This window comes from Micromonospora phaseoli (assembly GCF_900109115.1).
GTDB lineage: Bacteria > Actinomycetota > Actinomycetes > Mycobacteriales > Micromonosporaceae > Micromonospora > Micromonospora phaseoli.
The window spans coordinates 737,504-793,486 of sequence record NZ_FNYV01000001.1 but is presented as its reverse complement, the minus strand read 5'-3'; the positions used below and the strand labels follow the sequence as shown (position 1 = coordinate 793,486).

The window sequence follows — 55,983 nt, the reverse complement described above, 5'->3', positions numbered from 1 at the left end:
TCTTCTGCGCCCCACCCGCCGGCACCGGCCAACCGATCTGCTGACCCAGCATCGCCAGCAGCCAGGCGTACACACCGGAGCCGGCGTCCTCGGTGGACAGGTCGGTGTGCAGGGCGCAACCGGCCAGCAGCGCCGGCCCGCCGGCGCCGGTGAACAGCTCCTCGCCGAGCCGGCGTACCGGCAGCACCAGCCGCCGGGCCAGCCGCAGCGTGCCACCGACGCGCAGCCGCCCCAGCAGGCTCACGCCGCCGCGTACCGGCGGAAACGGAGTGGTGATCAGCTCCAGCATCGGATCGGCGACCTGCCGCCACTCCTGGTACGCGGCCAGCCACCGGTCACCGTCGCCGGGCGCGAAGGTCTCCAGCGAGGCCGCGGTGATCTCCGGATTCCGGTTGAGCACCGCGGCCCGGTCGTCGGGGAACAGGTGCGCCAGCACGTCCGGGGCGTGCCGCCAGGTGAGCCCGTAGCGCGCCAGGTCCAGCCCGCGCAGCACCGGCGAGGCGTAGCCGAGCGGGTAGAAGGAGCTGTAGAGGTCGCTGAGATAGCCGGGCGCGGTCACCTCGGCCGAGCGCACCGCCCCACCCGGGACTGCCGTGGCCTCCAGCACCAGCACGTCCCAGCCCGCGTCAGCCAGCAGATTCGCGGCGACCAGGCCGTTGTGTCCCGCCCCGACGACCACGGCGTCGGCCCGCTCGGCACCAGTTGAACCCGGCGACATCATCCGAGGACGCTACCCCTGGACAACCGGACGAAACACCCCGCCAGCACGGGACCGCAGCGAAGCGGGGTCGGCAGTCCGCAGTCGGCGGCGAAAGGCTGTTTGCCCGGCGTGGGCCGGGGCATCCAGCGCGCCATGTACACGGTTGTGCAGCTCATCGGTGGAGTGTGGGGTGCCGGCGGGGAGGCCGGCGAGCTGGTGGTGCACGACCCGGCCGACGGTAGCCGGGTTTCCAGCGCGCCGATCGCGACGGCCGACGAGGTCGTCAAGGCGGTGGCCGCGGCCCGCGGAGTAGCGGCGGAGTGGGCCGCGACCGCTCCGGCGGAGCGGGCCGCCGCGCTGCACCGGGCCGCGGACGCGGTGGCCGAGGCCGCTGACGACCTGGCTCGCGCCAGCACCGCCGAGATGGGCAAGCCCCTCGCCGACGCCCGTGGCGGCGTCGAGGCCGGCATCGCCACCCTGCGGCAGTACGCCGAACTCGCGCCGGCCCGGGGTGGCCGGACTCTGCACGGCGCACCGGCCGCCATCGACTTCATGACGCCCCAGCCGCGCGGCGTCATCGCCGCCATCACCCCGTGGAACGACCCGGTCGCCGTGTCGTGCGGGCTGCTCGGCGCGGCCCTGGTCACCGGAAACGTGGTGCTGCACAAACCCAGTGAGCGCACTCCGGCGACCGGCTGGCTGCTGGCCCGGGCGATCGACACCGCCCTGCCGGCGGGCGTGCTGTCGCTGCTCACCGGCGGTCCCGGGACCGGCGCGGCGCTCGCCGCCGCCGAGGTGGACATGGTGGCGCACGTCGGATCCACGGCCACCGGCCGGGCGATCGCCGTCGCTGCCGCCGGCACCGGCGCGAAGGTGCTGCTGGAGAACGGCGGCAGCGACCCGCTGATCGTCGACGCCGACGTCGACCCGGTCTGGGCCGCCGGCCAGGCCGCCCTTGGCGCGTTCGCCAACGCCGGACAGATCTGCGTCGCGGTGGAGCGGATCTACGCCCACCGGGACATCGCCGAGGACTTCGTGGACGCGCTGGTCGAACGGGCTGCCGCGCTGCGGGTCGGCCCGGGACGCGACCCGGACACCCAGCTCGGCCCGCTGGTCGACCGGCGGCACCGCGACCAGGTTCACGGACAGGTCACCGCCGCGGTGGCCGACGGGGCGCGGATCCGGACCGGCGGTGTGCTGCCCGACGGGCCGGGCGCCTTCTACCCGGCCACCGTGCTCGACCGCTGCCGCCACGACATCGCGCTGATCCGCGAGGAGACGTTCGGCCCGGTCGCCCCGGTGGTGGTGGTCGACTCGTTCTCCGAGGCGCTGCGGTGCGCGGCCGACTCGCCGTACGGGTTGGCCGCGACCGTGCTGACCGGGTCGATGAGCCACGCCCAGCGGGCCTGGCGGGAGCTGCCGGTGGGCACCGTCAAGGTGAACGCGGTCTTCGGCGGCGCCCCGGCCGGTGCCGCCCATCCGCGCCGCGCCAGCGGTCAGGGCTTCGGCTACGGACCGGAGCTGCTCGACGAGTTCACCGCCACCAAGGCGGTGCACATCGAGGCGCCGGGCGGCGGTCACTGGTGAGCGCGTGACCGGGCGGCACCGGCCCCGGGTACAACCGGGACCGGGCCGCCCGGGCCGGCGATCTCAGTCGCCGCGGGCCTTGCGGGTCTGCCGGTCGTTGGCCTTCTGGATGGCCTTGACCAGTTCCGGCTTTGTCATGCTCGACCGTCCCGGCACGTCCAGCTTCCGGGCCACCCCCATCAGGTGTTCCTTGGGGGCGTTGGCGTCCACCCCGCCGGCGGTCGGTGCCCGTCGGGCCGGACCACCGCCCGCGGCCTGCTGGTCGCTGGGACCTCGACGGCCCTTCGGCTCCCAGTGGTCGCCCACCTTCTCGAACTCGTGCTTGACGGCGGCGAACGCGACGCGGTGCGCCCGCTCGCCCTCGCCGTAGGTCTCGACCGCGGAATCGTGTGTCTTCTCCCAGGTGCGCTGGGCCTTGTCCGGGGAGCGCCGCAGCGTGCTGGGCAGTACCTCGCGCCCGGGCATCTCGAACCTCCTCCGTGTGCGAGCGATTCCACCTTGCGTGCCCCCGCAGATCGCCGCCAAACCCCGGCCGGTTTGCCGCTTCGCGGGGCGGGGTACCGGCCGGGCCATCGACACGCCGTGCCATGACACGCCGTGCCCGCCTGGCCGCGAATGAGGGAGCGTGATGACGACGACGAACCCGGACGCTCCGCCCACCGACCCACCGCTGCCACCGTTGCCGGGGATCCGCCAGCTGCACTGGCCGACCTGGCGCGGCGTGCTGGTCCGCAGCGGACGCAACTACCTGCGGGACAACTGCACGGACTGGGCCGCCGCGCTCACCTACTACGGGGTGCTGGCGCTCTTCCCCTCCACCGTCGTGGTGGTCGCCCTGGTGGGCCTGGTGTCCGACGGTGAACGCACCGTCGACACGGTGCTCGACCTGGCTCGGGACATCGGTGCCGGCTCGGTGGTGGCCGACGAGGGCTTCGCCGGCGTGGTCCGGGCGGTGGTGGACCAGAACAGCTCGGCCGGGGTGCTGCTCAGCTTCGGTCTGCTCGGTGCCCTCTGGTCGGCCTCGAACTTCATCGCGTCGTTCACCCGGGCCTCGAACACGATCTACGGGGTGGCCGAGGGACGGCCCGTGTGGAAGCTGCGCCCGACGCAGATCGGCCTCGCGGCGCTGTCGCTGGTGCTGCTCGCCACCGTCGCCGCCGGCCTGATCGTCAGCGGGCCGGTCGCCGACGCGGTCGGTGACCTGGTGGGAGCCGGCGACGCGGCGCGTACCGGGTGGGCCGTGGCCAAGTGGCCGGCGCTGGCGCTGATGGCGCTGCTGCTGATCTCCCTGTTGTTCTGGGCGGCGCCGAACGTCCGCCAGCCGCGGTTCCGCTGGCTCACCCCCGGCGGAGCGGTGGCTCTGGTCGCCTGGGCACTCGGTTCGTTCGGCTTCGGGCTGTACGTGGCGAACTTCGGCTCGTACGACGCGACGTACGGCAGCCTCGGCGCGGTGATCGCCTTCCTGGTCTGGCTCTACCTGTCCAATTCCGCGCTCATGCTCGGCGTCCAGATCAACGCCGAACTCCAGCGCGGCCGGGTGCTCCAGTCGGGGGCGGAGGACACCGACGAGCCCGTCCTGCCACCACGGTCACCGGCCGGTTCGTGACCCCTTGCCTGGTTTACCACCCGCGGTGCCGGGTAGCGCACAAGACATGGAACGCGGCAGCAGCAAGCACGCACCGAGAGTCGACGATCAGATGAGCCAGGAGGTCAACGGCCTCGTGCAGGGGCCGGGTACCGGTGGCTCGCGAGTCGACGAGTTCCGGGTCCCGGAGCCCGCGGGAGAGGACCAGCCGGAGGTGACCACCGCTCCGGCCGGCGACACGCGTAGCGGCACTCCCCAGGGCATGACCTCCGAGGACGTCGAGGCGCGCAGCCGGCTCGGACGGTTCATCACCATGAGCGCCCTGCCGGGTGACCGGGCCGCACTGCTCGCGAACGCCCGGGCCAACGAGGCCCCGGACGACGTGTTGGCCGAGTTGGAGCGCCTGCCGGAGGACACCCGGTACCAGACGGTGTCCGAGGTGTGGGCGGCCCTCGGCCACACCAACGAGACAACGCGCTGGTGAGGCAGGCCCTCTCGGCCTGCCGCGCTCGCCGGCGCAGGGAAGGATAATGATGAGTGGCGTTACCGAACATGTCGACGTGGCCGTCCCGGTACGTACGGCATACGACCAGTGGACCCAGTTCGAGGAGTTCCCCCAGTTCATGGAGGGCGTGGAGGAGGTTCGCCAGCTCTCCGAGACGATGACCCACTGGACCGTCGAGATCGCCGGGGTGAAGCGGGAGTTCGACGCCGAGATCACCGAGCAGCTGCCCGACGAGCGGGTGGCCTGGCGCTCGACCGGCGGCACCCAGCACGCCGGTGTGGTCACCTTCCACCGCCTCGACGAGGCGAGCAGCCGGGTCAGTCTCCAGCTCGAATTCGACCCGCACGGTGTGATCGAGAAGGCCGGCGACAAGCTCGGCGTGGTCGACCGCCGGGCAAAGGGTGACCTCCAGCGGTTCAAGACGTTCATCGAGCGGCGCGGCCAGGAGACCGGTGCCTGGCGGGGCGCGGTCGATCGGCCGCAGCCCTGATCGCCCACCCCTGACTGTCGACGGCCGCCGGCACGACCGGCGGCCGTCGCCGCGTCCACCGGCTGGTCGCGTGTCGTTTGCGGCGGTCAGGTCGGGGTACCGCGATGACATGACCGACGACAGGGTGTGGCGCGACGAGGAGCGGCTCCCGCTGGAGGAGTTGGACCGGGCGGTGGCCCGGAACACGCTCGACGGGCAGGCCGACGACGTGACCGCCAACGACGCCGGCGAGGAGGCCGCCTTCGGGCACGGCCCCGAGGCGGCCGACCGTGGCGGCAAGGTCCCCGGCACCGGCCGCGAACCCACCGACCCCGACCGCGCCTACCGCCCCTCCACCACCGGCCGTACCGGCCCGGACACTCTCTGAGGAGCAAGGAAACGGACAGCTCAGGCAGAATCGGCCGTTCGGGTGACGGCAATGGCGGCGTGGCGCGCAAGACTTTTGGAATGCATCAAGGGTCCAGCTTCCTCACCACGCGTCAGCGCCGCCTGGCATGGATCGGCTTTCTCCTCGCCGCCGTCCAGGCACCAGTCTCCGCCAAGCTGGTCGAAGACAGCTCCTGGCTGTTCAGCCTCTGCGTCGCGGTGATGGTGGCGACCGTGATCATCGCCGATGACGCCGTCCGTCGCCGTCCGGCGGACGCCAGCACCTCGGACTGACCTCCGCTGGTCACGGGCGGGCCTCGTGGCCAGGCCGGCCCCGGGTCCGGCGGCGTTCCTTCATCTCCGCCTCGAAGAGGTGCCGCCGGCCGCCCACCAACTTCTCACGCGCCGATCGGTCCAGCTCGCGGAACAGTGCGTGGTAGCCGTCGTCGAAGTCCTCGACGATCTGGAACGTCCACCGGCCGGCGATCACGTTGCGGCCCACCAGTTCGTCGGCGATCCGATCGGCGATCGCGGGGTGCCCGGCGTCGCGGAACATCCGGACGGCGTCGTCGAGCATCAGGTCGGCGTGGCCGATGAGCTGGTGCAGCGAGTAGAGGTGGCCGCGGGCGCGTTCCACGCACTCGAGGGCCTCGCTGAGCTTGCCGAGAGCCGCCACCGTGTCGTCGGTCACTCCGGCCGGCCGCCGGTGCCCCTCGTCGGGTCCGGTCTCCATTCGTGCCTCCCTGATGTCGTTCATGCCGGGGTGTGCGGTCACCGCGCCGGCCGGACGCCCGGTTCGGTCCTCGCGGCCACGGTCGGAGACCGGTGGAGGATGCCGCGACCAACCGAGCGGCCGAGGCCACGGCCGGTACGGGTTGGCTAGATTCGTTCCCCATGCGCGTGCCGTCGAATCGGGTTACCGCCCCCACCGCCGTCGACTCGGCGCGGTCGCGCCTGGTCGCGCTCGCCAATGCCGTGGGGTTGGACGGGATGGCCGCCGCCAACTCCCTGCCGGGTCTGCTCGCCGCGGTCGACCAGCACGCCGCCGCGGTACGGGACAGCCTGCACGGTGACCGGCGACCGTTGTCCGCGGCGGCTCTCGCCGGCTACTCCGAGGGGGTCCGTTCCGCGGCCGGTGAACACGGCTGGCAGGCCCCCTCCGGGCCGATCGACTGGGCGGAGGCCGACTGGGTGCTGCTGCGCCTGCTGAGCGTCTGCGCCCTGACCACCGTGCTCGATACGCCGGCCGCGCAGCTGCCCCCGCTGTGACGCGGGACGGGTGCCGCCAATCGGCGGACACCCGTCCTTTTCGCAGCGATTCATTTCCCCGGCGACGCGATCGCCCACTACGGGCGGAACTGCTGGGTCTCGTCGCCGGCATTCCCGGACTGGTAGGTGCCCCGTCCCCCGGACATCGAGGACTCCTGTCCCCGCATCGCCTGGGTACGCTCGGCGCCCGTGCGGTCGGCCATCTGTCGCTGCGTGTCGCCGCGACCGGCCTCGGCCCCTTGCCGCTGATCGCGGATGAACCGCGACTCCTCAGCGGCCCGGTTGAGCCAGCCCTCCCATCGGCTCTGCATCGGCCGCACCAGACCGCCACCGACGCCGACGATCAGGATGCCGGCCACCGTGGCGAGGACCGCGATCAGCACGGGCTGCGTGACGGTGGTCGCGATACCAACCTGGTTGAGCGCCGCGATCACACCCAGCGCGATCACGAAGACCGCTGCCACGTTGGCGAGCACCCGGCCGTACGACAACCCGCCGAGCGCACCCGTGACAAGGTCCCGGACCGCGTTGGCGATGGCGGCCGCCACCACCACGATCACGATCGCGACGAACGCCCGCGGCAGCCACGCCACCACGCCCGCGATGAGATCGCTGATCGCGTTGGGGCCCCAGACGCCGAAGGCGAACTGCAGCGTGAACAGCAGCACGGCGTAGTAGGCCAGTTTCGCCAGGATGTCGCTGGCGTCGTACTTCGTCCGTTCCAGCGCACGCTTGATACCACCCCGTTCGACCGCACGGTCGAACCCCACCCGTTCCAGGGCCGCGTCCACGATCTTGAGTACGGCTCGGGCGATGAGCCATCCGACCACCAGGATCGCGATGAACGCGATGGCCCGCGGCACGAACAGCAGCACCGACCTCCACATGTCGGCCGCGGCGTCACCGATGTTGACCTGCCTGGCCGCCAGGGTTTCCGGCATGATGTCCCTCCTGTCGCATGGATTGCCCCGTGCGCTTACCCCTTCGCCCGGACGGCACGCCGCGCCGGCACCCTCCTTTTTCCCGACAGATCCCTGCATACCGGCTTTGACCTGCCCTGATGTCACCGGCCGGCGCGCCCGGCCGATGATCGGAAACACCTGTCGAGCGGGCGGACTAGGCTGCGGTCATGCCAGGAACGGTCGGGCGAGTCCCCACGCCAGCAGGCCCCGTCCCGGGCGCGGCGGCGCCGGGCGACGCGACGGTCGCCGGCCGCCAGTGGGGTGAGACCACACTCGGCCCGTACGAGTCCTGGGACCCGGCCGTCCGGGCGGCCGCCGATGTCGTGCTCGCCTCGCCCGCGCCGATGGCGCTGCACCTCGGCGATCAGCTGCTGCTGCTCTACAACGAGGCGTACGCCGACCTGATCGGCGACCGACACCCCCGGGCCATGGGACGGCCCGCCGCCGAGGTCTTCGCGGAGGTCTGGCAGCACCCGGGCGTCGGCGAGGTCGTCGAGCACACCTACCGCACCGGTGAGCCGTTCCTGGAGAAGGAGATCCCGCTCCCGCTGCACCGGGCCGGCGGCGGGCTCGAACAGGCCGTCTACACCCGCGCCTGCTCCCCCGTCCGGGACAGCCTCGGCCGGGTGGCCGGCGTGCTGTCCGTGGTCGCCGAGACCAGCCCGGCGACCCGGCAGTTGCAGGGGCTCAGCGACTTCGCCGCCGCGCTGTCCGGCACCCTGACCCTGGACGACGTGGCGCGGGTCGCGCTGCGCTACGCGATCACCTCGTTCGACGCCGACCGGGTCTCCTTCGCCGTCGACGAGGGGGGTAGCGGTGGTGGCTGGCGGATGGTTCGACGGGTCCGGGGCGAGTTGGTGGACGAGGCGGACGAACGGCTGCCTCCGCTGTGGCGGCGCGGCTCGACGGACTGGTCGGCACCGGCGGTGGTCTGCGCCCGCACCGGGCGGGCCAGCTTCAGCGACGACGGCCAGCCGCTGCGCGAGATCGCGGTCGACCGGCACGACCAGAAGGTTCGCGCGCTGGCGGCGGTGCCGCTGCGGGCATCCGTGGTCCGCGGCGCGCTGACCGTCGGCTACCGGTCCCCGCACGTCTGGTCCGCGCCGGAGCGGGCGCTGCTGGCCGCCTCGGCGGAGCTGGTCGGGCAGGCCACCGAGCGGGCCCGCCGCTTCGAGACCCAGCACGGCACCGCCCAGCTGCTGCAACGCAGCATGCTGCCGGAGAATCTGCCGGGCCTGCCCCGCCTGCGGATCGCGGCACGCTACGACCCCGGGGTGGACGGCAACGCGGCGGGCGGTGACTTCTACGACGCGTTCGTGCTGCCCACCGGTGATCTGGGCGTGGTCCTCGGCGACGTCGCCGGTCACGACGTGCAGGCCGCCGCCCGGATGGGTCAGGTGCGGGCCGCGCTGCGGGCGCTGGCGCTCAACGACGCCCGTCCCGATCAGGTGCTCACCGGCCTCGACCGTCTGGTGAGCAGCCTCGGCGCCGAAGCCGGCACGCACGAGCTGTTCGTGACCGTGGCGTTCGGCGTCATCGACGTGGACCGGGAGCAACTCACCCTGGCCAGCGCCGGCCACCCGGCACCGCTGATCCGCCGCTGCTCGCCCGACGGTGCTCCGGGCGCCAGCTTCGTGGACGTGCCGTCGGGCGCTCCATTGGGGGTCGGTTACCGCCCGGGGACGCGGACGGTGCAGTTCTCACCGGGTGACACGTTGCTGCTGTTCAGCGACGGTGTGGTGGAGCGCCGCTGGCAGGGGCTGTCGCACGGCCTGGCGCGGCTGGCGGAGTCGGTGGCCATGGCGCCCAGCGGCGACCCGAGGTCCCTGTGTGCCGTGGCCTCGGCGGCGGTGCCCGGCGCGACCGAGGACGACGTGGCCGTGCTGGCCGTCGAGTACGCGCTGCGGCCGAGCCGGTCGGCGCGGATGGAGGTGCCCGCCGAGCCGACCGCGCCGAGCCGGGTCCGGCACTGGATGACCGCGCAGCTGACCGAATGGCAGGTAGCCGAGTCGGTGATCGGCTCGGCGGTGCTCTGCACCAGCGAGCTGACCACCAACGCGCTGCTGCACGCCGGCACGGCGGCCCGGGTGGAGGTGGACCTCAGCCCGGAACGGCTGCTCGTGTCGGTGGCCGACTCGGGCTCCCGGGGTACGGTCACCCGGGCCCGTACGGAAACGCTGAGCAGCCGGGGCCGCGGACTGGGCCTGATCGAGGAGCTGAGCGACGCATGGGGCACCGACCCCACCGTGCGGGGATCGACGGTCTGGTTCGAGATCCTGCTCCCGCCGGCCTGAGCCCCCGCCCCGCGGCACCACCGGCATTACACCGAGCATCTTTCAGGATTACCGGCACGCCACCCGGGGCAAGGTGTGCGCCACCTGTCCGTGGAGCGCGGGCCGGTGGCGAGAGGTGGCTCGGTGGAGACGGTCGACGTGGCTTTCGCGGTGCTCGGCCTGGCGGCACTGCTCGCCGGCATCCTGCCACGGCTGCTGGAGCGGCGACCACTGTCGATGCCACTGGCCTTCCTCGGTCTCGGGATGGTGATCTACGCACTCCCCACCGACCTGCCCGTTCCTGATCCGCTGACGCACCGGGATCTTGCCACCCACCTCACCGAGATCTGCGTGATCGTCGCGCTGATGGGTGCCGGTCTGAAGATCGATCGACCGTTGGGTTGGGCCCGGTGGTCGTCGACGTGGCGCCTGCTGGCCGTGGCCATGCCGGTGTGCATCGGCGTCGTGGCGCTGCTCGGGTGGTGGTGGGCGGGGCTGGTGCCGGCCACCGCGCTGCTGCTCGCCGCGGCGCTCGCTCCGACGGACCCGGTACTCGCCTCCGACGTCCAGGTCGGCGAGCCCACCGCCGAGTCGGACTCCGAGGACGAGGTCCGCTTCGCCCTCACCTCGGAGGCGGGTCTGAACGACGGTCTGGCGTTCCCGTTCGTCTACGCGGCGATCGCGATCGCGGGCAGCAGCCTCGCCCCCGGTGACTGGCTGGCCCACTGGGTCACCGTCGATCTGCTCTACAAGGTCGTGGTAGGGGTGGTCGGCGGACTCCTGATCGGCTGGCTGCTCGGCAAGCTCTTCTTCCGGGCCCCCAGCGAGCTGCGGCTGGCCCGGCACTCCGAGGGCTTCCTGGCGCTGGCCGCCACCTTCCTGGCGTACGGGTTGGTGGAGGTGGTCGGCGGGTACGGCTTCCTCGCGGTTTTCGTGGCCGCGCGGGCGATCCGGGCGGCCGAGCGCAGTCACGAGTACCACGCGGTGCTGCACGACTTCGCCGAGCAGGTCGAGCGGCTGCTCACCGTGCTGATGCTGCTGCTGTTGGGCGGTGCGGTGATCGGCGGCCTGCTGGCCCCACTGACCTGGCCAGCCGCGCTGGTCGGTCTGGCTCTGGTGTTCGTGATCCGGCCCCTGGTCGGCTGGTTGTCTCTGCGGGGCGCGCCGGGACGGCCGGCGGAGCACTGGGTGATCGCCTCCTTCGGCATCCGGGGCATCGGCTCGTTCTACTATCTGGCCTACGCCACCACGAAGGCGGATTTCCCCCAGGCGCAGCTCGTCTGGGCCACGACCGCCCTGGTGGTGATCGTCTCCGTGGTGGTGCACGGCATCGCGGCGACTCCGGTCATGCGGCTGCTGGACAGCAGCGGTCAGCGCACCACGGCCGCGGTCCCGTCCGACCGGTCCACCCCGGTCGTGGCCTGAGCCGACCAGCTGAACGACCTGAGCCGGCCCGCTGGGCGGCCCGAGCCGACCAGATGGACGGTGTAGCGGCCCGCCGCGGTCAGTCAGGCGAGCCGGGCGGCGAGGGCTCGGCCGAGGTCACGGCCGGAGCGCCAGGCGGTCTGCACCCGGGGCTTGCCGAACACGTCCCCGGCCAGGCCGATCCCGTCGTCATCGAGGTGGAAGCCGGCGTCGGAGCCGTCGACCGGCTTGGCGTACGTCCACCGGTGCACGTGCACGTGCTCGGCCCGATCGGGCAGGGTGAGCAGGTCCCGTACGGCCGCTTCGACGGCCGGCGCCGCGCCGGTGGGTTGGGCGAGATGCCGGGCGGCGAACTCCGGCGTGGTGTGGGCGACCAGGACGGGAGCGCCGTCGCCGCGTCGGTCCCCGTCGTCGCAGACGAGGCCGAGCAGCGGGTGGTCGTTGACGAACGCCCCCCGGAAATCGGTCCATCTGCGGGTCGGGAATCGCAGCACCGCCGCCAGCGTCGGCGACCAGTGCTGTCGCCGGACCGCCTCGGTGGCGGCCTCGAGGGCCGGGTCGAGCAGCAGCGCGGCCTGTGGCCCGGGCATCGCCAACACGGCCGCCGCGCACTTCTGGCCGTCCACCGTCGGCCCCGGCTCGACCCCGAGGACCAGCCGGTTCACCACCAGGGGCAGGTCCTGGGCCAGGTGTTCCACCAGCGAGCGCAGCCCGCGTGGGGCCGCCCACCGGATCGGACCCGGGATCTCACGGCGACCATCGGCGCCGTACGCGACGAAGGTGTCCGTCCACTCCCGCGCCAGCCCGGCGGCCTGCCATTCGCGTACCACCTCGGCGAAGTCGGGATCGGTGACCGTGAGGTAGGCGGCGCCCAGGTCAGCGGGGCGGCCGTCGAAACGTCGGCTGGCCATCCGGCCGCCGGCCACCCGGCCGCGCTCCCGCAGCTGCACCGGTATGCCGGCTCGCAACAGCTCGCGGGCGCAGGCCACCCCGGCGATGCCGGCACCGACGACCACGACGCCTGACGGGTCAGCACTCATTGCTTGATCGTATGCGGGGCGCTCGGCGGATCGACGCCGACCGACCCGCCCCGGAACCAGCGGATTGTTCCGGAAGGTCTTCACAAGCCGGCAACAGACCCGTACCTTGACGGACATGTGGGAGCGCTTCCACGCATTTTCTTCGATGGCTACGAGGAGCAGACCATGAGAACCCGGAGCACATTCGCTCTGGTCGGCGCCGTGGCGACGGCCCTGACCGTGGCCGCCACCGTCGGCGTGGGCGCGCTACGTCCCTCGCCCGCGGCGGCCGCCGACTCCGCCTTCTATGTCGACCCGCAGACCAGCGCCGCCCGCTGGGTGGCGGCCAATCCGAACGACTCGAAGACCGCCGTGATCCGGGACCGGATCGCCAGCGTCCCGCAGGCCCGCTGGTTCACCACCACCAACACCTCGTCGGTGCGCGCCGAGGTGAACTCCTTCGTCGGCGCCGCGGCCGCCGCCGGCAAGATTCCGATCCTCGTGGTCTACAACATCCCCAACCGTGACTGCAGCAACCACAGCGGGGGCGGCGCGCCCGACCACGCCACCTACCGGCAGTGGGTGGACCAGGTCGCCGCGGGCCTCGGGGGGCGCCCGGCCACCATCATCCTGGAGCCCGATGTGCTCCCCATCATGACCAGCTGCATGAACGCCAGCGTGCAGGCCGAGGTGCGGGCCTCGATGGCGTACGCCGGTAAGGCGCTCAAGGCCGGCTCGTCAGCGGCGAAGGTCTACTTCGACATCGGCCACGGCGGATGGCTCGCCCCCGGCGAGGCCGCCGCTCGGCTGACCGCGTCGGACATCGCCAACAGCGCCGACGGCATCTCGGTGAACGTGTCGAACTACCGGCGCACCGCCGACGAGGTCTCCTACGCCAAGTCGATCATCGCGGCCACCGGCATCTCCCGGCTGAAGGCGGTCGTGGACACCAGCCGCAACGGAAACGGACCCGCCGGCTCCGAGTGGTGCGACCCGCCGGGGCGGGCGATCGGCACGCCGAGCACCACCGCGACCGGCGACGCCGCGATCGACGCGTTCCTCTGGGTGAAGCTGCCCGGCGAGGCGGACGGGTGCATCGCGGCGGCGGGCCAGTTCGTCCCGCAGCGGGCGTACGACCTGGCCGTGGCGGCCGGTCCGGTGCCGACCACCGCACCGCCGACGACCACCCCACCCACCACGACGCCCCCGACCACGACGCCCCCGACCACCACCCCACCGACCACCACGCCCCCCACCACGCCGCCCAGCGGGGGCTGCACGGTGACGTACACCCCGAACGCGTGGACCGGCGGCTTCACCGCCGAGATCCGGGCGACCAACCGCGGCGCGGCGCTCACCAGCTGGACGCTCGCCTTCACGGCCGGCTCCGGAGTGCGCCTGACCAACGGCTGGAACGGTGAGTGGAGCCAGTCCGGCGACCGGATCCAGGTCCGCAACGTCGCCTGGAACGGCAACCTGCCCGCCAATGGCACCCTCAGCGTCGGCTTCCAGGGCACCTTCACCGGCAGCAGCCTGCCGCCGTTCGGTGGCTTCACCCTGAACGGCACCACCTGCGCCTAGACGCGGTGTCGGGTCCCGGCGCGGCTGGCGGATGACGCCGGCCGACGCCGGGGAGCCGGTAACGGACGGAACCGCCCCCTGAGTTCAGGGGGCGGTTTCGCGTACCAGGATCCGGTTACCGCCACCGCCACCCGGGAACGCGACGGGTGACGAAGGAGGAGACCATGAGCACACAGTCGAATCCCTCGGCGTGGCAGCCGGGCATGACGGGCGGCGGCACTCTCCCGTCCGGTCCCGGTGGTCGCCCCGCGGCTCCCAGCGGCGACGGCCACGGCCCGCCGGCCGGCCCGCCGACCGTGACGATCGGAGCGTTTCCGGACTATCCCTCCGCCCAGCGGGTGGTGGACCACCTCGCCGACAACCGGTTCCCGGTGGAGCGTGCCGCCATCGTCGGCACCGACCTGGCGCTGGTCGAGACCGTACTGGGCAGGATGACCACCGCCCGCGCGGCGCTGGTCGGCGCCGGCACGGGTGCCTGGTTCGGTCTCTTCATCGGCCTGCTGTTCGGCATCTTCACCGTCGGGAACTGGGTGGCGGTGATCCTGGCCGGCCTGGTCATCGGTGCCGTCTGGGGCGCCGTCTTCGGTGCCGTCGCACACTCGATGACCGGCGGTCAGCGCGACTTCACCTCCGCCAGCTCACTGCGCGCCAACCAGTACGCGGTCACCGTGGAGGCCGACGTGGCCGAGCAGGCCCGTCAGCTGCTGGGCCAACTCCAGTTGGGCGGCCGCACCCCGCAGCCGGCGGGCTGAGGCCGCCGAGCCGACGGGCGGCCCCGCCAGGCGCGGGGCCGCCCGTTTCTGTCGTGCTCAGTCGGTGGCGAGGCGGGCGTGCAGGTGCTCGTCGTAGCGGCGGCCGTCACCGTAGCGGTGCGACTGCCGCAACGTGCCCTCGGCCAGATAGCCGGCCCGCTCGGCGACTCGACAGGAGGCCGGGTTGGCCACCGCGTGGCACAGCTCGATCCGGTCCAGTCCGAGGTCCGCGAAGGCCCACTCGGTGAGCCGGCGGACCGCCGCCGAGGCGAGCCCCCGACCACGGGCGGCAACGACGGTCCAGTAGCCGATCGACGCGTCGCCGCCGGAGATCCGGTGCAGCGACACCGAGCCGAGCATGGTGTCGGCATCGGTCGGGTCCGCCACGGCCAGCGATACGTGACCACCGCTGGACCAGTCGGCCCGCCAGCGCACCCACCGGCGCGCGGCCGCGAGATCGAGCGGATCGCCCTGCGGGTTCCACTGCGCGATCGCCGGGTCGCGCCAGGCGGCGAGCACGGCCGGCGCGTCCGCGTCCCGCCAGGGACGCAGCAGCAGGCCGGGGCCGGTCAGTTCCACGACGGCAGAGTCTGGCACAGCCCGTCCGGCCGTGCACCAGGTATTCCACGATCGGCGGCGGATTCGAGGTGAGGAGTATTTCAAACCTTGATGATTGGCCGCCTCTGACCTCGCGTGCGCCCTTCCCACGGCGAGCAGGCGGCATTGTTCAAATTTTGAACAAGGTGCTACCATTGCCCTCATGACCAAGGGCCTGGACAGCGACCGCCACACCGCCTGGCGGGCGTACATCGAGGCCAGCCAACGGTTGTTCACCCGGCTGGAGGACGACCTGCGCGTCGCCAGCGGGCTGAGCTTCGCCGACTACCACGTGCTGGTGCTGCTCTCCGAGGCTCCGGGGCAACGACTCCGGATGGGCGAGCTGGCCGGTCGGCTGGTCTTCTCCCCCAGCCGACTGACGTACCAGATCTCGTCCATGCAGCGGCGTGGCCTGGTCACCCGGGCGCCCTGTCCGGACGACGGGCGGGGCAACGAGGCGGTGCTCACGGCCGCCGGGCTGCTGACCCTGCGGGAGGCCGCGCCGCATCACCTGCACTCCGTACGCACCCACCTGATGGACGACCTCGACGACGCCGAGGTCGCCTGCCTGACCAGGATCTTCACCCGGCTCGGCCAGCGGCTGACGGGTGCAAACGACACCGCCGCCACCGCCACCGCCCCCGGCGACAGTTGAAGGAGCCCCGATGCCCGCCATCACCGTCGACAACGTCCTCGTCCTGCCCCGGCTGCCCCGGCTCGACGAGTCCACCACGTTCCGGCCGGTCCGCCGGCTGACCACCGCGCCCAGCGGCTTCGAGGGCGAGGGCTTCCCGGTACGGCGGGCCTTCGCCGGAGTCCCGACGAGCGAGCTGGACCCGTTCATCCACCTCGACCAGATGGGTGAGGTGGACTACGCCCCCGGTGAGCCGAAGGGCACCTCCTGGCACCCGCACCGCGGCTTCGAGACCGTCACGTACATCATCGACGGGATCTTCGACCACCAGGACAGCCACGGCGGCGGCGGCACGATCACCGACGGCGACACCCAGTGGATGACCGCGGGCAGTGGCCTGCTGCACATCGAGGCACCGCCGGAGCACCTGGTGGTCAGCGGCGGGCTGTTCCATGGCACGCAGCTGTGGGTCAACCTGCCCAAGGCGGCCAAGATGAGCCCACCCAGGTACCAGGACATCCGGGGCAGGCAGGCGGCGCTGCTCACCACGGCCGACGGTGGCGCGCTGATCCGGGTGATCGCCGGTGAGATCGCCGGCCACCGTGGGCCCGGCTCGACGCACACTCCGATCACCATCACCCACGTCACGGTCGAGCCCGGGGCGCAGGTCGACCTGCCCTGGCGGCCCGACTTCAATGCCCTGGTCTACGTGCTCGGCGGCCGCGGCACCGTCGGGGCGAACGGGCGCGGCGTACGCACCGGGCAGTTGGCCGTGCACGGGCCGGGCGACGCCCTCCGATTCAGGGCCAACGCCCGACAGGACAGCAACACCCCGACGCTGGACCTCTACATCATGGGCGGGCAGCCGATCCGTGAGCCGGTGGCACAGTACGGCCCGTTCGTGATGAACACCCGGGACGAGCTGATCCAGGCGTTCGAGGACTTCCAGGCCGGTCGGCTCGGCGTGATCCCGACGAAGCGGCTGCCGCACACCGACGGTCAGGGCGAACGCCCCTGATCGTGACGACGGCGCACGAGCGCTCCGGTCATCCCGGGGCGCTCCGCGCTCAGGAGACAGCGAATATGCCGGCCACGCCGAGCAGGACCATCACCAGTACCGTCAACAGCGCTCCCCGCTCGCCCTCCACCGCCTGCTCGCGGTGCTCGGTCGCGGAGTTCGTCGTCTCGCCGGGCATGGTGCGGCTCCCTCGCTGCTCGATGGGGTCGGTCCGCGCGTCGTCATTGCTCGCCGTCGTGCGGACCCGACCGGGGGTTCGTATCGTGAGGACATGGTCGACCTCTCCCAGGGCAGGAACGCGACGGTGCGGAACTGGTTTCTCAGCGCACCGGAACGCGCCAACCCGGTCTCTGGGTTACCCGTCTGGACCAGCGGAAACCTCGCCGAGCCGCTGATTCACGGAGCCGCGTACTTCGACCGGCTGGTCGACGAGGTCGAGGCGCTCGACGCCGGTGACCATCTCTTCTTCGCCGACTGGCGGGGAGATCCGGACGAGCGCCTACGTCCGGACGGACCGACGGTGTCCCAACTGTTCGCCCGCGCCGCCCAGCGCGGCGTGGTGGTCAAGGGACTGATCTGGCGCTCGCATCTGGACGTGCTCTCCTACAGCCACCAGGAGAATCGCAACCTCAGCGAGGCCGTGTCGGCCGCCGGCGGGGAGGTACTGCTCGACCAGCGGGTCCGGCGAGGCGGATCACACCACCAGAAACTGGTGGTGCTGCGCCGGCCGGGCGCTCCCGAGCGGGACATCGCCTTCGTCGGCGGCATCGACCTGTGCCACAGCCGGCGGGACGACGACACCCACCGCGGCGACCCGCAGGCGGTACGGATGTCCGCGCCCTACGGCGACCATCCGCCCTGGCACGACGTACAACTCGCGGTACGGGGGCCGGTGGTGGGCGCGCTGGACACCGTGTTCCGCGAACGGTGGACGGACCCGATGCCGCTGGACTCGGAGAACCCGTTGGCCTACCTGCGCGACCGGCTGCGCGGCGCGGACCTGACCCCGAGTCCACTGCCCGAGCGACCGGCTGATCCGCCGGCCTGCGGCCCGCACCACGTGCAGGTGCTGCGCACCTATCCGGCGGTACGGCCGAAGTACTCGTTCGCCCCTGACGGTGAGCGCACCGTGGCGCGCGGCTACACCAAATCGATCCGGCGCGCCCGCCGGTTGATCTACCTGGAGGACCAGTACCTCTGGTCGACCGAGGTCGCCGACCTCTTCGCGCGGGCGTTGCGGGACAACCCGCAGCTGCACCTGGTGGCGGTGGTACCGCGCCATCCCGACGTGGACGGGCGGCTGGCACTGCCACCGAACATGGTCGGCCGCGAGCAGGCGCTCGCGCTGTGCGAGAAGGCCGCACCGAGGCGGGTACACGTCTTCGACGCGGAGAACCATGTTGGCACCCCGGTCTACGTGCACGCCAAGGTGTGCGTGGTCGACGACGTGTGGGCCAGCGTGGGTAGCGACAACTTCAACCGGCGGTCCTGGACGCACGACAGCGAGCTGTCCTGCGCGGTGCTCGACGACAGCCGGGACGAACGCCACCCGCTCGATCCGGCCGGGGGCGGCGACGGGGCCCGTCGGTTCGCCCGGGAGCTACGGCTGCGGCTGCTGCGGGAACACCTCGACCGCGACCCCGCCGGGAGCGAGGACGCCGACCTGATCGACCCCGACGACGCGGTCGCCGCGGTCACCACTGCCGCCGAGGCGTTGCAGCGCTGGCACGACGCCGGGCAGGTCGGTCCCCGGCCACCCGGCCGGCTGCGACCGCACCGATCGCGGCGACTCGGCTGGTGGACCCGGCTCTGGGCGCTACCGGTGTACCGGCTGGTCTACGACCCCGACGGCAGGCCGTTGCGAGCCCGCCGGGGCGGCACCTGGTGAGCTGGGCTCCAGTTCGCCCAGCACGGTCAGGCCACCGGGGTACGCGAAGGATGAGCGCGGGGAGTAGTAGCCCCAGGCGATGGTGAGCGGGTTCTGTGGACGCAGCACGTAGATCGGGTGGTCGGGGTCGAGGAACTCCACCGACTCGATCTCGAACGAGGTGACCGGTTCGGCGATCACCGCGTAGACGCTGCTGACCAGCTGACCGTGCAGTGCCGTGAGGTAGCGGTGGTGCCCATTGTGCGTGGCGTGGCCGGTGTCCCCGGCGCGTACCCGGGCGCGGATCATCGGCATGCCGCCGATGTCCGTCTCGGCGACCACGGCGTCGTCCTGGGCGGTGATCGTGGTCTGGCCGGCCAACGCCGGAGCGCCGCGGGCCAGGGCGTAGTCGCGTACCCGTGAGCTGGAGGCCACGTAGTGGGTCCACCAGCCGCCCGGGGTCACCCCGTCCGGTGCGTCGACGCCGGCCAGGGTGACTCCGAGGTAGGTCAGCGAGTAGGCGCCGAAGCCGGAGGTCTGACTGTCGTCCTCCACCACGTACTGGTTCATGAAGACCTGCCGGTCCGGGTGTGGCCGCAGTCCGGCGGGGACCAGCGCCGCCACCGCGTCCGGGTCCGCCGGCAGCCAGCTGAAGTACAGCGTCCGGCTGTTCACGACGAGTTGGGGAACGGCAGGGTCGAGCACGGCACCTCCGATTAGGGATGTAACCGCGACGCTAAGGCCAGTCCCATCGACGGGACAACGACGGATTGGCGACAGTTCGCTTGCCGCCCACCCTTCACGCTCGTCCGGTCGGCGGCACCGCACCCCCGTCCGGTCGGTCGACACGGGCCGGGTGGACATGCACAAGTGGTCGAGCCGACCAGCAATCGGCCGAAGATCCGCTCGACAAACCCTCCTTGGCGCCGACGCCGTGCCCCTTTTAACAACTTTCATGCCTGGAAATCACTTAAGTACATCGTACGTTCGGCTAGATTTTTGGGAGACGATCAGGTTAAGGTGACTCCCGAACGTACTAGCAGCGCCTAAACCAAAGCGTCACGTCTTTATCCGCGGACGAGGTGCAGGGAGGACCACCATGACCGCGTCAACGATCACCGAGTCGGCCGCCGCGCCGGCGACCACGACCCCGAAGCTCGACCCGCGGGCGCTCACCGACAGCGCCACCGACCTACTGAACGCGATGGCCGCACTGCCGGCCGGACACCCGTCCCGGGCCGCCCTGCGCGACCGGGCGATCGAGGCGTGGCTGCCGCTGGCCAACCACCTCGCCCACCGCTACAGCGGTCGCGGTGAGCCCACCGACGACCTCGCCCAGACCGCGGCCGTCGGCCTGATCAAGGCCATCGACAAGTTCGACCCCACCCGCGGTGTCGACTTCGCCGGCTACGCGATCCCCACCATCATCGGCGAGCTGAAGCGGCACTTCCGGGACCGGACCTGGGACATCCGGGTTCCCCGGCGGCTGCAGGAGCTGCGGCTGGCCATCTCCGACGCCAACAGCACGCTGCTGCAGACCCTCGGCCGCTCGCCGACGGTGGCCGACATCGCCGCCCACCTCAAGCTCACCGAGGAAGAGGTGCTGGAGGGCCTGGAAGGTGCCCGCGCCTACAACGCGGTGTCGCTGTCCACGCCGACCGGCGACGGCGACCGCGCCACCGAGCTGGGCGACATGCTCGGCGGCGAGGACAACGAGTTCGAGCTGGCCGAGCTGCGGGTGGCACTGGGCCCGGCGCTGGCCACGCTGGACGAGCGTGAGCAGAAGATCCTGACGCTGCGGTTCTACGGCAACCTGACCCAGTCGCAGATCGCCGACCAGATCGGCGTTTCCCAGATGCACGTGTCCCGACTGCTGGCCCGGGCACTGACGAAGCTGCGGGGGCAGCTCCACGGGACGTACTGAGGGACTTCTACACAGGGCGTACGGAGGGGTGGCGACGGTGGCCGGGTCCATTGGGACCCGGCCACCGTCGTGTTCCGCGGCTCAGCCGGCGGCCGGTTCCCGCCACATCGGCCAGAACGGCGTGCCGTCGGGCAGCCGGAACGGCTCGGAGACCCGGTAGCCGTGCTGCGCGTAGAGGTCGCGGCTCATCTCGTTGCTCGCCTCCAGGTACGCCGCCACGCCGTTGGCGTCCAGCCAGGCGTGATGGTGGCGCAGCAGTGCCGTGCCGACGCCCTGCCCCTGGCGGTCCGGCCGTACGGCCAGCAGCGCCAGGTGGTGGTGGTCGGCGTGTGGGTGGTTGGCGGCGAACAACTCGTCGAGGTGGACGAAGCGCGGTGTCCATTCCCCGCACGCGGCGGCCAGGCGGGCGTCGTAGTCCTCCGGCGGCGGCAGCGGGTCACCGACCGACGGCAGCCAGACCGCCACCCCGGCCCGGTCCTCGGTACCGAACACCAGACCGTGCCGGATCGCGTGGTCGACGACGATCTCGAAGTTCCCGGCCAGCACCGACTCCCGCTTGGCCTCGTCCGGCACCAGCCAGCGGGGCTGGTCCAGCACCATGAATGCCTCGGCGATCCGCTCGGCCGCCCATCGGGCGTCCGGCAGGTCGAGCCGCCCGATGGCCAGCCGCGTCACCGTCGCACCCCCATGGTCGTCGTCTCCGGCTCGGTGGCCGCCGGCGGGGAAACGACGACCGCCGCCGCGCTCTCCGCACCCAGACCGATCCGGGCGTACGTGTCGGGACGCCGGCGCCGCAGGGTGAGGCCCCAGAGCGCGCCGAGCAGCGCCGCCACCGGGTAGGCCGCCGGGATCGCCCAGCGCAGCGGCGAGTCGGGCGCCACCCCGAGCAGGTTGGCGAAGTTCTGCACCGCCAGCACGATGATCGCGACCAGCGCGACCGCGGCGATGCCGGGGGCGATCAGCCGCCGCCACAGCGTCTCCGGCTCGTCGCTGCGGGCGAAGTACACGATGATCGCGACCGCGGTGGTCGCGATCAGCAGCAGCACACCGAAGCCGCCGCTGGTCCCCAGCCAGAAGAACAGCTGCAGGACCGGGTCCCAGCCGTTGACCGCGTACAGCACGATCACGAACAGACCGAGCGCGCTCTGCGCCAGCGAGGCGGCCTGCGGCGCCCCGGTGGTCGGCGAGGTCCGCCCGAACACCGCCGGCAGCACCCGCTCCCGGCCCAGCGCGAAGGCGTACCGGGCGGTGGTGTTGTGGAACGAGATCATCGCGGCCAGCACCGAGGTCAGGAAGAGCGCCTGCCCGATGGTGAGGACGGTGTCGCCCAGGTGCGCGCCGGCCAGGTTGAAGATCAGTTCGATGCTCTGGGTGCCGGCCTCCTCGACGATGCGGTCCGGCCCGACGGCCACGGTCATGCTCCAGGAGGAGAGGGCGTAGATCACCGCGATGATCGCCACGGAGAGGTAGGTCGCCATCGGCACGGTGCGCTTCGGGTCCTTGCTCTCCTCGCTGAAGACCACCGAGGCCTCGAACCCGACGAAGCCGAGAATCGCCAGCACCAGCACCGCGCCGAGCCCCGGCACGAAGAAGTTGTCCGGCGAGAACGCGGCGAAGCTGACGTTGCCGCCGGCCGGGTTGCTCAGCTGACCGAGGTCGAACACCACGATGACGGCGATCTCGGCGCAGAGCAGCGCGGCCAGCACCATGCCGTTGATGTCCACCCGGAGCAGGCCGAGCAGCCCCACCATCGCCCAGGCCACCAGCGCCACGATCCACCACTGCGGCGCGATCCCGAAGAGCCGGTCCAGCACGGGCGCGGCCGCCGCGCCGATGGTGCCGTAGAGCCCGACCTGGAGGGCGTTGTAGGCAATCAGGGCGACCCAGGCCGTTCCCACGCCGGCCGGTCGGCCCAGGCCACGGGAGACGTACGCGTAGAAGGCCCCCGCGTTGGCCATCCGGCGGGCCATCGCCACGTAGCCGGCGGAGAACAAAGCCAGCACCGCCGCCACCGCGAGGAACGCCAACGGGATGCCGAGCACGCCGATCACCCCGTAGCCGGTGGTGACCACGCCGGCCACCACGGTCAACGGCGCGGCCGCGGAGAGGACGAAGAAGACGACCGAGGGTACGCCGAGCCGGCCACGGGCCAGCGCCTCGGAGACATTGCTCGGTCGTTCGGTTGTCGTTGTCGAGGACATTGACTGCTCCGGTTTTTGGGAGGGGAAGGGGTGTACCGGGGTCAGGGGATGCCACGCAGCACGGCCGCGCCGACGGCGGCTTCGGTGTGCGCGACGAGTTCCTTCAACGGCGCCGGCAGGGCCGGGATGATCAGGTTGAGCCGGTGATGGGCGCGGGGGCCGGCGCTCCAGAGCACCTCGCGGGTCAACCCGGCGGCGGCGACCAGTCCGAGCAGCACCGCGTCGGGCACGCTGGGCGGGTCCGCCCGTTCCAGCAGTGCGCGCAGGCGGGTGGCCGGCCAGGCCGCCACGTTGAGGTCGTTCGGCTGGTAGGTGACGACGGTCCGCAACAGTCGGCGGCTCTCCTGCCGACGTAGCACTCCGGCGCGGGCCAGCCGCTCCGCCACCGAGGTCACCGAGGTCTGGGCGAGGAAACTGAGCCAGGTCCGCACCGCCTGGTGCTGGGCCTCGCCGATCAACTGGTCCAGCACGGTGTGCGCCAGGGCGTCACCGGGCGGGCGACGGTCGATGACGGCGACCTGACCGGAGCTGACCGTGATGTGTCCATAGAGGATCAGCTCACCGAGGAGCCCGGCAGCCAGACCCAGGCCGGCAGCGGCGGGGTGCAGTTTCGCCTTGCCCCGGGTGTCGTTGTGGGCGATCAGGAAGAACTCGTCGGCGATGAGCAAACGTCCCCCCAGGCCGGCCGTCCATTGTGATCGTCAACCAACCGGGAAAGGATGCACCTGACGCAGTTGCAATGCAACTCCCGTTTTCGTCAGTTGCACTCCGTGGTGATGCGACCTGCGCCTTTTCCCGTGACAGACTCGGAGGGTGACCGCGAGCCCCACAGTCCGCCGCCGCCGCATCGCCCGGGAACTGCGTCAGTTGCGCGAACGCGCCGGCATGACCCTGGACGTCGCCGCCCGGCAGTTGGACATGTCCAAGAGCAATCTGTCCCGCATCGAGAACGCCCAGATCGGCATCAAGCCCCGCGACGTGCGGGCCGCGCTGGCGCTCTACCAGGTCACCGGAGCGGACGCCGAGGCGCTCATCGAGATCGCCCGCGGCGCGCAGCAGCGCGGCTGGTGGCAGCACTACAGCGACGTACTGCCGGAGTGGTTCGAGTTCTACGTCGGCCTGGAGGCCGAGGCCGCGACCCTGCGCACCTACGAGGCCGAGGCGGTGCCCGGCCTGCTGCAGACCGAGGCGTACGCCCGGGAGGTCTACCGGCTCACCGCCGGCGAGGAGGACCTCGATCGCAAGGTGGCCGCCCGACTGCGGCGGCAGGAGGTGTTGCACAGCGAAGCCCCGGTCGAACTGTCGGTCGTGCTGAACGAGGCGGCATTGCTACGCCCTGTCAGCAACCGGGCCGTCATGGCAGGCCAGGCGACCCACCTGGAGGACATCGCCCAGCTACCCAACGTCACTATTCAGGTACTTCCATTCGAGGCCGGCGGGCACCCCGCGATGAATTCGCCGTACGTGCTCCTCACGTTCGCCGACACGGCCGACGCGGCCGTGGTCTACCTGGAGAATCTCTCGATGGGCATGGCACTGGAGGAGGTCGCGCAGGTGCGCTCGTATAGCCTTGTGCACGAGAGGCTGCGCCGCCTTGCGCTCGATCCCGCGGCATCCCTGATCCGCTTGAAAGAGGCTTCTCGCTACTTTACGTGACCGCTGCGGCGCGGTCACTGTCGGTATCGACGAAGGGATCGCGATGACCGCGCTCGACCTGTCCGGGGCGAAGTGGCGCACCAGTACGCGCAGTGTGGGCAACGGCAACTGCGTCGAGGTCGCCAACGTCGACGGTCGGGTAGCGGTGCGGGACACCAAGGACCGGCACGGACCCGTCCTGGTCTTCGCTACCTCGGCCTGGAACGCCTTCGTCGGCAGCCTCACCGAGCCCCGCGCGCACTGATCCGTCACCCCGTCGGTCCAGGGCCTGTCGTCGTCGCTGGAGATCCACTAGCGACACTTGTGCCTGGATCGGCGCGGGGGTGCGGGGCACGGCGGGGCGGAGGGGTCGACGGGGGCGGTGCGAGACTGGGGCGTGCTCTCCGACGTGCCTCTCGACCTGCCCGTCCGGCCGGTGCTGCCGGCGATGGTGGCGGCGCTGCGCTCGGCGGGCACCGCGGTCCTGGTCGCCCCACCGGGCACCGGCAAGACCACCCTGGCTCCGCTCGCGGTGGCCGACGCGGTACCGGGCCGGGTGGTCGTCGCCCAGCCCCGCCGGGTGGCCGCGCGCGCCGCCGCCCGACGGATGGCGGCCCTGCTCGGCGAGCAGGTCGGCGATCGGGTCGGCTACGCGGTGCGCGGCGAGCGGCGAGTCGGCCCGCGTACCCGGGTCGAGGTGGTTACCACGGGGCTGCTGGTCCGCCGGCTGCACCACGACCCCGAGCTGCCCGGCGTCGGCGCGATCCTGCTCGACGAGATCCACGAGCGACAGCTCGACGCCGACCTGGCACTCGCCTTCACCGTGGAGTCCCGGATCGCGCTGCGGCCCGACCTGTGGCTGCTGGCCATGTCCGCGACGCCGGAGGCGGACCGCTTCGCCGCCCTGCTCGGCGGTGCGGTGCCCGCACCGGTGGTGCGGGCGTCGGCGGCGCTGCACCCGGTGACCCGGGTCTGGGTGCCACCACCCCGGCCGGTGCCGCCGCCGGGCGCGGGACCGGTGGATCGGGCGCTGCTCGACCACGTCGCCGCGACCGTCCGGCAGGCTCTGGGCGAGCAGGACGGGGACCTGCTCGTCTTCCTGCCGGGGGTGGGCGAGATCGGGGCGGTCGCCGGGCGGCTGGCCGGGCTGCGCGACAGCGTTGACGTGCTGCGGTTGCACGGCCGCCAGACCGCAGCCGAGCAGGACACCGCCCTGCGGGCGGGGCGACGGCGGCGGGTGGTGCTGGCCACGGCGGTGGCGGAGAGCAGCCTGACCGTGCCGGGCGTACGCACGGTGGTGGACGCCGGCCTGTCCCGGGTGGCCCGGCTGGACCTGGCCCGAGGGCTGGGTGCGCTGGTCACCGTGCCGGTCTCCCGGGCGGCGGCCACCCAGCGGGCGGGCCGGGCCGGCCGGGAGGCACCGGGCCACGTGTACCGCTGCTGGACCCAGGCGGCGCACGAGCGGCTGCCGGCACAGCCGGAGCCGGAGATCACCACCGCCGACCTGACCGGTTTCGCCCTGGAGTTGGCTGCCTGGGGTGCTCCCGACGGCCACGGGCTGGCGCTGCCCGACCCGCCTCCGGCAGCGGCCATGGCGGTGGCCACGGAGACGTTGACCGCCCTCGGTGCGCTCGGACTGGACGGCCGGATCACCGGACGGGGTCGGGCGATCGTCGCCGCCGGAGCTCATCCCCGGCTGGCGCGGGCCCTGCTCGACGGGGCCGCCCGGGTGGGTGCGGACCGCGCGGCCGAGGTGGTGGCGATACTCGCCGAGCAGACCGTCGCCGGGTCCGGCGACGACCTCGCCGCCGCCTGGCGCCGGCTGCGCTCCGGCACCGACCCGGGCGCGACGGCACGCTGGCGTACCGAGGTGCGTCGCCTGCGCGCGGCGCTACCGGCCGCCGCCGGAGACCAGCCGGCCCTCGGCGCGGCGGCGCGGTTGCCCGACGACCTCGCCGCCGGGTTACTGGTCGGGCTGGCCTACCCGGAACGGCTGGCCCGGCTGCGACGGCCCGGCGGGTCGGCGTACCTGATGACCGGTGGGACCGCGGCGGAGCTGCCGCCGGGCTCGGCGCTGACCGGAGTCGACTGGTTGGCCGTGGCGGTGGCCGACCGCTCCCCCGGCGCACCGACCGCCCGGGTCCGGCTCGCCGCCGTCCTGGACGAGACGACCGCCCGCGAGGCGGGCGCTTCGCTGCTGCGCACCGAGCGGGAGATCGGCTGGTCGGGTACGGATGTGGTGGCCCGGGAGGTGGTCAGGCTCGGGGCGATCGAGCTGGTCGAGCGCCCGCTGTCCCGACCCGACCGGCACGAGGTGGGTGCGGCCCTGCTGACCGGGCTGCGCAGCGCCGGACTCGACCTGCTGACCTGGACGCCGGGGGCCCGGACGCTGCGCGAGCGGCTGGCGTTCTGCCGGCACGCGCTCGGCGCCGACTGGCCCGACGTGTCCGACGAGGCGCTGCTGGCCGACGCGCAGCAGTGGCTCGGGCCGGAGCTGGCCGGCGCCCGCCGCAGGGCCGACCTGGCCCGCGTCGACGTGGCCGGTGCGCTACGCCGGCTGGTGCCGTGGTCGCTGGCCGGGAGACTGGACGAGCTGGCCCCGGAGCGGATCACCGTGCCCAGCGGCTCGCGGATCCGGGTGGACTACGCCGACCCGGCGGCGCCGGTGCTCGCGGTCCGGCTCCAGGAGACGTTCGGCTGGCCGGACGCGCCCCGCGTGGGCGGCGGCCGGGTGCCGGTGCTGCTGCACCTGCTCTCCCCCGCCGGCCGGCCGGTGGCGGTCACCGCCGACCTGGCGTCATTCTGGCGGTCGGGCTATCGACAGGTCCGGGCCGAGCTGCGCGGCCGCTATCCGCGCCATCCCTGGCCGGAGGACCCGACCACGGCCACGCCGACCCGACGCGCCGGGCAGCGGCGCTGAGCGTCACGGCTCGTCGGCCACGTCCGCGACGACCACGGTGATGTTGTCCGGGCCGCCGGCCCGCAGCGCCAGGTCGATCAGCGCCCGGGTGCACGCCTCCCGGTCCGGGTGGCCGGCCAGCACCTCGGAAAGCGTCTCGGCCCGCACCACGTTGGACAGCCCGTCGCTGCACAGCAGCCAACGGTCGCCGGCCCGGGGCACCATCGTCGCGTACGTCGGAGAGACCTCGTCGCCCTGCAACGCCTGGGTGACCACGGCCCGGCGGGGGTGACTGCCGGCCTGGTCCGGGGTGATCAATCCCTGGTCGACGAGCATCTGCACGAAGGTGTCGTCCCGGGTGATCTGCTTGAGTACACCCTCGCGGAACAGGTAGGCCCGGGAGTCGCCCACGTGGGCCAACGCCAGGCAGCTTCCGGTACGCGCGAACAGCAACGCGGTCAGCGTGGTGCCCATCCCCTGCCGCTGCGGGTCCTCGGCGACCGCCTGGCGGATCCGGTTGGTGGCCAGCTGGATGCCGCTCTGCAACGCGGCGACCAACGCGTCCTCGGGTGTGGCCACGTCCAGCGGCGCCACCGCCTCGATGGCTATCGCGCTCGCCAGGTCGCCCGCGGCCATGCCGCCCATGCCGTCTGCGACCGCGACTAGCCAGCTGCCGGCGTGCAGCGCGTCCTGGTTGCCGCTGCGGATCAGCCCACGGTCGCTCGTCCCGGCGGAACGAAGCTTCAGGGTCATGGCACGCAGCCTGCCAGGAGAAGGGCTCAGTTGTCTCTAGGAGATCAGGACCACCCGGCGTGGCGCGGCAAATCTCACTGCCCGCCGACCCGAAGCCCATCGGGTGGAATCGATTGACACGGCCTGTCCACCCTGGAAACATGCCCGTTACCTGGGAGCGCTCCCAGCTCTCATGCCCCCACCATGCCCCCACCTCGAATGTTCCGTCCCGCTCGTCGGAAGGACTCCCCCGTGACGCCATCCCGACGTCGCCTCGCGGTGCTAGCCGCAGCGACCGCCGTGGCGCTGGTCGGCGTAAGTGCCGGCACCGCTTTCGCCGATCCACCCGCCGACGCACCCGAACAGATCCGCAACGGTGACTTCAGCGAGGGCTCGTCGCCCTGGTTCTCCTACGGCACCAATTCCCTCGGCGTGGTCGACGGCCAGCTCTGCGCCACCGTGGCCGGTGGCCTGGCCAACCCCTGGGACGCCGGCATCGGCCACGACGCGCTTCCGCTGATCGCCGGCGCCGAGTACACCCTCGGCTTCGACGTCACCTCCACCCCCGGTGGTCCGGTAGCCGCCGTGCTGCAACTCGGCAGCGAGCCCTACACCGGCTACTACTCGGTCACCGCCGCCGCGACACCGACCCAGCAGCGCGTCGAGCGCACCTTCGTCGCTCCGACCGACGACAGCCGCGCCCAGCTGATCTTCCAGGTCGGCGGTAGCGCCGAGCCGCGGACCGTCTGCCTGGACAACATCTCGCTGCGTGGCGGCAACCCGCCCGAGCCGTACGTGCCGGACACCGGCCCCCGGGTCCGGGTGAACCAGGTCGGTTACCTGCCCGGCGGACCGAAGAACGCCACGGTGGTCACCGAGGCGACCGAGGCGCTGCCGTGGAAGCTGCACGCCGCCTCGGGTGCCGTGCTGGCCAGCGGCACCACCACTGCCCGCGGGGTCGACCCGGCGTCGGCGCAGAACGTGCACTCGGTGGACTTCTCGTCGTACCGCACCCCGGGTCGAGGGCTGACGCTGGCCGTGGACGGCGAGGTCAGCCACCCGTTCGACATCTCCGGCACGCTCTACGACCAGCTCCGTTCGGACGCGTTGCAGTTCTTCTACATCCAGCGCAGCGGCATCGAGATCGACGGTGACCTGGTTGGTGAGGAGTACGCCCGCCCGGCCGGTCACCTGGGCGTCGCCCCGAACCAGGGCGACACCGACGTGCCGTGTGTCGCCGGGACCTGCGACTACCGCCTCGACGTGCGCGGCGGCTGGTACGACGCCGGTGACCACGGCAAGTACGTGGTCAACGGCGGTATCGCCACCTACCAGCTGCTGAGCACCTTCGAGCGGACCAAGAACGCCGCCACGGCCGGGTTCGGCGCCGACCTCGGCGACGGCACGCTGCGGCTGCCCGAGCGGGACAACGGGGTGCCGGACATCCTCGACGAGGCCCGCTGGGAGCTGGAGTTCCTGCTGCGGATGCAGGTGCCGGCCGGCAAGCCGCTGGCCGGGATGGCCCACCACAAGATCCACGACCGGAACTGGACCGGCCTGCCGATGCAGCCCGAGGACGACCCGGAGCCGCGCGAGCTGCACCCGCCGTCCACCGCAGCCACCCTGAACCTGGCCGCCGTCGCCGCCCAGTGCGCCCGGCTGTTCGCCCCCTACGACAAGGAGTTCGCGCAGCGCTGCGGCAGCGCGGCGAAGACCGCCTACGCGGCGGCCAAGGCCAACCCGGCCCGGTACGCCCCGTCGACCGGCAACGGCGGCGGCCCGTACGACGACACCAACGTCACCGACGAGTTCTACTGGGCGGCCGCCGAGCTGTACCTGACCACCGGCGAGCGCACCTACCTGACCGACCTGACCGCCTCGCCGCACCACACCGGCGACGTCTTCGACGCCCGCGGCTTCGGCTGGCAGAGCGTGGCCGCGCTGGGCCGCCTCGACCTGGCGACCGTGCCCAACGGGCTGCCGGCCGCCGAACTGGCCCGGGTCCGGGCGTCGGTCACCGCCGCCGCCGACGGCTACCTCGCCGAGATCCGCGGGCAGGCGTACGGGCTGCCCATGCCCGGCGACGCGAACAGCTACTTCTGGGGCGGCAACAGCAACGTCATCAACAACGCCGTCGTGCTGGCCACCGCCTTCGACCTGACCGGTGCGGCGAAGTACCGCGACGGCGCGGTGCAGGCCATGGACTACATCCTCGGCCGCAACGCGCTGAACATCTCGTACGTCACCGGGTGGGGCGAGCACGCGGCAGAGAACCAGCACAGCCGGATCTTCGGCTACCAGCTCGACCCGAGCATGCCGAAGCCACCGGCCGGCTCGATCGCCGGCGGACCGAACGCCGCCCTCCAGGACCCGTTCGTCGAGCAGCTGCTCGCCGGCTGCGCGCCGATGTTCTGCTTCGTCGACGACATCGCCTCGTACTCGACCAACGAGGTGGCGATCAACTGGAACTCCGCGCTGGCCTGGATCGCTTCGTTCCTGGCGGACCAGGGCGACTCCGGTGCGGTGCCGGCGCCCACCTGCACGGTGTCGTACACCAACTACGGCTCGTGGCAGGGCGGCACCGGCTTCACCGCCCAGGTGAACATTCGCAACACCGGCACCGCCACGGTCAACGGCTGGACCGCCCGGTTCGCCTTCACCGGTGACGCCAAGGTGCGCGAGGCGTGGATGGCCGACGTGACGCAGTCCGGGGCCACGGTGACCGCGAAGAGCGAGTCGTACAACTCGCGGATCAACCCGGGTGGCTCGGTGATGTTCGGTTTCAACGCCACCACCGCCGGCGGCGCGAACCCCGCACCCCACCTGATCACCGTCAACGGCGCACCCTGCGCCGCGTCCTGATCCCCGGGTGGGGTGCCGTCGGCGACCGGCACCCCACCCGGCCCCCACCCCAATAAGTTGACCAAGAAGTTCTGGTCCGGATTCCTGACGGATCCGGACCAGAACTTCTTGGTCATCGAGGGTGCCGACTGTGCGGGAGGTCACTGCCGGCCGGGACGCCCGGGGGACGGACCCAGCGCATAGGGTCCGGTCCATGGGTGCATCGGTGGACCTGGACAGGGTCCGGTCGGCGGTACGGCGTCAGGCCACCCGGGTCACCGCCGGCATCGCGGACATGGCGACCTATCTGGCAGCGCAGAACGGCGATCCGTCGCACCGCGAGGTCACCGGGCCGCTGCTGGCTGGCTCCGGCGCCAGCGGGGTGATCCGGCACCGGGGCGAGGTGATCGCCACCTGGGGCGATCCGGCCATCCCCGAAATGCTGTTCAGCGGCACCAAGAGCATGGTCGCCACGGTCGCCGGGGTGGCGTACGACGCGGGGCTGCTGGACCCCGACGCGCCGGTGACCGAGTCGGTCGACCATCCGACGCTCGCCGCGCTGCGGCTGCACGGCATCACCTGGCAACACCTGTTGCAGCAGACCAGCGGATGGATCGGCGAGCTGTGGGGCAAGCCGACCGAGGTCGACGCGCAGAGCCGACGCGAGGGCTTCGAACGCGAGGGTGCCCCGGGCGCCGGGTGGGCCTACAACGACGTACGGGTCAATCTGCTCTGCCTGGCACTGACCCTGCTGCTGCGCCGACCGCTGCCGGACGTGCTGCGCGAAGCCGTCCTCGACCCGCTCGGCGGCTCGCCCGACTGGTCCTGGCACGGCTACCGGGACAGCCTGGTCACGGTGGACGGGGTGACCCTGCCGGTGGTCAGCGGCGGAGCGCACTGGGGCGGTGGCATGTGGATCTCGGCGAACGATCTCGCGCTGGTCGGCGAGCTGTACCGGGCGCGGGGAGCCGGGCAGGGCCGGCGGTTGCTCAGCGCGGAGTGGATCGATCGCTGCTGGGCGCCCTGCGACCGCAACGCCGACTACGGCTACCTGTGGTGGCGCAACGACTCCCGCCGGGTCCAGTCGGCGGCCCCGGCGACCGGCCGCTGTGCCCGCGGCAACATGGGCCGCCACCTGCTCTGGGTCGATCCGGCTCGGGACCTCGTGGTCGCCTCCCACTGGGGCGACCACATCGGCGACCTCCTCGCCGAGGTGTCCGCCGCGGTGCCCGCTCGCTCCGGGCGGGACGGCGCGGCCGGCCCTCGCCTGGACGGCTGACCTCCGGCGGTAGCAGCATGGCGGCATGAACGATCTCGTGTTGCGCCCGGGTGGACCGCCGGACGCCCCGGCGGTGCTGCGGCTGCTCGACGACGCCACCGCCTGGCTGGTGGCGCGGGGTCGTACCGGCCAGTGGGGCACCGAACCCGCATCCACGGACCAGCGCCGCGTCGCGCAGGTCGATGCCTGGGTCACCAGCGGCGGCCTGTGGCTGGCGCAGGCGGGTGAACTGCCGGTGGGCGCGCTCGTGGTGGGCGCGGCGACCGGCTACGTGCCGCCCGCCACCGAGCCGGAACTGTACGTGAACCTGCTGGTCACCGATCGCGCGTCCGCCGGGAACGGGATCGGCGGCCGGTTGCTGGCGCACGCCGCCGACCTGGCCCGGAAGCGTGGCCTACGGTTGCTTCGGGTGGACTGCTACGCGGGCGACGACGGCGCGCTGGTGCGCTGGTACGAGCGGCAGGGCTTCACCGCCACCGAGCCGTTCACGGTCGAACGACCCGGCCGCCCGCCCTGGCCGGGTCAGGTGCTCGCCCGTCGCCTGGACTGAGCCACCGGCCGGTCAGCCGGCCGAGCCGCGCAGCTTCGGCAGCACCTGCTCACCGAACGCGTCCAGGAAGGGTCGTTGCTCCTGCCCGACGTGGTGCAGCGCGATCTGGTCGAAGCCGAGTTCCACGTACTCCTCCAGCCAACCCACGTGCCGGCCCAGGTCGGCGGAGATGTTGACCACCTCGGCGAGCCGGGACATCGGCACCTCGGCGGAGACCACGTCGAAGTGCTCGGGCGTCGCCAGGTCCCAGCAGACCGGCGGTGCGAAGACGTTGCTGCGCCACTGGTCGTAGGCGATCGCCTCGGCCTCGGCTTGCGCGGGCGCCCAGCTCAGGTGCACCTGCAGATGCACCGGCCCCCGGCCACCGGCCTCCCGGTACGCGTCGATCATCCGGCGCAGGTGATCGGGTGCCGCGTTGACCGTGATCAGCCCGTCCGCCCACTCGGCGCACCAGCGGGCCGTGGCGACGCTGACCGCCGCACCGACCAGCGCCGGTGGCTGCTCCGGACGGCTCCACAACTTGGCCCGGTCGACCCGGACCAGGCCGTCGTGGCTGACCTCCTCGCCGGCCAGCAGGGCACGGATGATCTCGACACACTCGCGCAGCCGGGCGTTGCGCACGTCCTTGCGCGGCCAGGCGTCGCCGGTGATGTGCTCGTTGGCGGCCTCACCCGAGCCCAGGGCCGCCCAGAACCGGCCCGGGTACATCGCGCCCAGGGTGCCGATGGCCTGCGCGATGATCGCCGGGTGGTAGCGCTGCCCGGGCGCGTTGACCACACCGAACGACAGCCCGGTGGCCTGTAGCGCCGATCCGAGCCAGGACCAGGCGAACCCGGAGTGTCCCTGGCGCTCGCTCCACGGCGCGAAGTGGTCGGAGCACATGGCGGCGTCGAAGCCGACGCTCTCCGCGTGAATCACCGCCTCCAGCAGCTCACGTGGGTGGATCTGCTCGTGGGAAGCGTGGAAACCGATCGCCGTCATGCCGCGGTTCCCTACCCACCTGGACGCCGCCCTATGCACCGGCCGAGCCGTCCCGGCGTAGCGGCGGGGCCGGTCTGTGCAGCGGCGGGCGGCCCGTGCAGCGGCGGGGCCGGGCTACTCGGAATGCGCGCCGGCACCGGCCGTGGCCGCGCCCACCCCCATCCAGACGGTCTTGACGTTGCAGAACTCGTGCATGCCCTGGGCCGACAGCTCCCGCCCGTAGCCGGAGTTCTTCACCCCGCCGAAGGGCAGCTCGGGGTAGGAGGTGGTCATGCCGTTGATGAAGACGGAACCGGCCTCCAGGTCGGTGGCGAAGCGCTCCTGCTCCTGCGGATCCCGGGTCCACGCGTTCGACCCGAGCCCGAAGGCGGTGCCGTTGGCCAGCTCGATCGCATCGTCGTACGACGACACCCGGTACAGGCCGGCGACCGGCCCGAACACCTCCTCGGCCCACATCCGCATCCCCGGGTTCAGGTCCGCCACCACGGTCGGCGGATAGAACCAGCCCGCACCGCCGGGTTTCTCGCCGCCGCAGAGCACGGTGGCCCCCTTGTCGACCGCGTCGCGCACCTGCGCGTCGACCTCGTCGCGGCCCCGCTCGCTGGCCAGCGGACCGACGTCGGTGTCCTCCGCCATCGGGTCACCCACCCGCAGCGCGGACATCCGATGCGCGAACGCCTCGGCGAAGACGTCGTAGACATCGGTGTGCACGATGAAGCGCTTGGCCGCGATGCAGGACTGGCCGTTGTTCTGGCAGCGGGCCGTGGTGGCGACCTCGGCGGCGAGTTCCACGTCGGCCGAGGGCATCACCACGAACGGGTCGCTGCCGCCCAGCTCCAGCACGGTCTTCTTCAGCTCCCGCCCGGCGATCTGGGCGATCGACCGGCCGGCGACCTCGCTGCCGGTCAGCGTCACGGCCCGCACCCGGGCATCACGCAGGATCCGGTCCACCGCGTCGGAGCCGACCAGCAGGGTGGTGAAGGCGCCCTCGGGAAAGCCCGCGCGGCGGATCAAGTCCTCCAGCAGCAGCGCGGTCTGCGGCACGTTGGAGGCGTGCTTGAGCAGGCCGGTGTTGCCGGCCATCAGCGCCGGGGCCGCGAAGCGCATGACCTGCCAGAGCGGGAAGTTCCACGGCATCACCGCCAGCACCGGCCCGATCGGCTGGTAACGGACGAAGGCCCGGGTGGCGGAGACCGCCCGGGCGTCGGCGGGTTCGTCGGCGAGGAACTCGACGGCCCGCTCGGCGTAGAAGCGGCAGGCGGCCGCGCACTTGGTCACCTCGGCCTTCGAGGCGGCGAGCGTCTTGCCCATCTCGGTGGTCATCAGCCGGGCGATCTCGTCCCGCTCCGCCTCCAGCAGGTCGGCCACCGTGTTCAGCCACCACCCCCGCTGTTCGAGCGTGGTGCCGCACAGCTGCCGGTACGCCAGGTCGGTCCGTTCGATCGCGCCGTCGAGCTGCTCGTCGGACATCGCCTCGTACGTCTTGAGCACCTGGCCGGTCACGGGGTTGGTGGTGGCGATGGTCATCAGGGCTACTCCCGTCACTCGAAGAGCGAGTGCCGCGCGCCGGGCTCCTCTGCGCGGCGGGCGGCGCGGCGGCGTTGGATGACGATCAGGTCGACGACGGCAACCACCGCGAAGACGGCACAGACGACACCCAACCAGGCCAGATCGGCACGGAACGCCAGCACCGCAAAAGCGATCATGGTGACGAGCCCGAAGCTGGCCAGCACGAGCCGCAGGTTCAACGCGCTGTACGCGTGACCGACCGTGCCGCGGGCCCGCCGGGGCTGTGATCTCGTCATCACCCCCACCTACCCGGCCCCGCCACAGCTAACCGTCGCCGCCGCACCCGCCTGCGCCCGCAAGCCGGCGACCGGAGGCATTGGGCGACCGAGGCGGCGGTAGCCCGCTCAGCAGCGCCAGGCGCCGCGGGCAGCCGCCTCGGTCGCGTAGGCGCGGAAGCTCTTCGGGTCGTGACCGGTCACCAGGCCGACGGTGTCGGTCGGCTGGCCGTCGCCCAGGTCGCGAAGCGCCGCGAACGCGGCGATCTCACCCTGCACCTGTGCGGCCGGCACGCCGAGCGGAAGCATCGCCGCCCGGTAGTCGTCGGCATCGCCGAGGTGACGCACCGGGCGACCGGCGGCGTCCGCGAGGATCTCCGCGGCCTCCCCGAAGGAGAGCGCGTGCGGCCCGGTGATCTCGTACGTCCGGCCGGCGTGGCCGGCAGCGGTGAGGCAGGCGACGGCGACGTCGGCGATATCGTCGGCGTCGACGAAACACTGTCGGGAATCGCCCACCGGCATGGCGATCTCCCCGGCGAGCACTGCTTCCCGAAAGACCCCCTCGTCGAAGTTCTGGTCGAACCAGTCGGCCCGCAGGATGGACCAGTCAACGCCGCAGGCGCGTACCGCCTCCTCCGCGGCCATCAGCCGGTCGTCGCCCATCGCCTCGATCGCCCGACTGGAGAGCAGGACGATCCGGCGCACCCCGAGTTGGGCCGCCAGCCGGACGAAATCGGAATCCACCGGCAACCCGTGCGGGGCCATCAGGTAGATCGCGGTGGCGTCGGTCACCGCCGGCCGCCAGGTGCGCCGATCGGCCCAGTCGAAACGCGCCGGCCCGGAGCGGGAGGCGGGCCGGACCGGTCGACCGGCCTCGCGCAGCCGGCTGACCACCCGGCGACCGGTCGTGCCGGTGGCGCCGAGCACGAGGATCAGGTCTTGGTTCGTCATCGCCCCAGTCGAGCAGTCAGCTGTGACAGTTTCACCGGTGGTGGGTTGCGTTACACCGGCCGGCCGTGAGCCTGCCTTTCCGCCGACCGGCGGGGAACATGGCAGACATGACCGTCTGTTCTGCCGCGCCGGTGACCGTCGCCGTCGCCCGACGCACCGATCCCGCCCGTACCGACGAGATGGTGGCGTGGATGCGGGCCGGCACCGCGCTGGCCGAGGCGTTTCCGGGTTTCCTCGGGGCGGGCTGGGTACGCAGCGCCCCGGGATCCGGCGAGTGGCACATGCTCTACCGCTTCGCCGACCAGGACATGCTGCGCCGCTGGGAGGAGTCGCCGCAGCGACGTTGGTGGCTGACCTCGGCGCAGGGCATCGTCGAGCACACCCGGGTCGAGCGCCGGACCGGCGTCGAAGGCTGGTTCGACCCGCCCCGCGAGGAGATCGTCGAGCGGCTGGACGCGACGGCGACCGTACCGCCGTCGCCGCCGCGCTGGAAGCAGGCGGTGACGATCTGGCTGGCGTTCTTCCCGCTCAGCCTCACCGCCACCCTGCTGACGGGTCGGCTCCTGCCGGACCTGCCGACCGCGGCGCGGGTGCTGGTCATGACGCTCACCCTCACCCCGCTGATGACATACCTGGTGCTGCCCAGGATCACCCGGGCGCTGCACTGGTGGCTGCACGGGCAGCGGGCACCCTGGCGCATACCACGCTGACCGGCACCACGACAGCCCTCTGCCGCATCCCCGACAACAGCGCGGGACCACCCACCGGCCCACCCGTAGAGTCACCATGCCGTCGCTCTGCGCTGTGAGGCTGGGGAAAGTGATGCCTGGACGCTGGACCACCGCCGTCGTCAGCCTGCTCGCACTCGTCGCGTTGGCCTGCGACGCGGGTGGGGATGCCGCGCCCCGACCGCCGGGGGGAACTCCCCCGCCCGGCTCACCGAAGGTCGTCGCGGCGCTCGGCGACTCGATCACCACCGGGTTCGGGTCCTGCCTGGTCCTGACCTCCTGCGAGCGGAACTCCTGGTCGACCGGGGACGGGCTGCGGGTCGACAGCCACTACCGGCGGCTACTCGACCGCAACCCGGGGCTGCGCGGCAAGGCGCACAACCACGCCCGACCGGGGGCCCGGGCCGCGGCGCTCGCCGGCCAGGCGGAGGCGGCGGTACGCGACCGCGCCGACTACGTGACCGTCCTGATCGGGGCCAACGACGCCTGCCGGGGCAGCATCGACGCGATGACGCCGGTAGCCGAGTTCCGGGCCGAGGTGGACCGGGGGCTACGGGTGCTGCGCGAGGGCCGCCCGAAGGCCCGGGTCCTGGTGGTCAGCCTCCCGAACCTGTACCGGCTGTGGGAGGTCGGCCACGACGATTCGCGGGCCGTCCGAGCCTGGCGACGCGGCGTGTGCCCGGCCCTGCTGGCCGAGGCGACCTCGACCGCACCGGCCGACCGGACCCGCCGGGCGGCCTTCCGGGAACGGGTCGCCGGGTACAACAGTCAACTGGCGGCGGCCTGCCGGGCGTACGGCTCCCGGTGCCGCTACGACGGCGGCGCGACCCACCGGATCCGGTTCGACCTGGACCTGGTCAACCCGCTGGACTACTTCCACCCCAATACGGCCGGCCAGTCCCGCCTGGCGGAGGTGACCTGGCGGTCCTCCGGCTACGCCGACTGACCGCCCGCCTCGTCCGGGCGGCGCGGCTCCGGGACCCGGGGGCCGCCGTGCTGGCGGTAGAGATTCCGGGAGCGCTCGGCCAGGTTCTTGGTGGCCGAGGAGTTCGCCCAGGTGCCGAAGACGATCGCCGCACCGGGCACCACCTTGGCGACGACCCGTTTCGCCGCGCGTACCCCGGCCATCTGTGCGAGGCGCACCCCGAGCCGCAGCATCACCCGACCGAGCGGCGCTGGCTGCCCACCACCGCCGAACAACGCGCCGGCCCGCTCCCGCCCGGCGGCCACCCCCAGCGCCAACCGGGCGCTCTCGGCGACCTTGTGCACCTTCTGCAGTATCAGCAGGTCGGCGGCGCGGTCGGGGTGGGTCGGGTCCACCCCGTGGGCGGCGGCGACGTGCAGCACCATCCGAGCCTGGGTCCAGGCCAGCACGCCCACGTCGATCACCGCGCCGGGAAGTCCGGCGGCGCCGGAGACCGCACCGGAGAGCCGGGCCCGGTTGACGAACCGGCGGACCGCCTGCTCCGCGAGCGTCTCGGCGGTGGCCTCCGGCTGCTCGGCACGGGCCTGCCGGGCCCACTGGGCCGCCTCCGGACCGAGCCGGCGCACCGCCTCGAGCGCGAGGTGCTCGGGAGCGTACTGGGGATCCTGGCGCATCCGGTCCCAGAGGGTGGCCGGCGGCGCCTCGGTTGCCCCGCCGCCTGCCGTGGACCGCGCGGAGGCCGGGGTGACGGGTTGGCCGTCGGTGGGGACCGGATCGCTCATCGCCTCTCCTTTCGGTGGTGCCCATCCATGTGTACCCCGCCGCGGCAACGCCGTACCGGCCGACGGTCACCCGTCGATGCCGGGCCGGGCGGCCCGGCGCGGCAGGAATGCACGAGGATGGCAGGTACGTTCTGGCGATCGGGACGTCGTCAACCCGGCGACCCGTTACGCACATGCAGGGAGGCCGCACCGGTGCTCGACCCACACGAGCTCTACGAACTCACCGACGATCTGCCCGACCTCGGTCAACCGGTCCTGATTCAGGCGCTCACCGGTTTTGTCGACGCCGGCAACGCCGGCCGGCTGGCCCGCGAACAGCTGCTCACATCGCTGGAGTCCCGTCCGATCGCCCGATTCGACCTGGACCAGATCTTCGACTACCGCTCCCGACGCCCGGTGATGACCTTCGTCGAGGACCACTGGGAGAGCTACGAGGCGCCGGAGCTGGAGCTGCGCCTGCTCCACGACGACGACGAGACCCCCTTCCTGCTGCTCACCGGGCCCGAGCCCGACCTGCAGTGGGAACGGTTCACGGCCGCCGTCGCCGAGCTGTCGGCCCGGCTGGACGTACGGCTCACCGTCGGGCTCAACGCGATCCCGATGGCGGTGCCGCACACCCGACCGACCGGCGTGACCGCGCACGCCACCCGGCGGGACCTGATCGCCGGATACGAGCCGTGGCTGCAACGGGTCCAGGTCCCCGGCAGCGTGGGACACCTGCTGGAGTTCCGCCTCGGTGAGGCCGGCCGGGACGCGCTCGGCTTCGCCGCGCACGTGCCGCACTACGTGGCGCAGGCCGAGTACCCGGCCGCCGCCGAGGTGCTGCTGGCGTCGGTGTCCCGCAGCACCGGCCTGCTGCTGCCCCGCGACGGGCTTCGATCGGCCGCCGAGGTGGTCCGGGTGGAGATCGACCGCCAGGTCGCCCAGAGCGACGAGGCCACCGCCCTGGTCCACGCCCTCGAAGAGCAGTACGACGCGTACGCCCGCGGCCAGGGCGGGAAGAGCCTGCTCGCCGCGGAGAACGGCCCGCTGCCCACGGCCGAGGAGCTCGGCGCCGAGCTGGAGCGGTTCCTGGCCGAGCAGACCCGCCCCAACAACGACAGCTAGCTGTCCGGAGGTAAGGAAGGGCCCCTTGTTATCGCCTGGTGCATAGCAGGGGGCCCTTGTTATCACCATTCGGCCGCGAGCCGGCCGCGCGAGCCGACCGGTCATGCGGCAGGCTGAGACCATGCGCCTGGCGACCTGGAACGTCAACTCGGTGAAGGCCCGCCTGCCCCGGCTGCTCGACTGGCTGGCCGGGACCGGGCCGGACGTGGTCTGTCTGCAGGAGACCAAGTGCCCCGACGGCGCTTTCCCGGTCGCCGAGGTGGGCGAGCTGGGTTACACCGTGGCCAGCCACAGTGACGGCCGGTGGAACGGGGTGGCCATCCTGTCGCGGGTCGGGCTGGCCGACGTCGCGGTCGGGTTCCCCGGCGAACCCGGGTTCCCCGAGCCGGAGGCCCGGGCGATCGCGGCGACCTGCGACGGGCTGCGGGTCTGGTCGGTGTACGTGCCGAACGGCCGGACTCCCGAGGACCCGCACTACGCGTACAAGCTGGCCTGGCTGGCGGCCCTGCGGGACGCGCTGGATGCCGAACTGAGCGCCGGTCCGGCGCTCGCGGTCTGCGGCGACTTCAACGTCGCCCCGACCGACGACGACCTCTGGGATCCGGCGTTGTTCGTCGACTCCACCCACGTCACGCCGGCCGAGCGGGCGGCGCTGGCGGCGCTGCGCGACCTCGGCCTCAGCGACGTGGTGCCCACCCCGATGAAGGGCCCGCATCCCTACACCTACTGGGACTACCGGGCCGGGATGTTCCACCAGAACAAGGGCATGCGGATCGATCTGGTGTACGCCTCGGCGGCGGTGGCCCGCGCCGTCCGCTCGGCATACGTGGACCGAGACGCCCGCAAGGGCAAGGGCCCGTCCGATCACGCCCCGGTCGTGGTCGACACCGATCTGGTCCCATCAGTCGAATCCTTCTGACCTGGACCCGACCCCACCCCGTGAATCCTGGTACGAAACCACCCCCCGGAGGGGCGTTGCCGTACCAAGATCTGCTCGCGGTCTAGGGTGGGGTCATGGCAGTCGTGAAGATCAACGCGATCGACGTCCCGCCCGGTGCCGGTGAGGAGTTGGAGAAGCGGTTCGCCGCCCGCGCCCGCGCCGTGGAGAACTCCCCCGGATTCCTCGGATTCGAGCTGCTGCGCCCGGTGGCCGGCGAGAGCCGCTACTTCGTCTACACCCGGTGGGAGACCGAGCAGGCGTACCAGGACTGGGCCGCCGGCCCGGCCCGTGCCGCCCACGCCGCGCCACCCGGTGCCGAGCAGCGCCCCCCGGTCGCCTCCGGCGCCAGCCTCCTCGAGTTCGAGGTGGTCCAGCAGGTCCCTTGAGCCAGCCTGCCGCGCACCCGACCCGGGCGGGTCAGGCAGCGCGGGTGGAGGTGAGGGTGGCGAAGGCGATCACGTTGTCCGCGTAGCCGGTCCCGCCACCGAGCCACTGGCCGCCGCAGGTGATGAGCCGCAGGCTGGCCGGGCCGTCGTGGCCGTACACCCGGTCCGCCGGCAACTGGTCCTTCGGGAAGTGCTCCACCGAGTCCACGGTGAAGACGGCCACCGAGCCATCCTCCCGAGCCACCTCGACCGTGTCGCCGACACCCAGCTTGCCCAGGTCGTAGAAAACCGACGGGCCGCTCTTGGTGTCGACATGCCCGACGATGACCGCCGGACCGGGCTCCCCCGGGACAGGCCCGCGGTCATACCAGCCGGTCTCCTCGTGACGGCTCAACGGCGGCACGGCGATCGAGCCGTCCGGTGCGTCGCCGACCGGCTTGACCGGAGCCGAGACCTCGATCGACGGGACGGACAGGCTCACCGGCCGGGCGACCGTGGGGGTGACGGGCGCACCGGCCGACGACTGCGCGCCACCGACGGCCGCCCATTCCAGCGGCCCTCCGACGGTACGACCCAGCCCGGCTCCGGTGGCGAAGACACCGGCCAGCACCAGCAGCACGGCGAGCGGAAGTGACCAGGGACTACGGCCGGATCGTGGCGCGCGGCCGGTGGCACCGGGCGCGCCGGTGGATCGCGGTACCCCACCGACGGTGGGCGGCGTGAAGATCTCCGGGTGCGGCGCGAGCTTGGCCGGACGAAGCCTGGCGTCGCCCGCCGGCGGCACGAAGGGCCCGGCGTCGCCCGCCGGCGGCACGAAGGACCCGGGGCGGGAGGCCGGAGGCGGCACGAAGGGCCCGGGGTGGGACGCCGGCGGCGGCACGAAGAGGTCGGGGCGAGGTCCGGGACGAGGCGGAACGCCGGGAGGACGGGCGGCCCGCGCGGAACCGGCGGCTCGGGACTGGTACGTGGAGCCGGCGGGTCGGGGTCCCCGACCGGAGCCGGTGGGTCTGGGTGCGCGTGCGGCGGTCATGGCGAGGTCACCGGCGGCTGCCGCGGCGACGCGCCGCCGCTACCCACACAACCATGCCGGTGAGCGTCAGCGCGAGCCCGCCGGGCAGCAGCAGCCCGGCGAGTACGCCGTCTGCGCCGCCGCCGAATCCGGTCGCCGGCCCACGGCTGGGCTTCGGCGGCCGGGTGCTGGGCTTCACCTGGCGTACCACCTGGACCATGGTGGACGCGGTCTCGCCGCCCCGGCATTCCAGCTTGACCCGGTAGTTCCCGGGCAGCACCCGCTCCTTCACCATGGCCGTCCCGGTCAGCAGTCCACGCTGCGACTGCACGGCGACCCGGCCGAACGCGTCCGAGACGACGATGGCGCCCACCGAGTTGTCGTGGCAGCTCGCCCGGAGCCCGACCAGGTGTCCCGGTTCCACCATGCTCGGCGAGACCTCCACGAACACGCTCGGGCCCGGCTGCGGCGCCGCAGCTGGCGCACCAGGCTGCGCATCACCGGGCTGCCCAGCGACGACCGGCGCGACGGCGGCCAGGGCGGGCGCCGCCGGGTACCCCGATTCCGCCCTGACCGGTACGGGTGGCGACAGGGGTGCCGCCACGGCCGGTGCCGCCGGTAGCAGCGGAGTGGCCAGGGCGATCGCGAGCAGCGGTGCGACGGCCGCGAGAGCGAACGGTGGGACGCGGGTCGAGGCGCAAGGCAGCGCCGGACGAGTACGGGTCACTGACACGATGCCCCCTCCCGGCGCTGATGCGCAGTCGCCGGGTGCCGCCGGACACCCGGTTCTCGCCTTACCGATGATGGTCTCACCACCGGACGTACCTCACATCCGATCCGGCCCGGTGCTCGCGTAGGCTCGGTTCGCAGTGACCTCCACCGACCCGATCCCCAGCGTCGCCGCACCGTATGCGGCGCGGACGATCCGCACCTTCCACCCGCGTCGTGGCCGGATGAGCGGCCGGCAGGTGGCGGCGTTGGAACAGCTCTGGCCGGTCTACGGCCTGCACGTCGCCGACGCCGCCCCGATCGATCCCGTCGACCTGTTCGGCCGTCGAGCTCCGCTGGTCCTCGAAATCGGTTCCGGCATGGGCGACACGACGGTCGAGATGGCCGCCGCCGACCCGGATCGAGATTATCTGGCGGTCGAGGTGCACACGCCCGGAATCGCCAACCTGCTGGACCTGGTCCACCAGCGTGAGCTGGGCAATGTCCGGATCGTCGAGGGCGACGCGTTGGATCTGCTCGATCTGCTGCCGCCCGATTCACTGGACGCGGTGCACATCTTCTTTCCGGATCCGTGGCCGAAGTCCCGGCACCACAAGCGGCGGTTGATCCAGCCGGCCCACGTCGCGCGACTGCGCTCCCGGCTGGCCGTGGGTGGCACGCTGCACTGCGCCACCGACTGGGCGGCGTACGCCGAGTCGATGCGGGCCACCCTGGACGCCGACCCGGGCCTGGTCAACCCGCACGACGGCTACGCACCCCGGCCGGCCCACCGGCCGGTGACCCGGTTCGAGCGGCGGGCGCTAATCGACGGCCGGCCGATCGCCGACCTGATCTACCGCCGCAGGTAAGGAAGGGCCCCTTGTTAACGCCTGGCGTACCAAAGGGGCCCCCTCCTAACAACCAGCGGCGAACAGCCCGACGGATCCCGGTTGGCGTCGGCGTCCACGGTCGGGGCACCATGGACCGGCCATGACACTCACCGCCGCGCTGCCGAAGTCCACCGACCCCGACACCCTCTACGACGCGTTCGCCAGTTGGGCGTCCGAGCGCGGCCTCGACCTCTATCCCCACCAGGAGGAGGCGGTCATCGAGATCGTCTCCGGGGCGAACGTGATCATGAATACCCCGACCGGTTCGGGCAAGAGCCTGGTCGCCATCGCCGCGCACTTCGCCGCCCTGGCCGAGGACCGGACGACCTTCTACACCGCGCCGATCAAGGCCCTGGTGTCGGAGAAGTTCTTCGCGCTCTGCGAGGTCTTCGGCGCCGAGAACGTCGGCATGCTCACCGGCGACGCGAGCGTCAACGCCGACGCCCCGATCATCTGCTGCACCGCCGAGATCCTCGCCAACCTGGCGCTACGCGAGGGCACCCGGGCCGACGTCGGCCAGGTGGTCATGGATGAGTTCCACTTCTACGCCGAACCGGACCGGGGCTGGGCCTGGCAGGTGCCGCTGATCGAGCTGCCCCAGGCGCAGTTCGTCCTGATGTCGGCCACGCTGGGCGACACCACCCGGTTCGTCGACGACCTGACCCGGCGTACCGGCCGGCCGACCGCCGTCGTCCGCTCGGCCGAGCGGCCGGTCCCGCTGCTCTTCTCGTACGCGATGACGCCGCTGCACGAGACCCTGGAGGAGCTGCTGGAGACCAAGCAGGCCCCGGTGTACGTCGTGCACTTCACCCAGGCCGCCGCCCTGGAGCGCGCCCAGGCGCTGATGAGCGTCAACGTCTGCACCCGGGCCGAGAAGGACATGATCGCGCAGGCGATCGGCGGGTTCCGGTTCACCTCCGGCTTCGGCAAGACGCTGTCCCGACTGGTCCGGCACGGCATCGGCGTGCACCACGCCGGCATGCTGCCCAAGTACCGCCGGCTGGTGGAGACCCTCGCGCAGGCCGGGCTGCTCAAGGTCATCTGCGGTACGGACACTCTCGGTGTCGGCATCAACGTGCCGATCCGCACGGTGCTGTTCACCGGCCTGTCCAAGTACGACGGGGTGCGGACCCGGCTGCTCAAGGCCCGCGAGTTCCACCAGATCGCCGGCCGGGCCGGGCGGGCCGGCTTCGACACCCTGGGCCGGGTCGTGGTCCAGGCTCCCGAGCATGTCATCGAGAACGAGAAGGCCCTCGCCAAGGCCGGTGACGACCCGAAGAAGCGGCGCAAGGTGGTCAAGAAGAAGCCGCCGGAGGGCTCGATCGGCTGGGGCGAGCCGACCTTCACCCGCCTGGTCGAGGCCGAGCCGGAGCCGTTGACCTCCAGCTTCCAGGTCAGCCACTCGATGCTGCTCAACGTCATCGGCCGCCCCGGCGACGCGTTCGCGGCCATGCGACACCTACTCACCGACAACCACGAGGAGCGGGCCGCCCAGCGTCGGCACATCCGCCGGGCCATCGCCATCTACCGGGCGCTGAGGGCCGGCGGCGTGGTCGAGGAGCTGCCCGAACCGGACGAGACCGGCCGACGGGTCCGGCTCACCGTCGACCTTCAGCTCGACTTCGCGCTCAACCAGCCGCTGTCGCCGCTGGCGCTGGCCACCATCGAGCTGCTGGACAGCGAGTCCCCGTCGTACGCCCTCGACGTGCTGTCGGTGATCGAGTCGATCCTCGACGACCCACGGCAGGTCCTCTCCGCGCAGCAGTTCAAGGCCCGCGGCGAGGCGGTCGCCGCGATGAAGGCCGACGGCATCGAGTACGAGGCCCGCCTCGAACTGCTCGACGAGGTGACCTGGCCCAAACCCCTGGCCGAGCTGCTGGGCAACGCGTACGAGATGTACCGGCAGGGGCACCCGTGGGTGGCCGACCACCAGCTCTCCCCCAAGTCCGTCGTACGCGACATGTACGAGCGGGCGATGACCTTCACCGAGTTCGTGCAGTTCTACTCGCTGACCCGCTCCGAGGGCCTGGTGCTGCGCTACCTCGCCGACGCGTACAAGACGCTGCGGCAGACGGTGCCCGGCGAGGCCAAGACCGAGGAGCTGGTCGACCTGATCGAGTGGCTCGGCGAGCTGGTCCGGCAGGTCGACTCCAGCCTGATCGACGAGTGGGAGCGGCTGCGCAACCCCACCGACCTGCCGGAGGTCGCCTCCGCACTGGCGGACCGCCCGGCCGCGGTGACCCGCAACGCGCGGGCGTTCCGGGTGCTGGTGCGCAACGCCCTGTTCCGCCGGGTCGAGTTGGCCGCGCTGCGTCGCTGGGACCTGCTCGGCGAACTGGACGCAGGCGAGGGGTGGAACGCCGACGCCTGGGCGGACGCGCTGGAGCCGTACTTCGAGTCGTACGACGGGATCGGCACCGGGCCGGACGCCCGCGGGCCCGCGCTGCTCATGATCGAGCAGGGTCGGGAGCGCTGGACGGTTCGGCAGATCCTCGATGACCCGGCGGGCGACCACGACTGGGGCATCAGCGCCGAGATCGACCTGGCCGCCTCCGACGAGGCGGGCGCCGCCGTCGTCCGGATCACCGACGTCGGCCAGTTGTAGTAAGTCCGTTCTTCAGGGGCCATCCGGAGTGTCCGGGTGGCCCCTTATCTGCCCTGGGCGATGTCAGGGTCGTCGATTAGAATGTATGTACTAATCGAGTTCCTGACCTGGGAGGATGCTCGTGACCGCACCCATCTCTGCCCCCCTGACGCCGTACGCCACCCTCCTCGGTTTCACCCGGTACGTCGACCGCACCGGGCCGACCAAGGCCAGCTTCGTCGGCGGCCTGCGCCGCCAGCGGGCCAGCCGCTCCGGATTCAACCCGCACGGCCAGTTCGTCAAGGCGCTGAAGGCCGACATCGCCTTCCACACCGGCGGCACCCACCTGGCGCAGGTGGTCGAGGTGGTCAAGCCCCGGTGGCGCCCGCTCTACCAAGCCCTCGTCCCCGGGGCGACCACCTGGCTGCACTCGCTCGGTGAGCCGGCCGGCATCAACCTGGCCCAGACCCGGGACGCCCTGGCCATGCTCGGCGACCTCCCGATCAAGATCAACCCCCACTTCGGCATCCGGTACGCCGACGGTCGCGCCGAGGCGGTGCGGCTGCACTTCGATGAGGCCCCGCCCAGCGAGGAGGCGATGCTGGCCGCACTGCACCTGACGGCCCGTCACATCGACGCCGTACTCCCGCATGCCGAGCCGGTCCTGGTCGATGTGCGCCGGGGCACGGCCCACCGGATGCCCGGCGACGCCAAGCCGGACGAGATCGAGCGGTGGCTCGCCGGTGAGGCCGCCGCCTTCCGCGCCATCTGGTCCGCCGCCTAGCGTCGAGCCGCCGGGTCGAGGGTTATCCGCAGGGGCAGCGGTGGTGGGCCCCACTCGTCGCGGGTGGGGCCACGCCAGGGCCGGTCCCGGCGACAGCTACTCCGTGAAGTAGGCGGCACTCTCTTGGTCTGCCGGATAGTAGGACTCGATCGCGATTTCGTCGATCGCGATGTCCATCGGGGTGCCGAATGTGGTGATGGTCGAGAACAGCCGCAGCTCTCGTCCGTCGATCCGGAGGATCATCGGGATCACCACGTCGGCGTCGACCCGTTGGCCCATCGGGTCCTCCGGCGACGGGTTCAGCAGTTCTTCGTAGAGCGCGGTGAGCTCCGCGTCGGGAGCGGTGGCGAGTTGGCGCGAGATCCGGCTGCGGAACACCGCGCGCACGTCGGCCAGGTTGACGACCATCGGAGCGAGCCCGCGCGGGTCCAGGCCCAGCCGGACCAGGTTCACCGGCGGCCGCAGCAGATCGGGAGCGACCTGCGCGAAGAACGGGTCGACCGCGCGGTTGGTCATCACGATGTTCCACCGACGGTCGAAGACCAGCGCCGGATACGGCTCGTGCGCCTGGAGCACCCTGCGGACCGCGTCCAGGGCTGCCGACAGAGCGGTGTCGTCGAGCGGACGCTCCGCGTACCGGGGCGCGAAGCCGGCGGCGAGCAACAGTCGATTGCGATCGCGCAGCGGCACATGGAGCTGATCGGCAAGCCGGAGGATCATGTCCGCGCTCGGCTTGGACCGGCCGGTCTCGACCAGGCTGACGTGACGAGCCGAGACATCCGCGGCGATCGCCAGGTCGAGTTGGCTGAGTCCCCGGCGCTGCCGCCACTGCCGCATGAGTTCCCCGACCGTGTACACGATCATGAGCGTACTCATCGTCGCGCCGGGCGCCATGAAGTGCGAGTTCATCGACAACCCAACGGGCGGGGGAAACACTTGGCCCCATGACCACTGAGAACACAAGCATCGTCCAGCGTGCGCTGGCGGGGCTGATCGAGACGGGCGACGTCGACACGCTCGCGTCGTTCCTCAGCGACGACTTCATCCACCACCGGCCGGATTCGACAACCGCGACCAAGGCGGAATGGCTGGCCGCTGTCCGCGCCGCGCTGGGCCCGACCGCCGGCATGCAGGTCGAAATCCTCCACCTGCTGGCCGACGGTGACCACGTCGTGGTGCACTCGCGACGCCGGCTACCCGACGCGGGACCGGAGATCGTGGTCGTCGACGTCATGCGTATCGCCGACGGGCGCATCGCCGAGATATGGGAGATCATCGAACCGGTGGCCCACGCAGCCGCCAATATGGCGTGGTGGGAATCTGCCCGGGGGTAGGCAGCCACGATGCGCACTCCTGATCAGGTCAGGTGTTGCGCCGACCGCTAGAACCCGAGGTCGCCCACCGGTACGACCTTCGGGTCGTCGGCCGGGCCGACGATCACCCGCAGCTCCGGGAAGAGATCGACCAACAGGTTTCGGCACGGCCCGCAGGGGGTGAGGACGCTCCGGCCTCGGTCGCCCACCGTGACCATGGTCTCCAACGGCCCCACTCCCTGCGTGGCGGCGGCGCCAATCGCGATCACCTCAGCGCAGGCACCCCCGGTGACGTGCACCACGTTCACCCCGGACACGACCCGACCATCGGCGGTTCGGGCCGCCGTGGCGCGGGTGTGGGCGGCGCTGCGGCAGCGCAGCTTGGCCACCGCGCTGGCGGCCTGCACCAGCGCCCGATCCGTGTCCCGCATCGTCATCGACGTCCCCGCGCTCGCTCCTGGTGGTTGATCAACGATAGCGCCCCGCCAGTCCGGGTCGAGAGCAGCCGGCCGCCGGCGGCGGTGATTGCCGGCCGCCAGGAGACGGGTCGGGCAGGTAACCAGGAGGCGGCTCGCCGGCGGGCTGCCTATCCTTGGGCACGCCATGCAGAATCCAGCCGCACCCGTCACGAGCGACCCCGTCCGCGAGTTGCAGCGTCGCCTCGCCCTGCTGATGTTCCGCGACCAGCGCCACCTGCGGCGGCGACTCGACGGGGTGCGGAAGCTACGCGACCCGCAGCGGCGCGAGTCGGCGCTGGCCGAGATCGCCGCCGACGTGGCGGCGGCCGAGGGTCGCCTGGAGCGGCGGCGGGCCGCGGTGCCGGTGGTCACCTACCCGGCCATCCTGCCGGTGAGCGAGCGCAAGGACGACATCGCCGCGGCGATCCGGGACCACCAGGTGGTGATCGTGGCCGGCGAGACCGGCTCCGGCAAGACCACCCAGTTGCCCAAGATCTGTCTGGAACTGGGGCGCGGGATCAACGGACTGATCGGGCATACCCAGCCCCGGCGGCTGGCCGCGCGTACGGTCGCCGATCGGATTGCCGAGGAGTTGGGCACCGAACTGGGCGACGTGGTCGGCTACAAGGTGCGCTTCACCGATCAGGTCAGCGAGAACAGCCTGGTCAAGCTGATGACCGACGGCATCCTGCTGGCCGAGTTGCAGACCGACCGGATGCTCCGCCAGTACGACACCTTGATCATCGACGAGGCGCACGAGCGCAGCCTCAACATCGACTTCATTCTCGGCTACCTCAGGCAACTGCTTCCCCGTCGCCCCGACCTCAAGGTGATCATCACCTCGGCGACCATCGAGACCGACCGGTTCGCCCGGCACTTCGCCGGCCCGCCGACCGCCGAGCACCCCGACGGCGAGCCGGCGCCGGTGGTGGAGGTCTCCGGCCGGACCTATCCGGTCGAGGTGCGCTATCGACCGCTGGTCGAGGTCAACGAGAACGCGGTCGCCGACGACGGGGACGAGGAGAACGTCCGCGACCAGATCCAGGCGATCGGCGACGCGGTCGAGGAACTGGCCGTCGAGGGGCCCGGCGACATCCTGGTCTTCCTCAGCGGTGAACGGGAGATCCGGGACACCGCCGAGGCGCTCGGTAAGCTGGTGCAGCACAAGCGGTCACTACTTAACACCGAGATCCTGCCGTTGTACGCCCGGCTGAGCGTCGCCGAGCAGCACCGGGTCTTCGCCCCGCACGCGGGACGGCGGGTGGTGCTGGCCACCAACGTCGCGGAGACCTCGCTGACGGTCCCCGGCATCAAGTACGTGGTGGATCCCGGCACCGCCCGGATCTCCCGCTACTCCCAGCGGTTGAAGGTGCAACGGCTGCCCATCGAGCCGGTGTCCCAGGCGTCGGCGAACCAGCGCAAGGGCCGCTGCGGGCGCACCTCGGACGGCATCTGCATCCGGCTCTACGACGAGCAGGACTTCGCCGCCCGGCCCGAGTTCACCGACCCGGAGATCCTGCGCACCAACCTGGCCTCGGTCATCCTGCAGATGACCGCCATCGGTCTCGGCGACATCACCGCCTTCCCGTTCATCGACCCACCGGACAGTCGCAACGTCGCGGACGGCGTGAATCTGCTGCACGAACTGGGGGCGTTCGACCCCGCCGAGACCGACCCGGCCCGGCGGCTCACCGCGCTGGGCCGGCGGCTCGCCCAACTGCCGGTCGATCCCCGCCTGGCCCGGATGGTGCTGGAGGGCGAACGCAACGGCTGCGCCACCGAGGTGATGGTGATCGCCGCGGCGCTGTCGATCCAGGATCCACGCGAGCGGCCCGCGGAGAAGCAGGCCCAGGCCGACCAGGCGCACGCCCGGTTCGCCGACGCCGAATCCGACTTCGTCGCGTACCTCAATCTCTGGCGGTACCTGCGCGAACAGCAGCAGACCCTCTCCTCCAGCGCCTTCCGCCGGATGTGCAAGGCCGAGTACCTCAACTACCTGCGGATTCGCGAGTGGCAGGACATCGTCAGCCAGTTGCGGCAGGTGCTGCGTACCGGCGAGGGGGACGGCCGGGGACACGGCCGGCGGGGCACGGCCCAGGCCGCGCCCGACGGCGGTGGACGACGCCAGCCCGGCGCGGACCTGCCGGAGGAGATCGACACCCCGAAGGTGCACCAGTCGCTGCTGCCCGGCCTGCTGTCCCACATCGGCCTCAAGGACGCCCAGAAGCACGAGTACCTGGGGGCACGCGGGGCCAAGTTCGCGCTCTTCCCCGGCTCGGCGGTGTTCCGCAAGCCGCCGCGCTGGGTGATGGCGGCCGAGCTGGTGGAGACCTCCCGGCTCTGGGGTCGGGTGAACGGCCGGATCGAGCCGGAGTGGGTCGAGCCGCTCGCCCAGCACCTGGTCAAGCGCAGCTACAGCGAGCCGCACTGGGAGAAGAAGCAGGCGGCGGTGATGGCGTACGAGAAGGTCACCCTCTTCGGCGTACCGCTGGTCACCGCCCGCAAGGTGAACTTCGGCCGGATCGACCCGGTGCTGAGCCGGGAGCTGTTCATCCGGCACGCGCTGGTCGAGGGAGACTGGTCCACCCACCACCAGTTCTGGGGGGACAACCAGCGCCTGCGCACCGAGGTGGAGGAGCTGGAGCACCGGGCTCGGCGACGCGACATCCTGGTCGACGACGAGACGGTCTTCCAGTTCTACGACGAGCGGATCCCGGCCGAGGTGGTCTCGGGACGGCACTTCGACACCTGGTGGAAGAAGACCCGGCGGGAACAGCCCGACCTGCTCACCTTCACCCGGGAGCTGCTGGTCAACGCGGGCCGGGGCGGGGTGGACGAGGCCGACTTCCCCGACCAGTGGAGTGCCGACGGAGTGGCCCTGCCGCTGACGTACACGTTCGAGCCGGGCACCCCGACCGACGGGGTGACGGTGGAAATCCCACTGCCGCTGCTCAACCAGGTGCCGGCCGACAGCTTCGACTGGCAGGTGCCCGGGCTGCGCGAGGAACTCGTCATCGCGCTGATCCGGTCGCTGCCGAAACCGGTGCGGCGCAACTTCGTGCCGGTGCCCGACTACGCCCGCGCCGCCCTGGCCGCGATCACCCCCGGCGAGGAGCCGCTGCTGGACGCGCTGACCCGGCAGCTGCGCCGGATGACCGGGGTTACGGTGCCCCGGGACGCCTGGGACGTCGGCAGGTTGCCGCCGCACCTGCGGGTCACCTTCCGGGTGCTCGGCGACGACGACAAACCGGTCGCCGAGGGCAAGGACCTGCCGGCCCTGCAACGTCAGCTCAAGGCGGAGGTACGCCAGGTGGTGGCCGCCGCCGCACCGGACGTGGCCCGCACCGGGCTGACCGGGTGGGAGATCGGTGCCCTGCCGCGCACCATCGAGCAGGTGCGCGCCGGGTACGCGGTGACCGCCTATCCGGCGCTGGTGGACGAGGGCAGCACGGTCGGGGTGCGGGTGTTCGACTCCCCGGCCGAGCAGGAGGCAGCCCACTGGGCGGGCACGCGGCGGCTGCTGCGGCTGACCGTGCCGTCGCCCGCGAAGTTCCTCCAGGGGCGGCTGACCAACGAGGCGAAGCTGGCGCTGTCCCGAAACCCGCACGGCGGGGTGCAGGCGCTGATCTCCGACGCGGCCGGCGCGGCGATCGACAAGCTGGTCGCCGACGCCGGCGGGCCGGTCTGGGACGCCGAGGGCTTCGCCGCGTTGCGGGACAAGGTCCGGGCCGGGCTGGTGGACACGGTGGTGCAGGTGATGGACCGGGTCCAGGCGGTGCTCGCGGCGGCGTACGCGGTGCAGCAACGGCTCGGCGCGACGAAGAACCTGGCCGTGGTGGCCGCGCTGGCCGACATCCGCGCCCAGCTCACCGGGCTGGTGCACGCCGGGTTCATCACCGAGGCCGGGTACGCCCGGCTGCCCGATCTGCTGCGTTACCTGACCGCGGTGCAGCGGCGACTGGACCGGCTGCCCGGTAACCCGGCGCGGGACAAGCAGCAGCAGGACCGCGTCGCGGTGGTCCAGCGGGAGTACGACGAGATGCTCAAGGCACTGCCCCCGGCCCGGCGCTCGTCCGCGCCGGTGCGGCAGATCCGCTGGATGATCGAGGAGCTGCGGGTGAACGTCTTCGCCCAGGCGCTGGGCACCCCGTACCCGGTCTCCGAGCAGCGCATCTACCGCGCCATGGACGACGCCGAGGCCCCAGGCTAAGGCAGGGGTTCGACGCCGGGTGGGAGCTGATCGCTGGCGGTGGCGGTGTGCACGTAGTCGAGCAGGATGCGGCGTAGTTCCCGGCCGGCGTGGGTGGGCACCACGTCGCGTCGGCGGGCGACCGCGATGGTGCGCCGTACCCCGGGTGGCGCCAGCCGGGTGACCCGGATGCCGGGCCGGCGGGCCACCACCATGCCGGGTACCACGGCGATGCCCAGCCCGGCCTCGACGAAGCTGAGCACGGCGTCCATCTCCCCGCCGTCCACCGAGAGGGTCGGTTCGAAGCCGGCTTCCCGGCACGCCGCAAGGGTGGCGTCGCGCAGGTCGTAGCCCTCGCGGAACATCACCAGGGGCTGGTCGCGCAGGTCGGTGATGCGCAGGTCGCCGCCGGCCGAGGCGCTCGGCACCGGGTCGACGGAGGCGACCACCAGGCTCTCGGTGAGGATCTTCTCGGCCCGCAGGCCGGGGTCGGTGCCCTGGGCCGGCATGATGACCAGCGCCAGGTCCAGTTCGCCGCGGAGCAGTTGACGGACGAGATCCTGCGAGCCGCCTTCCTCCACCCGCAGGTCGACAGCGGGGTGCGCGTCGCGGAATCGGCGCAGCACCGGCGGGGCGAGCGAGGTGGCCAGACTGGGGGTGGCGCCGAGGCGTACCCGGCCGCGCCGCAGCCCGACCAGCTCCTGCACCTCCCGGGTGGCGGTCTCGACGTCGGCCAGGATCCGCTTGGCCAGCGGCAGCAGCGTCTCGCCGGCCCCGGTCAGCCCGATGTTGCCCCTTACCCGCTCGAAGAGCGGGGCGCCCAGGGTGTCCTCCAGCGCGTGAATTTGCTTACTCAACGAAGGCTGGGTGATGCCCACGATGTCGGCGGCCTGAGTGAAATGTCGTATTTCGGCCACCGCAACGAAGTACTTCAGCTGATGGAGCTGCATCTACATAGCTTATGGCTATCAAGACTGCGGTGTCGATGCATTGGACGACTGATCGGAGTGCTCCTAGCGTCGTTCGAGTGGTAGTCACAACGAGAACCCGGTCGCCCATCCGATCCAACGTCGGCCTCAAGGCCGTCATGGCGGTGACGGGCATCCTCCTGGTGCTGTTCCTGATCGCCCACATGCTGGGCAACCTGAAGATCTTCACGGGTGCCACCTCGTTCGACCACTATGCGCACTGGTTGCGCGAGCTCGGCGCCCCGCTGTTGCCGAACGCCGGATTCCTGTGGATCCAGCGGGTCGGCCTGCTGGCGGCGGTGCTCCTGCACATCTGGGCCGCCACGGTCCTCGCCCTGCGCGCCCGCGCCGCCCGCCCGGTGCGCTACGCCCACCGCAAGAAGGTCCGGGGCAGCTACGCGGCCCGCACCATGCGCTGGGGCGGCGTGATCATCCTGCTCTTCGTGATCTACCACATCCTGGACCTCACCACCGGCACCCTGAACCCGGTCGGCGACCCGGCCCGGCCGTACGCCAACATCGTCGCCGACTTCGCCCCGGAGCGCTGGTACGTCACGGCCTTCTACACGCTGGCGATCGTCGCCCTCGGCTTCCATCTGCGGCACGGCGTGTTCAGCGCGCTGCGCAGCCTCGGTCAGCAGACCCCGCGCGGCGAGCAGCGTGCCCGGGCGGTGGCGCTGGCCTTCGCCGTCGTGCTCTGCGCCGGCTACCTCGTGGTCCCGTTCGCCGTACTCACCGGATTGGTGTCCTGACCATGGATCTCTTCACCGAGGGCGACCCGATCGCCGACACCAGGGCTCCCGACGGGCCGATCGAGACCCGCTGGGAACGTCGCCGCTTCGAGGCAAAACTGGTCAACCCGGCCAACCGGCGCAAGATGACCGTGATCGTGGTCGGCACCGGCCTGGCCGGCGGGTCCGCCGCGGCCACGCTCGCCGAGCAGGGCTACCGGGTCAAGTCGTACTGCTACCAGGACAGCCCCCGCCGGGCCCACTCGATCGCCGCGCAGGGTGGCATCAACGCCGCCAAGAACTACCGCAACGACGGCGACTCGGTGCACCGGCTCTTCTACGACACCGTCAAGGGCGGCGACTTCCGTTCGCGGGAGTCGAACGTGCACCGGCTGGCCGAGGTCTCGGTCAACATCATCGACCAGTGCGTCGCCCAGGGCGTGCCATTCGCCCGCGAGTACGGCGGTCTGCTGGACACCCGCTCGTTCGGCGGCGCGCAGGTGCAGCGCACCTTCTACGCCCGGGGACAGACGGGCCAGCAGCTGCTGCTCGGCGCGTACCAGGCGTTGGAGCGGCAGATCGGCCTGGGCAACGTGGAGATGAACACCCGGCACGAGATGCTGGAGCTGATCGTCGTCGACGGCAAGGCCCGGGGCATCGTGGTCCGGGACATGGTCACCGGCGAGATCACCACGGAGTTCGCCGACGCGGTGGTGCTCGCCTCCGGCGGCTACGGCAACGTCTTCTACCTCTCCACCAACGCCAAGGGCTGCAACGTCACCGCCACCTGGCGGGCCCACCGCAAGGGCGCGTACTTCGCCAACCCCTGCTACACCCAGATCCACCCGACCTGCATTCCGGTCTCCGGCGACCACCAGTCGAAGCTGACCCTGATGAGCGAGTCGCTGCGCAACGACGGTCGGGTGTGGGTACCGAAGGTCAAGGGCGACGACCGGGCGCCGCGGGACATCCCCGAAGACGAGCGGGACTACTACCTGGAGCGGATCTACCCCTCCTTCGGCAACCTGGTACCCCGGGACATCGCCTCCCGGGCCGCGAAGAACGTCTGCGACT

The 55,983-nt window shown here is 72.0% G+C and carries 55 protein-coding genes (2 of these 55 only partly in view); 33 read left to right on the top strand and 22 right to left on the bottom strand.

Features of this window, described 5'->3' with window-relative positions; all coding sequences use genetic code 11:
* Positions 1-721, bottom strand: the start of a protein-coding gene (locus BMY89_RS03650; RefSeq protein ID WP_092374691.1) for a phytoene desaturase family protein. It extends 893 nt beyond the left edge of the window; 721 of the gene's 1,614 nt are visible here — the first part of the coding sequence; the start codon lies at positions 719-721; its stop codon lies beyond the left edge, outside the window.
* 132 nt (positions 722-853) lie between these two features.
* Here BMY89_RS03650 and BMY89_RS03645 point away from each other — a divergent pair, with 132 nt between their 5' ends.
* Positions 854-2,287 (top strand): aldehyde dehydrogenase family protein, encoded by a 1,434-nt coding sequence (locus tag BMY89_RS03645; protein ID WP_092375541.1) that lies wholly within the window; start codon positions 854-856, stop codon positions 2,285-2,287.
* Between the two features lie 63 nt (positions 2,288-2,350).
* On the opposite strand, the gene BMY89_RS03640 is transcribed toward BMY89_RS03645, so the two are convergent.
* Positions 2,351-2,752 (bottom strand): ChaB family protein, encoded by a 402-nt coding sequence (locus tag BMY89_RS03640; RefSeq protein WP_092374688.1) that lies wholly within the window; start codon positions 2,750-2,752, stop codon positions 2,351-2,353.
* A 163-nt stretch (positions 2,753-2,915) separates the two neighbouring features.
* Here BMY89_RS03640 and BMY89_RS03635 point away from each other — a divergent pair, with 163 nt between their 5' ends.
* The 5 genes from BMY89_RS03635 (at position 2,916) to BMY89_RS03615 (ending at position 5,527) form a co-directional block, all read left to right on the top strand.
* Positions 2,916-3,893 carry a YihY/virulence factor BrkB family protein gene (locus tag BMY89_RS03635; protein WP_092375538.1) on the top strand — a complete coding sequence of 326 codons (978 nt, stop codon included), beginning with the start codon at positions 2,916-2,918 and terminating at the stop codon, positions 3,891-3,893.
* Positions 3,894-3,939: 46 nt separating this feature from the next.
* Positions 3,940-4,356 (top strand): DUF2795 domain-containing protein, encoded by a 417-nt coding sequence (locus tag BMY89_RS03630; protein WP_092374685.1) that lies wholly within the window; start codon positions 3,940-3,942, stop codon positions 4,354-4,356.
* A gap of 49 nt (positions 4,357-4,405) precedes the next feature.
* On the top strand, positions 4,406-4,867 hold the full coding sequence (locus BMY89_RS03625; protein WP_092375535.1) for an SRPBCC family protein: 462 nt from the start codon (positions 4,406-4,408) through the stop codon (positions 4,865-4,867).
* A gap of 109 nt (positions 4,868-4,976) precedes the next feature.
* Positions 4,977-5,234: a hypothetical protein gene (locus tag BMY89_RS03620; RefSeq protein WP_092374682.1), complete on the top strand. Its 258-nt coding sequence runs from the start codon at positions 4,977-4,979 to the stop codon at positions 5,232-5,234.
* A gap of 59 nt (positions 5,235-5,293) precedes the next feature.
* Positions 5,294-5,527, top strand: coding sequence for a hypothetical protein (locus tag BMY89_RS03615; RefSeq protein ID WP_232521033.1), 234 nt, complete (start codon positions 5,294-5,296; stop codon positions 5,525-5,527).
* A 10-nt stretch (positions 5,528-5,537) separates the two neighbouring features.
* Here BMY89_RS03615 and BMY89_RS03610 read toward each other — a convergent pair whose 3' ends face one another.
* Positions 5,538-5,966 (bottom strand): hypothetical protein, encoded by a 429-nt coding sequence (locus BMY89_RS03610; protein WP_092374676.1) that lies wholly within the window; start codon positions 5,964-5,966, stop codon positions 5,538-5,540.
* Positions 5,967-6,127: 161 nt separating this feature from the next.
* On the opposite strand from BMY89_RS03610, the gene BMY89_RS03605 reads away from it, so the two are divergent.
* Positions 6,128-6,502, top strand: coding sequence for a DUF6401 family natural product biosynthesis protein (locus BMY89_RS03605; RefSeq protein WP_092375533.1), 375 nt, complete (start codon positions 6,128-6,130; stop codon positions 6,500-6,502).
* Between the two features lie 77 nt (positions 6,503-6,579).
* Here the strand turns inward: BMY89_RS03605 and BMY89_RS03600 are convergent, their stop codons facing one another.
* The gene (locus BMY89_RS03600; protein WP_092374673.1) at positions 6,580-7,443 is read right to left on the bottom strand and encodes a mechanosensitive ion channel family protein; all 864 of its coding nucleotides are present in this window, start codon (positions 7,441-7,443) and stop codon (positions 6,580-6,582) included.
* Between the two features lie 188 nt (positions 7,444-7,631).
* Between BMY89_RS03600 and BMY89_RS03595 the strand changes: the two genes are divergently transcribed.
* Together BMY89_RS03595 and BMY89_RS03590 are read left to right on the top strand one after the other, a co-directional pair.
* Positions 7,632-9,758, top strand: coding sequence for an ATP-binding SpoIIE family protein phosphatase (locus BMY89_RS03595; protein ID WP_092374670.1), 2,127 nt, complete (start codon positions 7,632-7,634; stop codon positions 9,756-9,758).
* 123 nt (positions 9,759-9,881) lie between these two features.
* Complete coding sequence (locus BMY89_RS03590) at positions 9,882-11,162, top strand: cation:proton antiporter (RefSeq protein WP_092374667.1); 1,281 nt, start codon at positions 9,882-9,884, stop codon at positions 11,160-11,162.
* A gap of 83 nt (positions 11,163-11,245) precedes the next feature.
* On the opposite strand, the gene BMY89_RS03585 is transcribed toward BMY89_RS03590, so the two are convergent.
* Positions 11,246-12,202, bottom strand: coding sequence for an NAD(P)/FAD-dependent oxidoreductase (locus BMY89_RS03585; protein WP_092374664.1), 957 nt, complete (start codon positions 12,200-12,202; stop codon positions 11,246-11,248).
* 165 nt (positions 12,203-12,367) lie between these two features.
* Between BMY89_RS03585 and BMY89_RS03580 the strand changes: the two genes are divergently transcribed.
* The gene (locus BMY89_RS03580; RefSeq protein ID WP_092374661.1) at positions 12,368-13,762 is read left to right on the top strand and encodes a glycoside hydrolase family 6 protein; all 1,395 of its coding nucleotides are present in this window, start codon (positions 12,368-12,370) and stop codon (positions 13,760-13,762) included.
* A 164-nt stretch (positions 13,763-13,926) separates the two neighbouring features.
* A complete protein-coding gene (locus tag BMY89_RS03575) occupies positions 13,927-14,514 on the top strand; it encodes a YflT domain-containing protein (RefSeq protein WP_092375530.1) in 588 nt (195 codons plus the stop codon).
* 57 nt (positions 14,515-14,571) lie between these two features.
* Here BMY89_RS03575 and BMY89_RS03570 read toward each other — a convergent pair whose 3' ends face one another.
* Positions 14,572-15,093, bottom strand: coding sequence for a GNAT family N-acetyltransferase (locus tag BMY89_RS03570; RefSeq protein ID WP_232521032.1), 522 nt, complete (start codon positions 15,091-15,093; stop codon positions 14,572-14,574).
* 181 nt (positions 15,094-15,274) lie between these two features.
* On the opposite strand from BMY89_RS03570, the gene BMY89_RS03565 reads away from it, so the two are divergent.
* Both BMY89_RS03565 and BMY89_RS03560 read left to right on the top strand, forming a co-directional pair.
* A complete protein-coding gene (locus BMY89_RS03565) occupies positions 15,275-15,766 on the top strand; it encodes a MarR family winged helix-turn-helix transcriptional regulator (RefSeq protein WP_092374655.1) in 492 nt (163 codons plus the stop codon).
* Between the two features lie 10 nt (positions 15,767-15,776).
* Positions 15,777-16,763, top strand: coding sequence for a pirin family protein (locus BMY89_RS03560; RefSeq protein ID WP_092374652.1), 987 nt, complete (start codon positions 15,777-15,779; stop codon positions 16,761-16,763).
* 49 nt (positions 16,764-16,812) lie between these two features.
* On the opposite strand, the gene BMY89_RS31265 is transcribed toward BMY89_RS03560, so the two are convergent.
* On the bottom strand, positions 16,813-16,941 hold the full coding sequence (locus tag BMY89_RS31265; RefSeq protein WP_269766841.1) for a hypothetical protein: 129 nt from the start codon (positions 16,939-16,941) through the stop codon (positions 16,813-16,815).
* 93 nt (positions 16,942-17,034) lie between these two features.
* On the opposite strand from BMY89_RS31265, the gene BMY89_RS03555 reads away from it, so the two are divergent.
* A complete protein-coding gene (locus BMY89_RS03555) occupies positions 17,035-18,651 on the top strand; it encodes a phospholipase D family protein (RefSeq protein WP_092374649.1) in 1,617 nt (538 codons plus the stop codon).
* On the opposite strand, the gene BMY89_RS03550 is transcribed toward BMY89_RS03555, so the two are convergent.
* Positions 18,580-19,335, bottom strand: coding sequence for an acetoacetate decarboxylase family protein (locus tag BMY89_RS03550; protein WP_175510272.1), 756 nt, complete (start codon positions 19,333-19,335; stop codon positions 18,580-18,582). The genes BMY89_RS03555 and BMY89_RS03550 overlap by 72 nt on opposite strands.
* A gap of 394 nt (positions 19,336-19,729) precedes the next feature.
* Between BMY89_RS03550 and BMY89_RS03545 the strand changes: the two genes are divergently transcribed.
* The gene (locus tag BMY89_RS03545; RefSeq protein WP_092374646.1) at positions 19,730-20,554 is read left to right on the top strand and encodes a SigB/SigF/SigG family RNA polymerase sigma factor; all 825 of its coding nucleotides are present in this window, start codon (positions 19,730-19,732) and stop codon (positions 20,552-20,554) included.
* Between the two features lie 81 nt (positions 20,555-20,635).
* On the opposite strand, the gene BMY89_RS03540 is transcribed toward BMY89_RS03545, so the two are convergent.
* The 3 genes from BMY89_RS03540 to BMY89_RS03530 are packed head-to-tail and all read right to left on the bottom strand — an operon-like array spanning position 20,636 to position 23,423.
* Complete coding sequence (locus BMY89_RS03540; RefSeq protein WP_232521031.1) at positions 20,636-21,229, bottom strand: GNAT family N-acetyltransferase; 594 nt, start codon at positions 21,227-21,229, stop codon at positions 20,636-20,638.
* A complete protein-coding gene (locus BMY89_RS03535; RefSeq protein WP_092374642.1) occupies positions 21,226-22,755 on the bottom strand; it encodes an APC family permease in 1,530 nt (509 codons plus the stop codon). Before BMY89_RS03535 ends, BMY89_RS03540 begins: the two co-directional genes overlap by 4 nt.
* 41 nt (positions 22,756-22,796) lie before the next feature.
* Entirely contained in the window at positions 22,797-23,423 is a 627-nt protein-coding gene (locus tag BMY89_RS03530) for a GOLPH3/VPS74 family protein (RefSeq protein ID WP_092374639.1), read from the bottom strand.
* Positions 23,424-23,568: 145 nt separating this feature from the next.
* On the opposite strand from BMY89_RS03530, the gene BMY89_RS03525 reads away from it, so the two are divergent.
* The 3 genes from BMY89_RS03525 (at position 23,569) to hrpB (ending at position 27,310) form a co-directional block, all read left to right on the top strand.
* Complete coding sequence (locus tag BMY89_RS03525) at positions 23,569-24,411, top strand: helix-turn-helix domain-containing protein (RefSeq protein ID WP_092374636.1); 843 nt, start codon at positions 23,569-23,571, stop codon at positions 24,409-24,411.
* Between the two features lie 43 nt (positions 24,412-24,454).
* Positions 24,455-24,655, top strand: coding sequence for a DUF397 domain-containing protein (locus tag BMY89_RS03520; RefSeq protein WP_092374633.1), 201 nt, complete (start codon positions 24,455-24,457; stop codon positions 24,653-24,655).
* Positions 24,656-24,787: 132 nt separating this feature from the next.
* The gene (gene hrpB / locus BMY89_RS03515) at positions 24,788-27,310 is read left to right on the top strand and encodes an ATP-dependent helicase HrpB (RefSeq protein ID WP_092374630.1); all 2,523 of its coding nucleotides are present in this window, start codon (positions 24,788-24,790) and stop codon (positions 27,308-27,310) included.
* 3 nt (positions 27,311-27,313) lie between these two features.
* Here hrpB and BMY89_RS03510 read toward each other — a convergent pair whose 3' ends face one another.
* Complete coding sequence (locus tag BMY89_RS03510; RefSeq protein WP_092374627.1) at positions 27,314-28,042, bottom strand: PP2C family protein-serine/threonine phosphatase; 729 nt, start codon at positions 28,040-28,042, stop codon at positions 27,314-27,316.
* Between the two features lie 231 nt (positions 28,043-28,273).
* On the opposite strand from BMY89_RS03510, the gene BMY89_RS03505 reads away from it, so the two are divergent.
* The 3 genes from BMY89_RS03505 (at position 28,274) to BMY89_RS03495 (ending at position 32,691) form a co-directional block, all read left to right on the top strand.
* The gene (locus tag BMY89_RS03505) at positions 28,274-30,883 is read left to right on the top strand and encodes a glycoside hydrolase family 9 protein (RefSeq protein WP_092374624.1); all 2,610 of its coding nucleotides are present in this window, start codon (positions 28,274-28,276) and stop codon (positions 30,881-30,883) included.
* Positions 30,884-31,076: 193 nt separating this feature from the next.
* The gene (locus BMY89_RS03500; RefSeq protein WP_198413951.1) at positions 31,077-32,141 is read left to right on the top strand and encodes a serine hydrolase domain-containing protein; all 1,065 of its coding nucleotides are present in this window, start codon (positions 31,077-31,079) and stop codon (positions 32,139-32,141) included.
* A gap of 25 nt (positions 32,142-32,166) precedes the next feature.
* Positions 32,167-32,691, top strand: a complete 525-nt coding sequence (locus BMY89_RS03495; RefSeq protein WP_092374621.1) for a GNAT family N-acetyltransferase — start codon at positions 32,167-32,169, stop codon at positions 32,689-32,691.
* A 12-nt stretch (positions 32,692-32,703) separates the two neighbouring features.
* Here BMY89_RS03495 and BMY89_RS03490 read toward each other — a convergent pair whose 3' ends face one another.
* The 4 genes from BMY89_RS03490 to BMY89_RS03475 form a co-directional block, all read right to left on the bottom strand.
* Positions 32,704-33,672: a TIGR03885 family FMN-dependent LLM class oxidoreductase gene (locus BMY89_RS03490; RefSeq protein WP_092374618.1), complete on the bottom strand. Its 969-nt coding sequence runs from the start codon at positions 33,670-33,672 to the stop codon at positions 32,704-32,706.
* A 114-nt stretch (positions 33,673-33,786) separates the two neighbouring features.
* Positions 33,787-35,199: an NADP-dependent succinic semialdehyde dehydrogenase gene (locus tag BMY89_RS03485; protein WP_092374615.1), complete on the bottom strand. Its 1,413-nt coding sequence runs from the start codon at positions 35,197-35,199 to the stop codon at positions 33,787-33,789.
* 14 nt (positions 35,200-35,213) lie between these two features.
* Positions 35,214-35,477, bottom strand: a complete 264-nt coding sequence (locus BMY89_RS03480; RefSeq protein WP_092374612.1) for a DUF6343 family protein — start codon at positions 35,475-35,477, stop codon at positions 35,214-35,216.
* 108 nt (positions 35,478-35,585) lie between these two features.
* Complete coding sequence (locus tag BMY89_RS03475; RefSeq protein WP_092374609.1) at positions 35,586-36,407, bottom strand: NAD(P)H-binding protein; 822 nt, start codon at positions 36,405-36,407, stop codon at positions 35,586-35,588.
* Between the two features lie 107 nt (positions 36,408-36,514).
* Here BMY89_RS03475 and BMY89_RS03470 point away from each other — a divergent pair, with 107 nt between their 5' ends.
* Entirely contained in the window at positions 36,515-37,117 is a 603-nt protein-coding gene (locus BMY89_RS03470) for an antibiotic biosynthesis monooxygenase (RefSeq protein WP_092374606.1), read from the top strand.
* Between the two features lie 112 nt (positions 37,118-37,229).
* A complete protein-coding gene (locus BMY89_RS03465) occupies positions 37,230-38,081 on the top strand; it encodes a GDSL-type esterase/lipase family protein (RefSeq protein WP_092374603.1) in 852 nt (283 codons plus the stop codon).
* Here BMY89_RS03465 and BMY89_RS03460 read toward each other — a convergent pair.
* A complete protein-coding gene (locus BMY89_RS03460; RefSeq protein ID WP_092374600.1) occupies positions 38,069-38,842 on the bottom strand; it encodes an EcsC family protein in 774 nt (257 codons plus the stop codon). The two genes, BMY89_RS03465 and BMY89_RS03460, sit on opposite strands and share 13 nt — an antisense overlap.
* Positions 38,843-39,034: 192 nt before the next feature.
* Between BMY89_RS03460 and BMY89_RS03455 the strand changes: the two genes are divergently transcribed.
* From BMY89_RS03455 to BMY89_RS03445, 3 genes are all read left to right on the top strand, one after another.
* Positions 39,035-39,949 carry a proteasome assembly chaperone family protein gene (locus BMY89_RS03455; RefSeq protein ID WP_092374597.1) on the top strand — a complete coding sequence of 305 codons (915 nt, stop codon included), beginning with the start codon at positions 39,035-39,037 and terminating at the stop codon, positions 39,947-39,949.
* 121 nt (positions 39,950-40,070) lie between these two features.
* Positions 40,071-40,868, top strand: coding sequence for an exodeoxyribonuclease III (locus tag BMY89_RS03450; protein WP_092375519.1), 798 nt, complete (start codon positions 40,071-40,073; stop codon positions 40,866-40,868).
* A 95-nt stretch (positions 40,869-40,963) separates the two neighbouring features.
* Positions 40,964-41,275 carry an antibiotic biosynthesis monooxygenase family protein gene (locus BMY89_RS03445; RefSeq protein ID WP_092374594.1) on the top strand — a complete coding sequence of 104 codons (312 nt, stop codon included), beginning with the start codon at positions 40,964-40,966 and terminating at the stop codon, positions 41,273-41,275.
* A gap of 31 nt (positions 41,276-41,306) precedes the next feature.
* Here the strand turns inward: BMY89_RS03445 and BMY89_RS03440 are convergent, their stop codons facing one another.
* Together BMY89_RS03440 and BMY89_RS03435 are read right to left on the bottom strand one after the other, a co-directional pair.
* Positions 41,307-42,002: a class F sortase gene (locus BMY89_RS03440; protein WP_092375516.1), complete on the bottom strand. Its 696-nt coding sequence runs from the start codon at positions 42,000-42,002 to the stop codon at positions 41,307-41,309.
* Positions 42,003-42,312: 310 nt separating this feature from the next.
* A complete protein-coding gene (locus BMY89_RS03435; protein ID WP_092374592.1) occupies positions 42,313-43,011 on the bottom strand; it encodes a hypothetical protein in 699 nt (232 codons plus the stop codon).
* Positions 43,012-43,153: 142 nt separating this feature from the next.
* Here BMY89_RS03435 and trmB point away from each other — a divergent pair, with 142 nt between their 5' ends.
* The 3 genes from trmB (at position 43,154) to BMY89_RS03420 (ending at position 47,250) form a co-directional block, all read left to right on the top strand.
* Complete coding sequence (gene trmB / locus BMY89_RS03430; RefSeq protein WP_092374589.1) at positions 43,154-43,861, top strand: tRNA (guanosine(46)-N7)-methyltransferase TrmB; 708 nt, start codon at positions 43,154-43,156, stop codon at positions 43,859-43,861.
* A 121-nt stretch (positions 43,862-43,982) separates the two neighbouring features.
* Positions 43,983-46,487, top strand: a complete 2,505-nt coding sequence (locus BMY89_RS03425) for a DEAD/DEAH box helicase (protein ID WP_092374586.1) — start codon at positions 43,983-43,985, stop codon at positions 46,485-46,487.
* Between the two features lie 121 nt (positions 46,488-46,608).
* Positions 46,609-47,250, top strand: coding sequence for a hypothetical protein (locus tag BMY89_RS03420; protein WP_092375512.1), 642 nt, complete (start codon positions 46,609-46,611; stop codon positions 47,248-47,250).
* A gap of 96 nt (positions 47,251-47,346) precedes the next feature.
* Here the strand turns inward: BMY89_RS03420 and BMY89_RS03415 are convergent, their stop codons facing one another.
* Positions 47,347-48,159: a helix-turn-helix domain-containing protein gene (locus tag BMY89_RS03415; RefSeq protein WP_232521029.1), complete on the bottom strand. Its 813-nt coding sequence runs from the start codon at positions 48,157-48,159 to the stop codon at positions 47,347-47,349.
* 35 nt (positions 48,160-48,194) lie between these two features.
* Here BMY89_RS03415 and BMY89_RS03410 point away from each other — a divergent pair, with 35 nt between their 5' ends.
* Positions 48,195-48,584, top strand: coding sequence for a nuclear transport factor 2 family protein (locus tag BMY89_RS03410; RefSeq protein WP_092374582.1), 390 nt, complete (start codon positions 48,195-48,197; stop codon positions 48,582-48,584).
* A 47-nt stretch (positions 48,585-48,631) separates the two neighbouring features.
* Here BMY89_RS03410 and BMY89_RS03405 read toward each other — a convergent pair whose 3' ends face one another.
* Complete coding sequence (locus BMY89_RS03405; protein WP_092374579.1) at positions 48,632-49,000, bottom strand: cytidine/deoxycytidylate deaminase family protein; 369 nt, start codon at positions 48,998-49,000, stop codon at positions 48,632-48,634.
* 166 nt (positions 49,001-49,166) lie between these two features.
* Here BMY89_RS03405 and hrpA point away from each other — a divergent pair, with 166 nt between their 5' ends.
* Positions 49,167-53,231, top strand: coding sequence for an ATP-dependent RNA helicase HrpA (gene hrpA / locus BMY89_RS03400; protein ID WP_092374576.1), 4,065 nt, complete (start codon positions 49,167-49,169; stop codon positions 53,229-53,231).
* On the opposite strand, the gene BMY89_RS03395 is transcribed toward hrpA, so the two are convergent.
* On the bottom strand, positions 53,228-54,160 hold the full coding sequence (locus BMY89_RS03395; protein WP_092374573.1) for a LysR family transcriptional regulator: 933 nt from the start codon (positions 54,158-54,160) through the stop codon (positions 53,228-53,230). The genes hrpA and BMY89_RS03395 overlap by 4 nt on opposite strands.
* A gap of 77 nt (positions 54,161-54,237) precedes the next feature.
* Here BMY89_RS03395 and BMY89_RS03390 point away from each other — a divergent pair, with 77 nt between their 5' ends.
* Positions 54,238-54,930 carry a succinate dehydrogenase cytochrome b subunit gene (locus BMY89_RS03390; protein WP_269766840.1) on the top strand — a complete coding sequence of 231 codons (693 nt, stop codon included), beginning with the start codon at positions 54,238-54,240 and terminating at the stop codon, positions 54,928-54,930.
* A 2-nt stretch (positions 54,931-54,932) separates the two neighbouring features.
* Positions 54,933-55,983, top strand: the 5' portion of a protein-coding gene (locus BMY89_RS03385) for a fumarate reductase/succinate dehydrogenase flavoprotein subunit (protein WP_092374570.1). 887 nt of this gene lie beyond the right edge of the window; the window shows 1,051 of its 1,938 coding nt (coding positions 1-1,051); the start codon lies at positions 54,933-54,935; its stop codon lies beyond the right edge, outside the window.

Coding starts and splice junctions, on each gene's coding strand:
- BMY89_RS03645 (WP_092375541.1), top strand. CDS start 854: ATGTACACGGTTGTGCAGCTCATCGGTGGAGTGTGGGGTGCCGGCGGG.
- BMY89_RS03640 (WP_092374688.1), bottom strand. CDS start 2,752: ATGCCCGGGCGCGAGGTACTGCCCAGCACGCTGCGGCGCTCCCCGGAC.
- BMY89_RS03635 (WP_092375538.1), top strand. CDS start 2,916: ATGACGACGACGAACCCGGACGCTCCGCCCACCGACCCACCGCTGCCA.
- BMY89_RS03630 (WP_092374685.1), top strand. CDS start 3,940: ATGGAACGCGGCAGCAGCAAGCACGCACCGAGAGTCGACGATCAGATG.
- BMY89_RS03625 (WP_092375535.1), top strand. CDS start 4,406: ATGAGTGGCGTTACCGAACATGTCGACGTGGCCGTCCCGGTACGTACG.
- BMY89_RS03620 (WP_092374682.1), top strand. CDS start 4,977: ATGACCGACGACAGGGTGTGGCGCGACGAGGAGCGGCTCCCGCTGGAG.
- BMY89_RS03610 (WP_092374676.1), bottom strand. CDS start 5,966: ATGGAGACCGGACCCGACGAGGGGCACCGGCGGCCGGCCGGAGTGACC.
- BMY89_RS03605 (WP_092375533.1), top strand. CDS start 6,128: ATGCGCGTGCCGTCGAATCGGGTTACCGCCCCCACCGCCGTCGACTCG.
- BMY89_RS03600 (WP_092374673.1), bottom strand. CDS start 7,443: ATGCCGGAAACCCTGGCGGCCAGGCAGGTCAACATCGGTGACGCCGCG.
- BMY89_RS03595 (WP_092374670.1), top strand. CDS start 7,632: ATGCCAGGAACGGTCGGGCGAGTCCCCACGCCAGCAGGCCCCGTCCCG.
- BMY89_RS03585 (WP_092374664.1), bottom strand. CDS start 12,202: ATGAGTGCTGACCCGTCAGGCGTCGTGGTCGTCGGTGCCGGCATCGCC.
- BMY89_RS03580 (WP_092374661.1), top strand. CDS start 12,368: ATGAGAACCCGGAGCACATTCGCTCTGGTCGGCGCCGTGGCGACGGCC.
- BMY89_RS03575 (WP_092375530.1), top strand. CDS start 13,927: ATGAGCACACAGTCGAATCCCTCGGCGTGGCAGCCGGGCATGACGGGC.
- BMY89_RS03565 (WP_092374655.1), top strand. CDS start 15,275: ATGACCAAGGGCCTGGACAGCGACCGCCACACCGCCTGGCGGGCGTAC.
- BMY89_RS03560 (WP_092374652.1), top strand. CDS start 15,777: ATGCCCGCCATCACCGTCGACAACGTCCTCGTCCTGCCCCGGCTGCCC.
- BMY89_RS31265 (WP_269766841.1), bottom strand. CDS start 16,941: ATGCCCGGCGAGACGACGAACTCCGCGACCGAGCACCGCGAGCAGGCG.
- BMY89_RS03555 (WP_092374649.1), top strand. CDS start 17,035: ATGGTCGACCTCTCCCAGGGCAGGAACGCGACGGTGCGGAACTGGTTT.
- BMY89_RS03545 (WP_092374646.1), top strand. CDS start 19,730: ATGACCGCGTCAACGATCACCGAGTCGGCCGCCGCGCCGGCGACCACG.
- BMY89_RS03535 (WP_092374642.1), bottom strand. CDS start 22,755: ATGTCCTCGACAACGACAACCGAACGACCGAGCAATGTCTCCGAGGCG.
- BMY89_RS03520 (WP_092374633.1), top strand. CDS start 24,455: ATGACCGCGCTCGACCTGTCCGGGGCGAAGTGGCGCACCAGTACGCGC.
- BMY89_RS03510 (WP_092374627.1), bottom strand. CDS start 28,042: ATGACCCTGAAGCTTCGTTCCGCCGGGACGAGCGACCGTGGGCTGATC.
- BMY89_RS03500 (WP_198413951.1), top strand. CDS start 31,077: ATGGGTGCATCGGTGGACCTGGACAGGGTCCGGTCGGCGGTACGGCGT.
- BMY89_RS03495 (WP_092374621.1), top strand. CDS start 32,167: ATGAACGATCTCGTGTTGCGCCCGGGTGGACCGCCGGACGCCCCGGCG.
- BMY89_RS03490 (WP_092374618.1), bottom strand. CDS start 33,672: ATGACGGCGATCGGTTTCCACGCTTCCCACGAGCAGATCCACCCACGT.
- BMY89_RS03485 (WP_092374615.1), bottom strand. CDS start 35,199: ATGACCATCGCCACCACCAACCCCGTGACCGGCCAGGTGCTCAAGACG.
- BMY89_RS03480 (WP_092374612.1), bottom strand. CDS start 35,477: ATGACGAGATCACAGCCCCGGCGGGCCCGCGGCACGGTCGGTCACGCG.
- BMY89_RS03475 (WP_092374609.1), bottom strand. CDS start 36,407: ATGACGAACCAAGACCTGATCCTCGTGCTCGGCGCCACCGGCACGACC.
- BMY89_RS03470 (WP_092374606.1), top strand. CDS start 36,515: ATGACCGTCTGTTCTGCCGCGCCGGTGACCGTCGCCGTCGCCCGACGC.
- BMY89_RS03465 (WP_092374603.1), top strand. CDS start 37,230: ATGCCTGGACGCTGGACCACCGCCGTCGTCAGCCTGCTCGCACTCGTC.
- BMY89_RS03460 (WP_092374600.1), bottom strand. CDS start 38,842: ATGAGCGATCCGGTCCCCACCGACGGCCAACCCGTCACCCCGGCCTCC.
- BMY89_RS03450 (WP_092375519.1), top strand. CDS start 40,071: ATGCGCCTGGCGACCTGGAACGTCAACTCGGTGAAGGCCCGCCTGCCC.
- BMY89_RS03445 (WP_092374594.1), top strand. CDS start 40,964: ATGGCAGTCGTGAAGATCAACGCGATCGACGTCCCGCCCGGTGCCGGT.
- BMY89_RS03425 (WP_092374586.1), top strand. CDS start 43,983: ATGACACTCACCGCCGCGCTGCCGAAGTCCACCGACCCCGACACCCTC.
- BMY89_RS03415 (WP_232521029.1), bottom strand. CDS start 48,159: ATGAACTCGCACTTCATGGCGCCCGGCGCGACGATGAGTACGCTCATG.
- BMY89_RS03410 (WP_092374582.1), top strand. CDS start 48,195: ATGACCACTGAGAACACAAGCATCGTCCAGCGTGCGCTGGCGGGGCTG.
- BMY89_RS03405 (WP_092374579.1), bottom strand. CDS start 49,000: ATGACGATGCGGGACACGGATCGGGCGCTGGTGCAGGCCGCCAGCGCG.
- hrpA (WP_092374576.1), top strand. CDS start 49,167: ATGCAGAATCCAGCCGCACCCGTCACGAGCGACCCCGTCCGCGAGTTG.
- BMY89_RS03395 (WP_092374573.1), bottom strand. CDS start 54,160: ATGCAGCTCCATCAGCTGAAGTACTTCGTTGCGGTGGCCGAAATACGA.